Raw genomic sequence first — 57,671 nt, forward strand, 5'->3', positions numbered from 1 at the left:
CGGAAGAAAGAGAAGCGCTGGTACAGAAAACAAAGGATCTGGAGGCTTATCAGGAAGCGCCTGAGGAGCCGGGTGCGGAAAAATGTATTCCCATGCTGAAAAGGGAAGATATCCGTAAAGAGGCAGCAGGTTTTTCCAATGAACCGCTGGATGTGGACGGCAGCCTGTTCCTTTACCATGAGGTGCCCACCAACGGAATCGCATACCTTGACCTGATGTTTGATCTTAAAAACCTTGCACCGGAAAAAGTCCCATATCTGGGTCTTCTGAAGTCTGTTCTTGGATATGTAGACACTGCTCATTATACCTACGGAGAGCTGTCCAATGAGATCAATGCCGAGACCGGCGGTATCAACATTGGAATAGAGGTGTTTGATCATGTGGACTCTACAGAGGACTATGACGCCATGTTCTCTGTAAGAGGAAAGGTAATGTATCCGAAAATTGACGTTCTGTTCCGTATGATCAGGGAGATCCTGAATACTTCCAGCCTGGAGGATACCAAACGTCTCTACGAGATCATTGCAAGAGTAAAATCCAGAGCTCAGGCAAATCTGGTAAGTGCAGGACACTGCACAGCGGTTCTTCGGGGCGCTTCCTACAGCTCGCCTATGGCGGCTTTCCAGGAGGGAATGTCCGGTATTGCCTATTATCAGTTTATCGAGGAGCTGGAAAAGAATTTTGACACCAGAAAAGAGGAGCTTGTAAAAGAGCTGAATTCTCTTATGACGGAAATTCTCCGGCCGGAATATCTGAAGATCAGTTATACAGGAGAAAGGGAGTCTCTGGATGAGATCATGAAGCAGGTGAAGGCTCTGAAGCATACGCTTCATACAGAACCTGTTGGCATCGCAGAAAAATCCATAAGCTGTGAAAAGAAAAACGAGGGATTTACCACCTCCGGACAGGTTCAGTATGTAGCCCGTACCGGAAACTTCCGCAAAAAAGGCTATGAATACACAGGCGCTCTGGATATTCTGAAAGTGATTTTGAGCTATGATTATCTCTGGATGAACCTTCGTGTAAAAGGCGGAGCTTATGGATGTATGAGTGGCTTTAAGAGAAGCGGGGAAAGCTATTTTGTTTCCTACAGAGATCCCCATCTGAAACGTACCCTGGATGCTTATGAGGGAATTCCGGCTTATGTCCGTGATTTCCAGGCAGATGAGCGGGAAATGACAAAATATATTATCGGTACCATAAGCGGAAAGGATGTTCCCAGAACACCTCAGATGCAGGGAAGTATTTCCAAAACTGCCTGGTTCTGCGGCGTTACAGAGGAAATGATGCAGAAAGAGAGAAATCAGATCCTTGGCGCAGACGTAGAGGATATCCGCGGACTTGCTCCACTGATCGAAGCGATCCTTTCCGATGATGCGGTATGTGTTGTCGGAAGTGAAACAGCCATTGAAAAAGAACGGGAAATCTTTAAAGAGGTAAAATCTCTGATTTCCTGCTGACAAGTACAGAAGAAAGCAGGGACAATTTTTATATGAAAGAAAACTTTAAATCAGGCTTTGCAGCCATTATCGGCCGTCCCAATGTGGGGAAATCCACTCTGATGAATCATCTGATCGGCCAGAAGATCGCCATAACATCCAAAAAACCTCAGACCACCAGAAACAGGATCCAGACTGTTTATACCTGTGAGGACGGACAGATTGTATTTCTGGATACTCCGGGAATCCACAAGGCAAAAAACAAGCTGGGAGAGTACATGGTCCAGGTGGCAGAGCGTACTCTGAAGGATGTGGATGTGATCCTCTGGCTGGTAGAGCCAACCACCTTTATCGGAGCAGGAGAGCGTCATATTGCAGAGCAGCTGGGAAGCCTTCATCTTCCGGTGCTTCTGATCATCAATAAAGTGGATACCGTTGACCGGGAGGAGATCGCAAAGGCCATTGACACCTACCGGAAGCTTTACCATTTTGATGAGATCATTCCTGTTTCTGCGCTGCGTGGTGTAAATACAGAGGATATCATCCCCAGTATTCTCAAATACCTTCCCTACGGTCCTATGTTTTATGATGAGGATACGGTAACAGACCAGCCGCAGAGACAGATCGCGGCAGAGATCATCCGCGAAAAGGCGCTTCATGCTCTGGATGCGGAGATCCCTCACGGAATCGCGGTGGCTATTGACCGCATGAAGGAGCGTCCGGGCAAAAGCCGTCTGGTGGATATTGACGCAACCATCATCTGCGAGAGGGATTCTCACAAGGGAATTATTATCGGAAAGCAGGGAAGCATGCTGAAAAAGATCGGAAGCAACGCAAGGTTTGAGCTGGAGCGGATGCTGGATGCAAAGGTGAACCTGAAGCTTTGGGTCAAGGTAAAAAAAGACTGGCGGGACAGTGATTTTCTGATCAAAAACTTTGGATATGATAAAAAGGAAATCTGATCATGAGTGACCTGATTACTGTGCAGGGTGTTGTGATATCTGCCATGCCCATCGGGGAGTACGACAAAAGGATCGTGCTCCTTACAAGAGAAAGAGGAAAGATTTCTGCCTTTGTCAGAGGAGCCAGAAGGCTGAACAGCCCTTTTATGGCAGCAGCAGAGCCTTTTGTGTTCGGAAGCTTTACTCTTTATGAGGGAAGAAGCAGCTATAACCTGAATCAGGTAAATGTAACTCATCATTTTATGGAACTGGCGGCCATGCAGCCGGGGATTTATTATGGGTATTATTTTCTGGAGTTGGCAGATTATTTCGGGCAGGAAGGAACAGACGAAAGAGAAATGATGAATCTTCTCTATGTGACAGTAAAAGCCCTTCTGAATCCTCATGTAAAGGATTCCCTGATCCGCTGTGTGTTTGAACTGCGGGCCATGGCTGAGGAAGGGTACTGTCCTGAGCTTGCTTCCTGCGCCTGCTGTGCCAGAGATGAGGTTCCGGAAAACGACTGTTTTTTTTCTCAGGAGCATCACGGTATTCTGTGCGGTTCCTGCGCAAAAGGTCAGAGGGATGCAGTGAGGATCTCCGGGGCGGCTCTTTATGCCATGCGCTACATTGTCAGTGCGCCAATGGGAAAGCTTTACACCTTTACAGTCAGTGAAGAGGTTCTGGCAGAGCTGGAGCGGATCGTTCACAGATATGTTGACAGAAACACAGACCGGAAATTTAAGAGTCTGGAAATTCTGGAAATCATGAAATAAAAGCAAAACTATAAAGAAAAATCAGCGGGAGGGATTTTTATGAAGCAGATCAAGGTAAAAACACTTACAGCAGAAAGTTTTAAAGAATTTGGAAGTTTTACAGATTTTATGAACCCTGAAGGCTACAGCCTGGGAGATTTTTATCAGGACAGACTGAGAATGCACAGTTCAGGAAGCATGCAGATGACTTTTTCGCCGCTTCTGATACATAAACCGGAAAAAATGATCGTCTCAGCAGCAGAATATCACAACTATACACAGGAAGGCGTACTCTGTCTGGATGATGATGTGATCGTCCATGTGGCGCCTGCCGGAAAGGAGCCTGTACCGGAACTGACAGAGGCTTTTCTTGTGCCAAAGGGAACTATGGTGCTTCTTCATACAGGAGTATGGCATTTAAGCGCGATTCCTGTAAATAAAGAGCTGGCTCATGTGATGATCGTTCTTCCGGAACGGACTTATCACAATGACTGCGTTGTAGTGGATTATCCGGAAGAAAAATGGGTGGAAATCTGTTGAAAAAGCAGAAGGATGCTAGTATAATGAGAGCATTGATAACTGCAGGGGAGACCAGGCAGTTAAGAACATTGAAAAATTTAGGAGAATAATTATGGAAAAAACAATGGAAAAAATTGTTGCTCTGGCAAAAGCCAGAGGATTCGTCTATCCGGGCTCTGAGATTTACGGTGGTCTGGCAAATACCTGGGACTATGGAAACCTGGGTGTGGAGCTGAAAAACAACGTAAAAAGAGCGTGGTGGCAGAAATTTATTCAGGAGTCTCCCTACAATGTAGGCGTAGACTGTGCGATTCTTATGAATCCTCAGACATGGGTAGCTTCCGGTCACCTGGGCGGATTTTCTGATCCTCTGATGGACTGTAAGGAGTGCCATGAGCGTTTCCGTGCAGATAAGCTGATCGAGGACTACTGTGCAGAGCATGGGATCGAGATTGAAGGAAGCGTAGATTCCTGGTCTCAGGAACAGATGATGGAATTTATCAAAGAGCATCAGGTTCCCTGCCCAAGCTGCGGCAAACATAACTTTACAGACATCCGTCAGTTTAACCTGATGTTCAAGACCTTCCAGGGTGTAACTGAGGATGCAAAAAATACCGTATACCTTCGTCCGGAAACCGCGCAGGGTATTTTCGTAAACTTTAAGAATGTACAGAGAACCTCCAGAAAGAAAATTCCATTTGGAATCGGACAGATCGGTAAATCTTTCCGTAATGAGATCACTCCTGGAAACTTTACCTTCCGTACCCGTGAGTTTGAGCAGATGGAGCTGGAATTTTTCTGTGAGCCGGATACAGACCTTGAATGGTTTGCATACTGGAAGCAGTTCTGCCTTGACTGGCTCAGTTCTCTGGGTCTTAAAGAGGATGAGGTACGTTATCGCGACCACGATCAGGAAGAGCTGAGCTTCTACAGCAAGGCTACCACAGACGTGGAGTTCCTGTTCCCGTTTGGCTGGGGAGAACTGTGGGGTATTGCTGACAGAACAGACTATGACCTGACACAGCATCAGAATGTTTCCGGTCAGGATCTGACTTACTTTGACGATGAGAAGAAGCAGAAATATATTCCATATGTGATTGAGCCGTCACTGGGAGCTGACCGTATGGTGCTTGCATTCCTGTGCAGCGCATATGATGAAGAGGTTCTTGACGCTGAGAAAAATGATGTGCGTACCGTGCTTCGTTTCCATCCGGTGCTTGCTCCGGTGAAGATCGGTGTGCTTCCTCTTTCCAAGAAGCTGAATGAAGGCGCTGAGAAGATCTATCAGCAGCTTTCTAAAAAATACAACTGCGAGTATGACGACCGTGGAAATATCGGAAAGCGTTACAGAAGACAGGATGAGATCGGAACTCCGTTCTGCGTAACCTATGACTTTGATTCCGAGACAGACGGCGCAGTAACTGTCCGCGACCGTGATACCATGGAGCAGGTTCGCGTGAAGATCGATGAGCTGGATGCTTACTTTGCAGACAAGTTTACATTTTAATAAAAAATAACAGGACATGATGTCAACAGCCGGGGCGGTATTCTTTGGGATACTGCCCTGTTTTTTGTATTTTGGAGCTTTTTTAGACTATGTGTCAGGTTTTGGGGTGGGATTCTTTAGGAAACTGCCCTGTTTTTTTGTATTTTGGAGCTTTTTTAGGTTCTGTGTCAGGTTTTTGGGTGGGATTCTTTAGGAAACCTGCCCTGTTACTGCATTTTGGGAGCCTTTTTTAAATAGATTTTGCATGTCGTTTCCTCCGGAATTCCAACAGCAATAAGGGAAATACTCTTTCTCTGAATGAAATTGTTGAAATAGCAGAGAAACAAGAATCAGTGTCGGAATAATATATGCAATATTGTCTTTTGGATTGCTTTTTGTTTCCTGCGAAGATGTGTATTTTGACTATGTATAATTTGAAATCAAACAATATTATATGCAAAATATATAATATAAGCTTGACGAAATGAATATATATTGTTAAAATTAACAATTATAGGTTGTTGTACAGGAGGAACAGAATATGGCAAAAAAAAGAAACATCATCGTAGGACAGTCAGGAGGGCCCACCTCTGTAATTAATTCCAGTCTGGCAGGCGTTTATAAAAATGCCATTGAACGAGGCTTTGACAAGGTGTACGGAATGCTTCACGGAGTACAGGGACTTCTGGATGAGCAGTATGTGGATCTGTCTACACAGATTCATTCGGAACTGGATATTGAGCTTCTGAAAAGAACTCCGTCTGCATTTCTTGGTTCCTGCCGTTACAAGCTTCCGGAAATACACGAAGACAGAGACATTTATGAGAAACTGTTTGGAATTCTGAATAAGCTGAGTATTGATACGTTTATTTATATTGGCGGTAATGATTCCATGGATACCATTAAAAAGCTGTCGGATTATGCCATTCTTACCGGACAGAAGCAGAAATTTATCGGTGTGCCAAAAACAATTGACAATGATCTGGCTCTCACAGACCATACTCCGGGATTTGGCAGCGCGGCAAAATACATAGGAGCCTCCACAAAAGAGGTGATCCGCGATGCGGAAGGTCTGACCTACAAGAAAAAGATGATCACTATTATGGAGATCATGGGACGAAATGCAGGCTGGCTTACCGGAGCGGCTGCTCTTGCAAAAACAGAGGACTGCGAAGGCCCGGATCTTATTTATCTTCCGGAAATTCCTTTTGATGTGGAGAAGTTCCTGGCAAAGGTCAAAGATCTGCTGACGAAAAAGGATTCTGTTGTCATTGCGGTGTCTGAAGGAATCAAGCTAGCTGACGGGCGTTATGTCTGCGAGCTGGGAAGCTCCAGCGATTACGTGGACAACTTCGGACATAAACAGCTTCAGGGAACCGCTGCGTATCTGGCAAACTTCCTGGCAGGAGAGTGCGGCTGCAAAACCAGGGCCGTAGAGTTCTCCACACTTCAGAGAAGCGCATCCCATATGGCTTCCCGGACAGATATTGACGAGGCGTTTATGGTGGGAGGCGCTGCAGTAAAGGCCGCAGACGAAGGAGATACCGGCAAAATGGTGGTCATCGACCGTGTTTCCGATGATCCGTATATGGCAAAAACAGGTATTTATGATGTGCACCGCATTGCCAATGAGGAAAAACTGGTTCCAAGAAACTGGATGACAAGAGACGGCTCTTACGTGACAGAGGACTTTATTGATTATATCAAACCGCTGATCCAGGGAGATTATCAGCCAATCATGGTGAACGGTCTTCCAAGACATCTTGTACTGAATATGAAGAAAAAACGCTGACATGATACGAGCGCAAGGGGGGAAATGATAGTTTTTCCCCCTTTTTTTGAGTTTGTCCTTGACTATTTGGAAAGAAATCTATACAATAACTATGTGCGTATAAAAACATATTTTTATGTTTAAAGAACAAAAATTTAGGAGGAAAATGTAAAATGGCAAAATGGGTTTACATGTTTACAGAAGGTAACGCTACTATGAGAAACCTTCTGGGTGGTAAAGGTGCCAACCTTGCTGAAATGACAAGCCTGGGTCTTCCTGTACCGCAGGGCTTCACAATCACAACAGAAGCCTGCACACAGTACTATGAAGACGGAAGACAGATCAACGATGAGATCATGGCTCAGATCATGGAAGCAATCACCAAAATGGAAGGAGTTACCGGAAAGAAATTCGGTGACAAAGAAAATCCTCTGCTTGTTTCCGTTCGTTCTGGTGCAAGAGCATCTATGCCAGGTATGATGGATACTATCCTGAACCTTGGTTTAAATGAAGAAGTTGTTCATACTTTAGCTGAAAAATCCAACAACCCACGTTGGGCTTGGGACTGCTACAGAAGATTCATCCAGATGTACTCTGACGTAGTTATGGAAGTTGGCAAGAAATATTTTGAAGAGCTGATCGACAAAATGAAAGAAGAGAAGGGCGTAACTCAGGACGTTGAGCTTACTGCTGAAGATCTTGAAACTCTTGCTAATCAGTTTAAGGCTGAATATAAAGAAAAAATCGGCGCTGATTTTCCGTCTGATCCGAAGGAGCAGTTAATGGGAGCTATCAAAGCTGTATTCCGTTCCTGGGACAACCCGAGAGCAAACGTATATCGTCGTGACAACGATATCCCATATTCCTGGGGTACTGCTGTAAACGTACAGATGATGGCATTCGGTAACATGGGTGATGACTGTGGTACAGGTGTTGCCTTCACACGTGACCCGGCTACAGGTGAGAATGGTCTGTTCGGTGAGTTCCTTACAAACGCTCAGGGTGAGGACGTTGTTGCCGGTGTTCGTACACCAATGCACATCTCCGAGATGGAAGAGAAATTCCCGGAAGCATTCGTAGAGTTCAAGAATGTATGCAATACTCTTGAAAAACACTACAGAGACATGCAGGATATGGAGTTTACTGTAGAGCATGGTAAACTGTATATGCTTCAGACACGTAACGGTAAGAGAACTGCTCAGGCTGCTCTGAAGATTGCTTGTGACCTTGTTGACGAGGGAATGAGAACAGAAGAGGAAGCTGTAGCAATGATCGATCCTCGTAACCTTGACACACTGCTTCATCCGCAGTTCGACGCTCAGGCTCTGAAAGCTGCTACACCGATGGCAAAAGCACTTGGCGCTTCTCCGGGAGCTGCATGCGGTAAAATTGTATTCACAGCTGATGATGCTGTAGAGTGGGCTGCAAGAGGCGAGAAAGTTGTTCTTGTTCGTCTTGAGACTTCTCCGGAAGACATCACTGGTATGAAATCTGCTCAGGGTATCCTGACAGTTCGTGGCGGTATGACATCTCACGCAGCAGTTGTTGCTCGTGGTATGGGTACCTGCTGTGTATCCGGATGCGGCGAGATCGCTATGGATGAAGAGAATAAGAAATTTACACTTGCCGGCAAAGAGTTCCACGAAGGAGACAGCATCTCCCTTGACGGTTCCACAGGTAACATCTACGACGGAATTATTCCGACTGTAGACGCTACAATCGCTGGTGAGTTCGGAAGAATCATGGGATGGGCTGACAAATACAGAACACTCAAGGTTCGTACAAACGCTGATACTCCGGCTGACGCTAAAAAAGCTCGTGAGCTTGGCGCAGAAGGTATTGGTCTTTGCCGTACAGAGCATATGTTCTTCGAAGGCGACAGAATCGACGCTTTCCGTGAGATGATCTGCTCTGAGACAGTAGAAGAAAGAGAAGCAGCTCTTGAGAAGATCCTTCCGGAGCAGCAGGGAGACTTTGAGAAACTGTATGAAGCTCTTGAAGGAAACCCGGTTACTATCCGTTTCCTGGATCCGCCGCTTCATGAGTTCGTTCCTACTACAGAGGAAGATATCAAGAAACTTGCTGACGCTCAGGGCAAAACTGTTGAGCAGATCAAGACTATCATTGATTCTCTCCATGAGTTCAACCCGATGATGGGTCATCGTGGATGCCGTCTTGCGGTTACTTATCCGGAAATCGCCAAGATGCAGACAAAAGCAGTTATCCGTGCAGCTATCAATGTTAAGAAAGCACACGCTGACTGGAATGTTTGCCCAGAGATCATGATTCCGCTTGTAGGCGACATCAAAGAGCTTAAATATGTTAAGAAATTTGTTGTTGAGACAGCAGACGCTGAGATCGCAGCAGCAGGCGTTGATCTGAAATACGAAGTTGGTACAATGATCGAGATCCCGAGAGCAGCTCTTACTGCAGACGAGATCGCTAAAGAAGCTGACTTCTTCTGCTTCGGTACAAACGACCTTACACAGATGACATACGGATTCTCCCGTGATGACGCTGGTAAGTTCCTGGATGCATACTATGACGCTAAGATCTTTGAGAACGATCCATTCGCAAAACTCGACCAGGTTGGCGTTGGCAAGCTTATGGAAATGTCCATTAAACTTGGAAAACCGGTTAACCCGAACCTTCATGTAGGTATCTGTGGCGAGCACGGTGGAGATCCGTCTTCCGTAGAGTTCTGCCATAAGATTGGCCTGAACTATGTATCCTGCTCACCGTTCCGTGTACCGATCGCTCGTCTGGCAGCAGCACAGGCAGCTATCGCTGAGAAGAACGCGTAAGATAAATTTTGTCACAGGGCAAAGCCATATATCCTGTTTTGGGGCAAAACCCGTATCCTGGGAAATGGCTTTATCCTGTGTATACATGGGATGATTTTCTGAAGAATTCTGTCGGCTTCCGGCAGACGCTTCACGGGGAAGAATCCTGTGGCAATGCATGAGCTGATCGTGCATTGTGTGTCCAAGCAGAGTAATAAAAGGTTGTCAAATCAGACAGTATAAGATAAAGACCTTGATCTTGCAGAGGTTTGCCTTTTGGGGCGTGATTTCTGCAGGTCAGGGTCTTTTTGTTTCCTGTAAAAATCAAGGTTTTTCAGAGATGATGATTCCGCTTGCAGGCAACATTGAAAAGAAAGAATTTGTTGTTAAGACAGCAGGCTCTGAAGCTGGAGCAGGTATTGATATTAAATGTGTGCTTCTGGCTTTTATCAGGATTACAAAAACAGAGATTGGACATTGTGACAGGTTAAAAGATATCCGGGGCATAAAATATCCCCGTCTGCAAAAGCAAACGGGGATGAATGAGCTATGTTTTACTGTTCGTCCGGGACAGCCCAGATATGAATGTTGTTAGGGGTTTCGATTTTATGAGGTCTGTCGTTCATGACAATAATGTTTTTTTCATAATCAACTGCAAATACAGTGATGGTATTGCTTGCGTGATTGGCAATGGCAATATGACGGTTGTCCGGGAAGATCACCAGATCTTTGGGATAATCGCCGCTGATCGGAAGCGTGAACTTCTTTTCCAGAAGACCTGTTTCCGGATCGATCTCGTACATAGAAACTGTATTTTCCCCTGCTGTTGTACAGAAAAGATGTTTTCCGTCAGGTGCCAGTGCAAGTCCTGAAGCTGCATTGTGGAAAGAATCCTGATCGTGTTCTTTGCTTAAAGTGGAAACACTCTGGAGAAGCTCGAATTCCGGAGTCATACCGCTGCCGTCATAACTGTAGACTTTTATTTCATTGCTCAGCTCAAAAAGAATATAAGCGAATCGCCCGTCCTCGCTGAAGCGGATGATTCTGGGGCCGCTTTCTCTGGGACAACGAAGGATATCCACAAGTTCCAGTTTGTGGCGTCTTTTATTGATGCGGTAAACCTTTACCTGATCAATTCCGTTATCTACTGCGCAGAGATATTTGTTGTCCGGCGTGGGGCGGACACAGTTTACGTGAGGACGGAAATTACGTTCAGCTACGCTGCCCAGACCTTTATGAAAGACTCCGTCCATAAGACTGCCCAGTCGGCCGTCCTGGTGAGTATGTACTACGGTTACCTTTCCATCGTGGTATCCTGCTACGTAGAGATATTTACCGTCTACGTCAGTGGAAAGAAAACAGCCTCTCATTCCGTCAATGTCCACACTGTTGATTCTTTCAAGGTCACCGTTTGCATCACGTCTGAATACAGCGACTCCTTCGTCTTCAATGGAATAAAGAAAAAGCCCGTTTTTGGAGAGAGCTGTATGGGAAGAGTTCCGTACTTCTACCTCGCTGCGTTCTGTGAGAGTTCCGTTTTCCACATCTACATCATAAACCTGAATTCCCTTGCTGGAGCCATGAGTGTAGGTTCCCACATATGCCACATATTTTTTGTTTTCCATTCTGTTGCCTCCTGTTTTTATGTATGGCAGCCCTTCCGGAGGGTGTCATACGGAGATTTTATATCATACCAGTAAAAACATACGATTTTACGGCGCCTGACTGTTTTTACCTGAATGATGATGGCAGCTGCGCTGCCGGATTTCTGGAATTAATTATATCATAAAGATAATGTAAGAACAAGTTTGCGATAAGCACAAAAATGTACTTTCTTATGTACGAAATTCAGATTTTTTCAAATTGTAAATTTCCTGTTAATGAAAAGTCTTATGAATTGACAAAGAACCGTTCACAACTTATAATGTATACTGTATTTTTATATATGAGGGACTTTCAGACCAGATGGTCTGGATGGAAAAAAGAGAGTGGAAAGGGGAAAAGAATCGTGATTAGAATGTTTCGGACATCTGAAGGTGCTATTCATGAAATACAGGAACCGCAGGATGGCTGCTGGATCGCTCTTACGAATCCTACAGCAACGGAGATTTTTGAGATTTCGGAGCAGTTTCAGATTGAGGTAGACGATCTCAGAGCCCCTCTGGATGAGGAAGAGCGTTCCCGTATTGAAGTGGAAGATGATTACACGCTGATTCTGGTTGACGTGCCTATGATCGAGGAGAGAAATGATAAGGACTGGTACGGCACCATCCCTCTCGGTATTATAGTAACAGATAAAATGATTTTTACCATTTGTCTGGAGGATACACAGGTTCTTACAAGATTTATGGAAGGCCGTGTAAGAAACTTTTTTACCTATATGAAAACACGTTTTATCCTGCAGATACTGTACCGCAATGCCAGTATGTACCTGCGTTATCTTCGTATTATAGATAAAAAAAGTGAACAGGTGGAGGAAAAGCTTCATCTTTCTCCCAGAAATCAGGAACTGATCGAGCTTCTGGAACTGGAAAAATCACTGGTATACTTTACCACTTCTCTGCGTTCTAATGAAGCAGTGCTGGAGAAGCTGATCAAGGTGGAGAGTATTAAAAAATATCCGGAGGATACGGAGCTTCTGGAGGATGTTATCATCGAAAATACTCAGGCGATTGAAATGGCCAATATTTACAGAGGCATTCTGAGAAGCATGATGGATGCATTTGCCTCTGTTATTTCAAACAACCTGAACGATGTGATGAAGATATTATCTGTGATCACAATCGTAATGAGTATTCCTACGATTATTTTCAGTGCTTACGGCATGAATCTTAACGCTGCCGGAATGCCGTTCTCCGGCACTCAGTGGGGATTCCTGATCGTTATTCTGATATCCATAGCACTCAGTGTGATCGCCGCAATTGTGCTGTCAAAAAAGAAATATTTTTAAAGCGCGGTCAATGAATAAAAAAGGAGATTGAGTGAGTTTATGAATTGGATTGACAAGCTGGAACGAAAGTATGGAAGATACGGAATTCCGAACCTTACTATGTATATGGTGATTTGCTATGTGCTGGGATATCTTTTGATGTATATTAATCCCGGTATGCTGAGTATGCTCAGCCTGGAACCGGCCATGATCCTGAAAGGACAGATATGGAGACTTGTAACCTGGGTGATCTACCCGCCGCAGACAGGAAACTTCCTGTTGTTTGCAATTTCCATTTTCTTTTTCTATTATCCCATAGGAAGTTCTCTGGAGCGTACCTGGGGAACGTTCCGCTATAACCTGTATATTTTTTCAGGACTTTTATTTGTACTTGCAGCTTCATTTCTGACCTACTTTATTACAGGGAGAATGTATCTGGTAGGCGGTGTATTTACCACTTATTATGTCAGCATGTCTGTATTTCTTGCCTATGCTGCCTGCTATCCGAACATGCAGATCCTTCTGTGGTTCGTGATCCCCATTAAGATGAAGTGGATGGGATGGGTGTACGGAGCGATTATCCTGTATAACATTATCACTTATGTCAGAGTGGGAGCCTGGGTTATGACTGTGCCGATCATTGCTTCTTTCCTGAACTTTATCCTGTTTTTCTTTACTGCTCTTAGCGGCAGCCGGTATAATCCGAAGGAAGTGAAGAGACGGAGAGAATTTCAGAAGGCTATGGCCCAGAGTCGTGTGAATCCTTCTACAGGAAGCGCGGCAAAACATAAATGTGCGATCTGCGGACGTACAGAATTAGATGATCCGAATCTTGAATTCCGGTTTTGTTCCAAATGCAATGGAAACTATGAATACTGTCAGGATCATCTGTTTACTCATCAGCATGTGAAGTAAACAAACGAGGAGATATTTAAGAGACAAACGAGGAGTTAATTATTATGAAAAAAAGACCATTTGTTACGCTGGAAAAATTAAAAGAAATTGAAGAGCAGTTTCCTACACCTTTTCATCTTTATGATGAAAAAGGAATCCGCGAAAATGCAAAGGCGCTGAAGGAAGCCTTTGCCTGGAACAAAGGATTTAAGGAGTTTTTTGCGGTAAAAGCAACTCCCAATCCATATCTGATCCAGATCCTTCAGGAGTATGGCTGTGGCTGCGACTGTTCTTCCATGACAGAGCTTATGATGGCAAAGGCTCTTGGCTGCAGGGAAGGAGATATCATGTTTTCTTCCAATGACACACCGGAAGAGGAGTTCCGTTATGCGGATGAGATTGGCGGAATTATCAACTTGGACGATATCACTCACATTGAGGCTGTGGAGCGTGCTGCAGGAAGAATTCCAAAAACCATCAGTTGTCGTTACAATCCGGGCGGTGTGTTCAAGATCAGCAATGATATTATGGATAATCCCGGGGATTCCAAGTATGGAATGACAACAGATCAGATTTTTGAGGCATTCCGTATTCTGAAAGAAAAAGGCGCGGAGAATTTTGGTATTCATGCGTTTCTTGCCAGCAATACTGTAACAAATGAGTATTACCCAATGCTTGCAAAGGTTATGTTTGAGCTTGCAGTGAAGCTTCAGAAGGAAACCGGCGCGCACATCAGTTTTATTAATCTTTCCGGCGGTATCGGTATTCCATACAGCCCGGATCAGAAGCCGAATGATATCCGCGTGATCGGAGAGGGTGTGCGTAAAGTCTATGAAGAGGTTCTTGTTCCGGCAGGAATGGGAGATGTTGCTATTTATACGGAGCTGGGCCGTTTTATGATGGGACCTTACGGCTGCCTTGTTACAAAAGCAATCCACGAAAAACACACTCATAAGGAGTATATCGGAGTGGATGCCTGTGCGGTAAACCTGATGCGTCCTGCCATGTACGGAGCCTATCATCACATTACGGTTATGGGCAAGGAGGATCAGCCCTGTGACCATCTTTATGATGTGACAGGATCACTCTGCGAGAATAATGACAAATTTGCCATTGACCGATATCTGCCGCAGGTGGACAAGGGAGACCTTCTTGTGATCCACGATACCGGTGCTCACGGTTTTGCAATGGGCTATAATTATAACGGAAAACTGAAATCAGCAGAAATTCTTCTTCATGAGGACGGAAGCTTTGAGATGATCCGAAGAGCAGAAACTGCAAAGGATTATTTTGCCACCTTTGACTGCTTTCCGATTTATGAAAAGCTTCTCGAAGATGCAGACAGACTGAAATAAAAATAAAGGGAGACCGGGCAGATGCCAGGTCTTCTTTTGCTTTCTGGCAGCTTTTATGTTTTGAAAAAACAAAGTTTTGGACAGAATAAAAAGAGCAAACTGCCGGATATAAGTAAGGAGGGATTTTATGGTATATTCAACAGATGGAAAAGCCTACCATATCCAGGTGGCTGCAGGAGAAATCGGAAGGTATGTGATCCTGCCGGGAGATCCGGGACGCTGCGCTTCCATAGCGAAGTATTTTGATGATCCGGTTCTGATCGCAAATAACAGAGAGTTTGTCACTTATACGGGATATCTGGACGGAGAAAAAGTCAGCGTTACTTCCACCGGAATCGGAGGGCCTTCTGCTGCCATTGCAATGGAGGAACTGGTGGAGTGCGGAGCAGATACTTTTATCAGAGTAGGTACCTGCGGCGGAATGGAGCTGACAGTAAAAGGCGGCGATATTGTAGTCGCTACCGGAGCTGTACGTATGGAAGGAACCAGCAAAGAATATGCGCCCATTGAATTTCCGGCAGTACCGGATTTTCATGTGACAAATGCGCTGGCCTCTGCTGCAGAAGAGCTTGGCTGTACGTTTCACACAGGGGTGGTACAGAGTAAGGATTCTTTTTACGGACAACATTCTCCGGAGATAAAGCCTGTCAGTTATGAGCTGCAGAACAAATGGGAGGCATGGCTGCGGCTGGGATGCCTTGCCTCAGAAATGGAATCAGCTGCGCTTTTTATAGTTGCAAATTATCTTAGGGTTCGCTGCGGAGCAGCTTTTCTGGCTCTGGGAAATCAGGAGAGGGCAAAGAGGGGAATGGATAATCCTCTGATTTATGACACGGATATGGCTGTGAGAGTCGGAATCCGGGCGATCCGGCAGCTGATCCGGGAAGACCACCGAAAATAAGCATATGATTTATATAAAAAAGGAGGGACAGCTATGAGTATACCAACACCGCATAATGCCGCGCAAAAAGGAGATATTGCCAGGAGAGTTCTGATGCCGGGAGATCCTTTGCGGGCAAAATATATTGCAGAAACTTATCTGGAAGCTCCGGTCTGCTTTAATACAGTGAGAAACATGCTGGGCTATACAGGAACTTATCATGGACAGGAGATTTCTGTTATGGGAGCCGGAATGGGAATGCCTTCCATGGGTATTTACAGCTATGAGCTGTTTCATTTTTATGATGTAGATGAGATCATTCGCATTGGGTCCGCAGGAGCCCTTCAGGATCATGTGAATGTAAGAGATGTGGTTCTGGCTATTGGCGCCTGTACAGATTCCTCCTATGCTCATCAGTACTGCCTTCCGGGAACTTTTGCGCCTACGGCAGACTACGGGCTTCTGGATAAAGCAGTAAAAAAAGCCCATGAATTAAAGATCCCTGTCCATGTGGGAAACGTGCTGTCCTCAGATCTGTTTTATAATGAAGATCCGGCTGCTGCTCCGGCATGGAGAAGCATGGGGGTATTATGTACGGAAATGGAATGCGCGGCTCTTTATATGAATGCTGCAAGAGCAGGAAAGAAAGCTCTGGGTATTCTGACGATTTCCGATCATATTTTTAAAAAGGAGGCGCTTTCTGCTCAGGAGAGACAGACTTCCTTTTCTCAGATGATGGAGATTGCCCTGGGAATCTGAAGGGAAACAGATGGGGACAGGAAGAAAAACCGGTTTTTTATTTGTAAGAAAAACAGTCATGAAAAAATAAGCTTTACAAAACAGAGGAATCCATTGCTGTAATAACAAGATTGCTGCTGTGGTGAGGATTGAAACTGTTTCAGTACAGAATCAACGAAAAAGAGAACGTACATTTCGAAAATGAAATATACGTTCTCTTTTTATCAAATGCCGCTGGCCGGACTCGAACCGGCACGGTGTTACCCGCTTGATTTTGAGTCAAGTGCGTCTGCCAATTCCGCCACAGCGGCACATGAACCGATAATTATATTAACACAAAAGACAGAATTCTGCAAGAAAAATTTTAAAGATGCCGTCCTTTAAATGAGGTCCTTTAAATGACACACCGGTTACCCGGGGTGGTATAAACGGAGTGAACAGCAACATAAACGGCAGATTGGCAGTTAAATACCGGAAAAGCAGTTTGCAGAGGCTATCCGGCACATCCCAAACTCTTTTTTATGAAAAATTAATAATATTTCACAGGAAGTACATTGAAATCAGACGGAAAAGGTGGTATGTTACATCAGGTAAATAACTTTGCACATATTGGGAGATACTGATAAGTGATTCCGATATGATGTAACGGGGATGGAGGATAGACAATATATGAATTTAGGCGACAAAAAACCTGGTAAAACGCCTACCAAGAGACCTCTTTATGTATATTATATTATTGTAGGTGTCATTATCGTTCTTCTGAATATTCTGGTTGTGCCTGCTATTCAGGAGAGAAGTATTGAAAAAACAGATTATTCCACTTTTATTAAAAGTGTGGAAAAGGGCAATGTAACCCGGGCGACTATTGAAGAGGGCTACATTTATTATGAGGTAAAATCTCCGAAAACAGGAAATACACTGACCTGCAAGACTGTTCAGATGGATGATCCTGATCTTGTAAATCGTCTGTTGGAGGCAGATGTTGTAATGGATGAGGTACTTCCGGAAAGTCCGTCCATTTTCTTTACTCTGATCTTAAGCTATGTGATCCCGATTGGAATTTTTATTTTCCTGGGACGCTGGCTCAGCAGGAAAATGATGTCTTCTATGGGAAACGGCGGCCCCGGAGGCGCCATGTCCTTTGGAAAAAGCAACGCAAAAGTATATGTAAAATCTTCTACAGGGATCAAATTTTCCGATGTTGCAGGAGAGGATGAGGCAAAAGAGCTTCTGACAGAAATCGTGGATTATCTGCACAATCCTCAGAAATATACGGAAATCGGCGCTTCTATGCCAAAGGGCGCTCTTCTTGTAGGCCCTCCCGGAACAGGAAAGACTCTTCTTGCCAAGGCAGTTGCCGGCGAAGCGGAGGTTCCGTTTTTCTCTATTTCCGGTTCTGAGTTTGTGGAAATGTTTGTAGGTATGGGCGCTGCCAAGGTTCGTGATCTGTTTAAGCAGGCCAATGAAAAGGCTCCCTGTATCGTGTTTATCGATGAGATCGATACCATTGGTAAAAAACGTGACGGCGCGGGATTTTCCGGCGGAAATGATGAGCGTGAGCAGACTCTTAACCAGCTTCTGACAGAGATGGATGGTTTTGACGGCTCTAAGGGTGTGGTAATTCTGGCAGCTACCAACAGACCGGATTCCCTTGACCCGGCCCTTCTTCGTCCGGGACGTTTTGACAGAAGGATTCCGGTAGAGCTTCCTGATCTTCAGGGAAGAGAAGAGATCCTTAAGGTTCACGCAAAAAAAATTAAAATTGCAGATACTGTCCGCTTTGATGAGATTGCAAAGGCTGCTGCCGGCGCTTCCGGCGCGGAGCTTGCAAATATTGTCAATGAGGCAGCTCTCCGTGCGGTCCGCGATGGACGTAAGTTTGCCACTCAGGCAGACTTTGAGGAGAGTATTGAGGTTGTTATTGCCGGATATCAGAAGAAAAACCGTGTGCTTTCCAACAAGGAAAAGCTGATCGTTTCCTATCATGAGATCGGTCATGCTCTTGTGGCGGCAAAACAGACAGAGTCTGCGCCTGTCCATAAGATCACGATTATTCCGCGTACTTCAGGAGCTCTTGGATATACCATGCAGGTAGATGAAAAGGAACATTTCCTGATGTCAAAAGAGGAACTGGAAAACAAGATCGCCACCTTTACCGGAGGACGTGCCGCGGAAGAGCTGATTTTCCACTCTATTACCACAGGCGCTTCCAATGATATTGAACAGGCCACAAAAATTGCCAGAGGTATGATCTCACAGTTTGGTATGAGCGAGGACTTTGACATGGTTGCCATGCAGAATGTAAGCAATCAGTATCTTGGAGGAGACGCAACTCTTGCCTGCTCCTTTGAGACACAGACACTGATCGATAAAAAAGTGGTAGAACTGGTAAGAGCTCAGCATGACAAGGCGCTGAAAATCCTTCAGGACAACATTGGAAAGCTTCATGAGCTGGCTCAGTATCTTTTTGAGCATGAAACCATTACCGGAGAGGAGTTTATGCAGATTCTGAATGCTCCTGTTCCTGCTGTGGAAACAAATGATGCTCCGGAAAAAACACAGACGGCAGCGCCGGAAATAACAGAAGAATAACGGCTTTGTATTTAAGAATAAACACATAAATAAGAGGGTGATTCCGGCGAAATTCGTTGAGAATCACCTTCTTTTATGGTATGATATCAGAAGCGGACAGGAGGGAATTTAGATGATCAGAAGAGGACAGATATCTGAGCTGGACTGCCGTACTGCAGAAAGTATGGTGGCAAGATACATGAACCATACCCTGAAAACAGACGAGCTGGAAGAATTTCTGGATCACATTGAGCATTGTCCTTCCTGCTATGACGAGCTGGAGACTTATTTTATAGTTAATAAAGTAACCCAGCAGCTGGATGAACAGGAGGACGGTTCTGTACTTGATTTTCAGAAGCTTCTGGAGCAGGATATTCGCAGATCCAGAAGAAATATCCACAAGAGAAGGGGAATACAGTTTGCCGGAGGAATCCTTACAATGATTCTGACAGCAGCGCTGGTGATATTTTTTATTTTCATATTTTTTGAAATAAAACATTTTTGGTAAAAAGACAATCTCAGGAGGACAGCAGTTTGAGTGAAAAAATTTTACTGATCGACGGGCACAGTATTTTAAACCGTGCCTTTTACGGACTTCCCGATCTGACGAATTCAGAGGGGAAGCATACGGGAGCAGTGTACGGATTTCTGAATATTATGTTTCGTATACTGGAGGAGGAAAAACCGGATTATCTGACAGTGGCATTTGATCTGCATGAGCCTACATTCAGACATAAGCTTTATGATGCATATAAGGGGACAAGGAAGGGAATGCCCTCTGAACTGGTAGAGCAGGTTCCTCTGATGAGGGAAATGCTCGCTGCTATGGGGGTAAAAACTGTTTCCATGCCGGGCTATGAAGCAGATGATCTTCTGGGAACACTTGCCAGAAAAAGTGAACAGAAGGGCATGGACGTAACGATTTTATCCGGAGACAGGGATCTGCTTCAGCTTGCAACGGACAAGGTAATGATCCGCCTTCCAAAAACCTCAAAGGGCAAGACGACTATAGAGAATTTCCACACGGCAGAGGTTCTGGAAAAATATCAGGTAACGCCGTCTCAGATCATTGAACTGAAGGCGCTGATGGGGGATTCTTCAGACAATATCCCGGGGATTCCGGGTGTGGGCGAAAAAACTGCCACAAAGATCATTGCCCAGTTTGGCTCAATAGAAAACGCCCATGAGCATCTGGAAGAAATAAAACCCAATAAGGCCAAAGAATCGATGAGAGAACACTACGATCTGGCTGTTTTAAGCAAAACTCTGGCAACCATCAATACAGAAAGCCCTCTTGAATACTCTTATGAAGAGGCGCGCCTTGGAAATCTTTATACACAGCAGGCCTATGAGCTGTGCAGAAAACTGGAGTTTAAAAATCTTCTGGGCAGATTTGACGCAGAAGCAGTCCCGGAAAATACCATAGAGCAGAATTTCTTTGTGTGCAGTGAGCTTTCGGGCGTGGAAGCTCTGTTTGAAAAAGCTGCGCGTAATTCTATGGCAGGAATTGCGCTGATTGCAGACAAAAACAATGTATATGGCCTTGGACTTGCGCTGGAAAAAGAAGAAGTATATTATATTCCTGCAGAAGGGCTTCTGTCAGGAGAATATCTTTGTGAAAAGCTGAGAAAACTGGGAGAAACCACAGTGATCAGCGCCATGGATATTAAAATGCTTTTAAAGCACGTGGAATCGCTGGAACCGGAACGGGTATTTGATCTTGGAATCGGGGCTTATCTTCTGAATCCTCTGAAATCCTCTTATACTTACGAGGACATTGCCAGAGAGTATATCGGAGGAATCAGTATTCCATCCAGGGAAGAGCTTCTTGGAAAAGATACGTATGAAAAAGCCTGGGAAAAATCTTCCGAAAATCTGGGAATCTGTGCCTGCTATCAGGCGTTTACTGCCTATGCTGCCAGGGAGAAAACAGAGGCAGAGCTTAAGGAAACAGGAATGTGGCAGGTTTATACGGACATTGAACTTCCTCTTGTATTTACTCTGGATTCCATGGAAAAATGCGGAATCTGCGTAAAAGGAGAGGAACTGAAAGCATATGGCGAAAGACTCAGCGTCCGGATCCGTGAGCTGGAAAAGCTGATCTACGAAAAGGCGGGAGAGGAATTTAATATTAACTCTCCGAAGCAGCTTGGAGTAATACTTTTTGAAAAAATGGGGATTCCGGGAGGAAGAAAGACAAAAACCGGATATTCCACAGCGGCAGATATTCTGGAAAAACTGGCTCCGGAGCAGCCTGTTGTAAATGATATTCTTGAATACCGGCAGCTTACAAAGCTGAAATCCACCTATGCAGACGGCCTTGGCGCAGTAATTGAAGAAGACGGAAGGATCCATTCTACTTTTAATCAGACGATCACTGCCACAGGACGCATCAGCAGCACAGAACCGAATCTTCAGAATATCCCGGTCCGTATGGAGCTGGGAAGACTGATCCGAAAGGTATTTGTGCCTGAGGACGGGTCTGTGTTCCTTGACGCAGACTATTCTCAGATCGAGCTTCGTGTGCTGGCTCATATGTCCGGGGATGAAAAGCTGATCCAGGCTTATCGGGAAGCTGAGGATATCCACAGACTGACCGCTTCTCAGGTATTCCATGTTCCCTATGATGAGGTGACAGATTTACAGAGAAGAAACGCAAAGGCAGTAAACTTCGGAATCGTATATGGAATCAGCTCCTTTGGCCTCAGCCAGGATTTAAGTATTACAAGAAAAGAAGCGGCAGAATATATAGAGAAATATTTTGAGACCTATCCCAGCATTAAAGTTTTTCTCGACCGGATGGTTGATGAAGGAAAAGAAAAGGGATATGTTTCTACCATGTTTGGCAGGAGACGGCCCATTCCGGAGCTGAAATCAGGAAACTTTATGCAGAGATCCTTCGGGGAGCGGGTGGCTATGAATTCTCCGATTCAGGGAACAGCAGCGGACATCATTAAAATAGCCATGAACCGTGTGTATGCAAGAATGATCCGGGAAGGTCTTAAGTCCAGACTGGTTCTCCAGGTTCATGATGAGCTGCTGATCGAGACAAAAAAAGACGAGGTGGATGCAGTGTCCAGGATACTGGAAGAGGAAATGAAGGGAGCTGCGCAGCTTGCTGTGGAGCTTGAAATCGACATGCATCAAGGAGAAAGCTGGTACGAGGCAAAATGACAGATCAGACTATGAAGATCATTGGAATCACCGGAGGCGTGGGAGCCGGCAAAAGCACAGTGCTGAACTACCTGGAAAAGCATTTGTCTGCCTGTGTCATACAGGCGGATCAGGTAGGGCACCAGGTTATGGAACCTGGCGGACGCTGCTATGATCAGGTGATCAGTTTATTTGGAAAAAAAGTCATAAAAAGTGATAAAACCATTGACCGTAAGGCTGTATCAGATGTAGTATTCTGTAATGAGCAAATGCGCTGCAGACTGAATGAGATCATTCATCCGGCGGTTAAGGCTTTCATTTTGGAGAGAATAGAGGAAGAGCGGAAAAATGGCCGCGGTCTTTTTGTTGTGGAGGCCGCGCTTCTTCTTGAAGATCATTATGACGCGATCTGCGACAGGATCTGGTATATTCATACAGATCAGGAAGTTCGGATACAGCGTCTTATGGAAAGCAGAGGCTACAGCCGCCAGAAAGCAGAGAATATTATTGCCAGTCAGGCGTCAGAGGCTTATTTTCGTTCACATGCAGATTATGTGGTGACAAATAACGGTCTTTTGGATGAGACATACATACAGATCGATGAAGGGATAAAGAAACTATGAGATTTTGCAGTATAGCCAGCGGAAGCAGCGGAAACTGTATTTATGTGGGCTCGGAATGTGCTCATGTTCTGGTAGATATAGGGATCAGTGGCAAAAAAATGGAGCAGGGTCTGAACAGTCTGGATCTGACCGGCCGTGACATTGACGGCATCCTGATCACTCACGAGCATTCCGATCATATTAAAGGGCTGGGGGTGATCGCCAGGAAGTATGGCATTCCCATTTATGCTACAGGCGGAACCGTAGATGCCATGCTGCGGTGCGGGTCCCTTGGAAAAATACCGGAAGGGATATTCCGGGAAATCCGGGAGGATCAGACATTTGAGATCAAGGATTTAAAAATCAATCCGTTTACCATTCCTCATGATGCGGCTCAGCCGGTAGGCTATCGCCTGGAATGTGGGGAAAGCTCTGTAGGTATTGCTACGGACCTTGGGAAATATAATGACTATATTATTGAAAATCTTCAGAATCTGGATGCGCTTCTTCTGGAGGCCAACCATGATATCCGGATGCTTCAGGTAGGAAAATATCCCTACTATCTGAAACAGAGAATTCTGGGAGACAGAGGACATCTGTCCAATGAAAATGCAGGAAGGCTTCTCTGCAGGCTCCTTCATGATAATATGAAAGCTGTTTTTCTGGGACATTTAAGCAGGGAAAACAATTATGAAGAGCTTGCCTATGAAACCGTATGCTCAGAGGTAACACTGGGAGACAACCCTTATAAATCAAAGGATTTTAAAATTCAGGTAGCGAAACGGGATTTTGTTTCCGAAGCAGTTACCATATAGAAAGGACAAAGCCATGAAAAAAACAATTATCACAGTAGTAGGAAATGACGGAGTAGGCATCATTGCCAGAGTATGTACATATCTGGCAGAACATAATGTAAATATCCTTGATATCACACAGACCATTGTTCAGGGCTATTTTAATATGATGATGGTAACAGATGCCAGTGCATGCCAGAAAGATACCGCGGCTCTTGCAGAAGAACTGACAGTTCTGGGAGATGAGATTGGCGTAGTGATCCACTGCCAGCACGAGGATATTTTCAATAAAATGCACAGAATTTAAGGAGACACCTACTTATGATTAACATGTTTGAAGTAAATGAAACCAATAAGATGATCGAACAGGAGAACCTTGACGTTCGTACCATCACAATGGGAATCAGCCTTCTGGATTGCATTGACAGCGATTTGGATAAGGTAAATGAAAATATTTATAAGAAAATCACAGAATATGCGAAGGATCTTGTAGAAACAGGAGATAAAATCGCTACAGAATATGGGATCCCCATTGTCAACAAGCGTATTTCCGTTACTCCGATCGCGCTGGTAGGCGGCGCTGCCTGCCATACCAGCCAGGACTTTGTCACCATTGCAAAAACACTGGACAGAGCAGCAAAAACAGTGGGCGTTAATTTTATCGGAGGCTATTCCGCTCTTGTAAGCAAGGGAATGACTCCGGCAGAAGAACTTCTTATCCGTTCCATTCCTCAGGCTCTGGCAGAGACAGAGCGTGTGTGCAGTTCTGTAAACGTAGGTTCCACAAAAACAGGAATTAACATGAACGCAGTAAAGCTTATGGGCGAGATCGTGCTGGAAACAGCGCAGGCAAGCAAGGAGCAGGATTCCCTTGGCTGCGCGAAACTGGTGGTATTCTGCAATGCTCCGGATGACAATCCTTTCATGGCAGGTGCTTTCCACGGAGTAACAGAAGCAGACTGTATCATCAATGTTGGCGTCAGCGGCCCGGGTGTTGTAAAAACAGCCCTTCAGAAGGTTCGCGGAGAGGATTTTGAAACTCTCTGTGAGATGATCAAGAGAACTGCATTTAAGGTTACCCGTGTGGGACAGCTGGTAGCCCAGGAGGCATCCAGACGTCTGGGAGTACCTTTTGGAATCGTGGATCTTTCTCTTGCGCCCACACCGGCTATCGGCGACAGCGTTGCAGAGATTCTGGAAGAGATCGGACTTGAGCGTGTAGGCGCTCCGGGAACCACAGCGGCTCTTGCTCTTTTAAATGACCAGGTAAAAAAAGGCGGAGTTATGGCATCCACAGCAGTGGGCGGTTTAAGCGGCGCTTTTATTCCGGTCAGTGAAGACCAGGGAATGATCGATGCGGTCAACCTTGGCGCTCTTTCTCTGGAAAAACTTGAGGCAATGACCTGCGTCTGCTCTGTAGGACTTGATATGATCGCAATCCCCGGAGATACAAAGGCATCTACTATTTCCGGAATCATTGCAGACGAAGCGGCTATTGGTATGGTAAACCAGAAAACAACAGCAGTACGTGTGATTCCGGTAATCGGAAAAGGTGTCGGAGAGACTGTTGAATTTGGCGGCCTTCTGGGATACGCTCCGATCATGCCGGTAAACCAGTTCTCCTGTCAGGCATTTGTTGACCGCGGCGGAAGAATTCCGGCGCCGATCCACAGCTTTAAAAATTAAAAACAGGGTTGACAACAGCAGTTTGATGTGGTAAAGTAACAACATAAAACCGATGAGGAAGAGAAGTAAACATTTATGCATCATTCCAGAGAGCAGACGTTGGTGGAAGTCTGTATGAGGCTGATTGTTGAATGGCCTTCCGAGGGCAGTCCGAAATCTCTGTGCAGAGAGTAGGCACTGACGGGAACCGAACCCGTTACCAATCAGGAGTGTATGTTTGTACATGAGAAAGTGGACATTTTGTCAATTTGAGTGGTACCGCGATAATAAGAAATTATTACCGTCTCAAGCATTAGCTTGGGGCGGTTTTTTGTTTCAAAGGACAGGTATCACAGCTTTCTTTCTCGCAGACAGGATGCCGGAGGCTGGCATATACTTCCGGTAAAGCAAAAAGAATCGTAGAGAGAGGAGAAAACAACATGAAAACAAAAACAACAGCAAAGGTATTAGGAGCAGCATTACTGACAATGACACTGGCAGGAACAGTAACGGTTTATGCGGAAGAAGAGTATACTATTGGGATCGAGCAGTTTGCAGAGCATGGATCTCTGGACAACTGCAGAGAGGGCTTTCTGGAAGGACTGAAAGAGGAAGGCATTGAAGAGGGCAAAAATCTTACCGTAGAATATAAGAATGCAGCAGCAGATATGGGAACCTGCGGACAGATTTCTGACGGGTTTGCAGCGGATAAAGTGGATCTTATGGTGGGAATTGCCACTCCAAGCGCCCAGAGTCTTTATAATGCAGCAATGGACGCAGGTATTCCGGTTATTTATACAGCAGTTACAGATCCTCTGGCAGCAGAGCTTGCCGATGATGAGGGAAACCCTGTAGGTGAGATCACAGGAACAAGCGATAAGCTTCCGGTAAAGCAGCAGCTTGAAATGATCCGCCAGATGCTTCCAGAAGCAGAGACCATTGGAATCATGTATACCACAAGCGAGGCGAATTCTGAAGCGGCAGTAAAGGAATATGAGGAGCTTGCCGGAGAATATGATTTTAAGATCGAGACAGCGGGAATTGCAACAACCGCGGATATTCCACTGGCTGCGCAGTCGCTTCTGGAAAAGGTTGACTGTATGACAAACCTTACAGATAATACTGTTGTTTCATCCCTTCCCACAATCCTTGAAATGGCAAATGAGAAAAAAATTCCGGTATTCGGAAGCGAGATCGAACAGGTAAAACTGGGCTGCCTTGCAGCAGAGGGACTTGATTATATTGAGCTTGGAAAACAGACCGGAAAAATGGCTGCGCAGGTATTAAAGGGTGAGAAAAAAGCCTCTGAGCTTCCTTTTGAAACGATTGAAGAGGCATCTCTGTATGTGAATACTGCGGCGGCAGAAAAGCTGGAGATCGAGATTCCGGAGGAAATGACTGAGGCGGCTGCAGAGGTTTTTGAAGAGATTACAGAAGCGTAACAAAGATTTTTATGGAGGTTGAAAGGCCATGGATTTTATTATCACGATCATTGAGCAGGGACTGATCTACGGTATTCTTGCTCTGGGCGTTTATATCACATATAAAATACTGGATTTTCCGGATCTGACTACAGACGGAAGCTTTCCCCTGGGGGCTGCAGTAACCGCAGCTTTGATCGCAAAGGGCGTAAATCCCTATCTGACCCTTCCGGTAGCTTTTGCAGCAGGAGCGCTGGCCGGAGCATGTACAGGACTGATTCATGTAAAGGGAAAGGTCCGGGATCTTTTATCCGGTATTATCATGATGACCGCGCTGTGGACCATTAACCTCCGCATAGCAGGAAGCTCCAATGTCCCTCTGTTTTCCAAAGAAACTATTTTTAAAAACAGCTTTCTGGAAAATCTTTTTCCGGAGGCTGTGAAGCCCTATGCCACACTGATCGTGATCGTGATTCTTGCGCTGATCACAAAGCTGGTACTTGACTTTTATATGAAAAGCAAATCCGGCTTTCTTTTAAGAGCAGTGGGCGACAATGAGAAGCTGGTGACTTCCCTTGCAAAGGATCAGGGAAATGTAAAAATCCTGGGTCTTGCTATTGCAAACGGACTGATCGCTCTGGCCGGATGTATTTTCTGTCAGGAGGAAAGAGTGTTTGAGATTTCCATGGGAACCGGCGCGGTGGTTATAGGCCTTGCCAGTGTTATTATTGGAACCAGCCTGTTCCGGAAGCTGACCTTTATCAGGGCAACTGCGGCGGTGATTCTTGGTTCTGTTCTTTACAAGGCATGTACTGCTGTTGCAATGAGAAATTTTGAACCCCAGGATATGAAGCTTATTACAGCAGCGCTGTTTCTGATCGTGCTTCTGATCAGCATGGAAAGAAAGAAAAAGGTGAAGATCGATGCTTGAGTTAAAAAACATTTATAAATATTACAATCCGGGAACGGTCAATGAAATGTGCCTGTTCAAAGGCTTTAACCTTACAGTTAAGGATGGAGAGTTTCTTTCTGTGGTGGGCAGCAACGGTTCGGGAAAAACTTCCATGCTGAATATTATCTGCGGCAGTATTCCGGTAGAGTCAGGGAATATCCTTCTGGACGGCAGGGATATTACAAATGCAAAAGAGTTTAAAAGAAACGAAAAAATCGGCCGTGTGTACCAGAATCCGTCTCTTGGAACCTGCCCGTCCATGACCATTCTGGAAAACATGTCCCTGGCAGACAATAAAGGAAAACGCTTTGGACTTGGAAGAGGCGTGAATAAACACAGAGTTGAATATTACCGGGAGCTTCTGAGACCTCTGAATCTGGGACTGGAAGATAAAATGCATGTAAAGGTGGGCTCTCTTTCCGGGGGACAGCGTCAGGCAATGGCTCTTCTCATGTCAACGATGACTCCTATTGAATTTCTGATCCTTGATGAACATACAGCAGCTCTGGATCCAAAAACAGCAGAGATTATTATGGAGCTTACGGACAAAATTGTAAAAGAAAAACATCTGACAACGATCATGGTTACTCATAATCTCCGGTATGCGGTAGATTATGGAAGCCGGCTTCTGATGATGCATCAGGGAGAAAGTGTGATCGATTGTGCAGATGAGGAAAAGGCTGCCATGAGTATTGATGACATTCTTGAGAAGTTTAATGAGATCAGTATTGAGTGCGGAAACTGAGATAAGTCAGAAAACGTGAAAAAAGATCAAAGCATCAGAAATTATGAGATGCTTACAGATTTTAAGGGGGAAAACGACATGTTTCGTTTTCACCCCTTTTGTACTTTACGGAATCAGAATCATCTGCTTCTGGTATTCGTGAACAAAGGCCCGCCCTGTTTTATGGCAGATCAGGCTTTCGTATATGTTGGAGGCTGCAGTATTGGTATCCAGCAGCTTTTTTTCATCCGCAGTAAATGTTTTCGCTGATGAAGAGGGCTTGGTCACCAGAGGAATGGTTCCTCTTTTTTTTATTTCTTTTAAAAGAGGGGAGGCGCTTTTTCTGAATCCCAGAACCCTGCCGAAAGAAAGCTCTTTAGGGGTTTCTCTGATCTGAAGAAGAATGTGCAGAAGAGCTCTCTGGATTCTTGTATGTGTCAGTTCCTTTGTTTTCAGAAGTTCTGTAAACTGACAAAAGCCTCTGTAATCATTCAGGCAGTTGATGATCCGCGCTGCAAGGTCAGGAGAAACGTCTGCATATTTACTGAGCTCTTCTGATGTTTGTCCTGTAAGACAGTAGTGCAGAATCAGGTCAAGGTCGTTTTCTGTAAGAAATTCCTGTCTGGAAAATGCATTTTTCAGAAGCTGCAGGGAGGCAGCGGGAAGCATGTTTTCCAGAACAGAAAAATCTTTAACACTGTCGGATGAAGGAGTCCGGCCGCTCTTTTCTGAAAGAAAAGCCCGGACTGCAGATGCAGAAGGAGCCTGATTGTTTTTTAAAGTGAGGTCATGATACCCGGAGCCTTCCCGTTTCAGTGTCACTGGCTTGATGGTGCTGTTAAGTCTGAGAAGGGCGCGGCAGTATTCGATTCCCAGAATATTATTGGGAGAGGAGAGAAGGGTGTCCGAAAAGGCGGACAGATTTTTTTCGCTCAAAGAATGTAACGTGCAAAGATACTTGCCAAGAGCCTGGCTTCTGGCTGCGGGAAAGGACATTCCCTGCTTCAGGCTGTTTTTCAGAAGATCACGGAAGCCTTGCGGCTCCTCGTTTAAAATACGGGCGGCCAGCTGCATTCCCTCCACAGACCCCTCTTCGCTTCCGAAACATAACTGATCCACGACCCCTGATCCGTTAAGAAGAGAAACAGCTCCTCCTGCAAAAAATTCCGCACTGGCAGAAGAAACCTGTACAGGCAGCTCCAGTACAAGATCTGCGCCGCACAGAAGGGCGGCCTCGGCCCGTATGTATTTAGGGAGAAGGGCAGGGGTTCCCCGCTGAACAAAATCTCCGCTCATGGCAACAATGATATAATCAGAGTTCAGTTTTTCCCTTACATAAGCGATCTGGTGCAGATGACCCAGATGAAAGGGATTATATTCTGCAATGATTCCCGTAACGTTCATATGATTTCTCCGGCTTTCTGAAAATATTGTAGGTTCTATTCTATCACAGATTTTCCGGTGAAACAAACGAAACAGCTTTTGACTGGACAAATCCTTTAAAAACAAAAAATTGCACCTTAAAAAATACCTTCTGATTATGAATTATCAGTGGGAAATGCTTGAAATAAGGGAGTGCAGGGGGTATAATAAACTTATCTGTGAGATGCTTACAGAAGCGTCTCATCGGGCCGTCAGGCCAAATAATGAAAGGAGCCATTTTAATCATGGGATTTGTTGAAGTGCTCAAAAAAAGAGCAAAAGAAAACATTAAAACAATTGTACTGCCAGAGACAGAGGATATGAGAACTCTTGAGGCAACTGACAAGATTCTGAAAGAGGGCGTTGCCAAGATCGTCCTGATCGGTAATGAGGAGACTATTAAGGCAAAAGCAGCAGAAGGCGGATTCGATATCTCCGGAGCTACTATTGTTGATCCGGAAACTTCTGACAGAACTCAGGCTTACATTGACAAATTTGTTGAGCTGAGAGCAAAAAAAGGCATGACACCGGAGAAGGCAAAAGAGATCCTTCACACACAGTATCCATATTACGGTGTTATGATGGTTAAGATGGGCGACGCAGACGGAATGGTATCCGGTGCATGCCATTCTACAGCAGATACACTTCGTCCGTGTCTGCAGATCCTGAAAACAAAACCGGGAACCAAGCTGGTATCTGCTTTCTTCCTGATGGTAGTTCCGAACTGTGAGTACGGTGCAAACGGCGCATTTGTATTTGCTGATTCCGGTCTGAACCAGAATCCTACACCGGAAGAGCTTTCTGCAATCGCAGCTTCTTCTGCAGAATCTTTCCAGCTTCTGGTACAGGAAGAGCCGATCGTTGCCATGCTTTCACACTCCACAAAGGGCAGCGCAAAGCATGCAGATGTAGACAAAATGGTAGAGGCTACCAGAATCGCAAAAGAAGAGCATCCGGAACTGAAACTGGACGGAGAATTCCAGCTTGATGCTGCTATCGTTCCAAGCGTAGGCGCTTCCAAAGCTCCTGGCAGCGAGGTTGCAGGAAAAGCAAACGTTCTTATCTTCCCGGATCTGGATGCAGGAAACATCGGATACAAACTGGCTCAGCGTCTTGCTAAAGCAGAAGCATACGGACCTGTTACTCAGGGTATTGCAAAACCGGTAAACGATCTTTCCAGAGGATGCTCAGCAGATGATATTGTTGGTGTTGTAGCAATCACTGCTGTACAGTGCCAGGCAGAGGACAAATAAAACTTCTTCCGGTGGTGCGTGCAGTCTTGTCAAGGCTGTTTTTGATTATGGATCGTAGTACATACAAAGAATAGGAGAGTAAAAATCATGAATGTATTGGTAATTAACTGTGGAAGTTCTTCCTTAAAATATCAGCTTATCAACTCTGATACAGAGGCAGTTCTTGCAAAAGGTCTCTGCGAGAGAATCGGAATTGACGGAAGACTGGTTTACAAAAAAGCCGGCGGAGAAAAAGAGATCACAGAAGCTCCGATGCCTACACATAAAGAGGCAATCCAGATGGTTCTGGACGCTCTTACAAATGAAAAGACAGGCGCAATTAAGAGCCTGAAAGAAGTAGACGCAATCGGTCATCGCGTTGTACACGGTGGAGAAAAATTTGCTTCTTCTGCAGTGATCACAGATGAGATGATCAAAGCAGTAGAAGAGTGCAACGACCTTGCTCCTCTTCACAATCCGGCAAACCTGATCGGTATCCGTGTATGCTCAGAGCTTATGCCTGGCGTACCGCAGGTTGGCGTATTTGATACTGCTTTCCATCAGACAATGCCGCCGAAAGCATATCTCTATGGTCTGCCGCTTAACTATTACAAAAACTACAAGATCAGAAGATATGGTTTCCATGGAACCTCCCACAGCTTTGTTTCCAAACGTGCTGTTGAATTCCTGGGCCTGGACAAAGAAAACTCAAAAGTTATTGTATGCCACCTGGGCAACGGATCATCTGTCAGCGCAGTTGTAAACGGTAAATGTATTGATACCTCCATGGGTATGACTCCTCTTGAGGGTCTGATCATGGGAACACGTTCCGGAAGCATTGATCCGGCTATCATGGAGTTTATTGCAAAGAAAGAAAATCTGGATATCGCAGGCGTTATGGATGTTCTGAATAAAAAATCCGGTCTGTACGGAATGTCCGGACTTTCCAGCGACATGCGTGACCTGGAAGATGCAGCGGCAGAAGGCAATGTAGACGCAAAGAATGCAAGAGAGGCTCTTGGATACGGTATTGCAAAATACGTAGGCGGATATGTTGCAGCTATGAATGGTGTGGATGCGATCGTATTTACAGCAGGTATCGGTGAGAACGATAACCTTGTACGTGAAGACGTATGCTCCTATCTCGGATACCTGGGAATCTCCATTGACAAAGAGATCAACAAAAAACGCGGCGAGGAGATCGTGATCTCCACACCGGATTCCAAGGTTAAGGTTGCGGTAATTCCTACAAATGAGGAGCTTGCAATCTGCAGAGAGACAGTTGCCCTTGTATAAAAAGACAGTTGTGATTATATAAGATTTCCAAGAAGGCTCACCCCGGAAGGGGTGAGTTTTTCTTATGATTCAGGGAAAGCTATTTTATATGGCACTGTTTTGGATTACTGATAATCAATAATATGTATTTTGGAAAATATATCAGAATCAAGATTGGGAGACAGACCTTGTAATCGGTGCGATTACAGAGTCGCAGGAATTCATTAGTCAGGTATTGGAGAGTAAAGGCGGCAGGACGAATATGTGTACAGCGTTGGAGGAATTAGAGAAAGATGGAATAGAAACCGAAAAAATCTTGCCCGATATGAAGACAGGATCTAACCAGAAGAAATGTAAAAAAGGTTTTTGCTTTTGCCCTCCGGACATTTTTGACAAAAAATAACAGAATTGTCGTAACAGAAGGTAAAAATCCTTGACAAAGGAAGCCCTCCTATGTATAATTGATTAAGTGTGAATAGGAGATAATTATGCAGATTCATTTATCAGATGTTACATCCTGTGAAGGAAAGACAATACAGATAAGCACAGAGCTGGAAATGGAAACAGTTTCTTTCCAGATGGGCGAGTTTCCTGTATTAAAAAAAGAACCGGTAGATCTGGTGATCACGAATACCGGAAATAAGGTTCTTGAGCTGACCGGCAATACATGTGTGACAGTGGGTATTCCCTGTGACCGTTGTCTGGAACAGGTTAAGATTGACATTCCATGTCATATTGAGCGCAAGCTGGATATGAAGCTTACGGATGAGGAACGGGTCAATGATCTGGATGAAAGTAACTATCTCACAGGAATGGACCTGGATGTGGACCGGTTGGTCTATCTTGAGGTACTGATGAGCTGGCCTTTGAAGGTCCTCTGCAGAGACGACTGCAAAGGCATCTGCAGCCAGTGTGGGAAAAACCTCAACGACGGTCCCTGCGGATGCGCAGAGGAGCCGAAGGATCCCCGCATGGCAGCTATCAGTGATATATTTAGTAAATTTAAGGAGGTGTAACCTATGTCCATATGTCCAAAGAACAAAACATCTAAAGCAAGACGCGATAAAAGACGTGCAAACTGGAAGATGAGTGCTCCGAACCTGGTAAAATGCAGCAAATGCGGCGCCCTGATGATGCCTCACAGAGTTTGTAAAGCATGCGGAAGCTACAATAAGAAAGAAATCATTAAAGTTGAAGATTAATGAAAACGTAAAAAACAGGATCCTGAAAGGGGTTCTGTTTTTTTGTTAAGGAAAAGCTTTTCTCCTGGAAAGTAATAAATAAAAAGTCCCACTTCTGCCGGTATAATGAAATAGAATTCAATTATAAAAAATCCATCAGTCATCAATCCGAGACTGGTGGATTTCCTATTTAAAAATATGGGAACTAAGGTGTTTAAAAAATTTTGTTTTTTAAATAATCTGCCCCTATCAGTTGCCACAGATTGAAAAAAGGTAATGAAAAAAATAAAATTAATAAGACAAAAAGGAAAGAAAGAGAATAAATGATATCCCAAAATAAGGTTTACAAACAGGTTGAAGGTTGAGAGGGGAACAGTATGGAAATTTTAATTGTAGTCTGTCTGGCAGTACTGGTATCGGTTTTTATTGTAAAATTTTGTATAAAAGGTGAGTCCGGAGGATCGGAAAAAGACTCCGGCGCATTGTATTACAGTGAAAAAACAGAGGATATAGTCGAGAAAACAGAAAAGAGTCTTGAGGCATTTTGCTGTGAGGTAATAAAAGACGAAAAAGAGAAGATTAAAAAAACAGAAGTTCCGATAAAGACCGGAATTGTATATGGTACGAAATCGGCATTGGTTCCTGCGTCAGCCGGTTCTCTGTCACAAAAGACAATGGAGGTAAAAGTGATATATCAATATATTCCGACTGACTGTGGATGGAAATGCAGCTATTGTGACGGCAGGAATGATGAAAGTGAAAAAAGATGTCAGGTATGTGGCATGGAAAGATGAGGAAGGATGATATGTATTGTGGAACATGTGGTGAAAGAATAAAAAACGGCGAAAAAATATGTCCTTTTTGCGGAAGTGAGCAGACGACTTTGCCCCAATGGAAAGGGATTTCTCTTGATTTTATTTCAGATAAAGAAGAAAAGGAAGAGCCTTTGGAGAAAACATTAAAAACAGACAGGAATTTGTCCGATACAAAGTCAAAAGAGGAGGACGAAATATTTTACCGGCCGGAAAATCCGGAGAGTTCGCCCTTTGATTTTCAGGATACAAAGAGAAAATTAAAGCAAAACGGAAGAAAACAGAAAAAAGTATCCGGTATATCCGGAATAGTGAAAGTATCAATTATAATCTGTGTTGCAGTATTGATTTTGTCCGGCAGTATTTATATCAGAGCATTGCAGAGGAGAAACGATAATCTGGGACAGAAACTGGAACAAATGGAAAAGCTGGAAGCCCATATTCAGGAACAACAAAGAAAATATAAGGGCATTGCAGAAAAACAGAAAGCTCAGAAAAAACAGATTGAAGCGCAGGAAAAGCAGATGAATGAACTGGAAGGTCAGATAGCTGAAATAAGAGAAGATCTGGATATGAATACAGCTGAAGAAGATTTTTTTGATGCCGGAGAGGCAGAAAGTGAAGAAATAACAGAAAGAATGACAGATGAAGATAAAATACCGGAAAGCGAACAGGAAGTCATATCTTCAGACGGATATAGTCAGGAGGATTACAGTTCAGATGAACAATAAAACAAAAAAGCAGGATTGTAATGACGGAAACAGAAAATCGGATTTCAGAACCGTGACAGATTACTGCTTTTGCCTGACCAGAGAAAAAGTGTCGGGAAAAGGGGAGGACAGCTTCTTTTTTGACATAGACAGGGAAAAAGGAATCATCGGTGTTTTTGATGGAAGCGGAGGCAGCGGTGCTAAGGTATATCCATTTTTTGAAGGACACAGTGGAGCCTATGTGGCTTCCAGAGTGCTTGCCGAAGTGTCCCGCAGATGGTTTTCTGCCCTTCCGGACGATCTGAGAGCGTGTTTCGGATCTAAAGAGGTAAAAAAGCTGAAACGTTGGATAGATCGATATTTAAAGGCATGTTCTGAGCTTGGAAGTGGAAAAAGTATGCTGAAAGGTAATCTGATGAAGGAATTTCCATCTACGCTGTCACTGGTTTTGATTGCTCCCTGGAAATCAAATGCTTTAGTGACTGAATTTATCTGGGCAGGAGATTCCAGAGGATATATTCTGGACAGCAGCGGTCTGCATCAGGTGACTGTGGATGATATTGCCAATACGGATGCACTGGAAAATCTTTCCGAGGATGCACCCATGAAAAATGTGATCTCTGCTTCCCATCCTTATGTTTTAAATCGAAGAACAGGTATAGAACAGCTGCCTGCACTGATTATTTCGGCAACCGACGGATGTTTTGGTTATCTTCGTTCTCCGATGGAATTTGAACGTTTTCTTTTGAAAACCATGAAAAGATCAGAAAGCATGGAACAATGGAAAAAAGAGATGGATCAGCTGTTAAAAAGAATATCCGGAGATGACTATACCATGTGTATATATGCGGCAGGATTCGGCAGTTTTGGCCATATGAAACATTACTTTTCTGCAAGATTACAGGAATTAGAGCAGAAATATTCCTGTGAAGACAGTGGAAAAGAGAGACTGTTAAGTGAATGGAAGGAATATAAGCTGGAATATGAAGCTTATCAGGAAAATTAAAAATGAAAGTAATTAACGGATATGTCATTGACGGCGATTTAAAGACCGACAACAGTGGTTTTTCAAAATGGGCATTTGCCAAAAAGAACGGATGCGATTATTTTATCAAGGAGTTTCTGGCGCCGGTCTATCCGGTAGATGAAAGTATTTTTGGACCTGAAATGACAGCGCGCAAAAGAAAAATCTGTGAGAAGTACGAAAACAGATCTGTCTCCTTATACAGCACGCTGAATGAAGCTTCCGATGGAAATCTGGTAAACATCTGTGAGTTTTTCAGGTGTGGAACCAAGTATTACATGACCATGGAAAAAATTCGTGGAATTGGATGGGAAACTATCGGAAATTTGTGCGAGCAGGAAAAACTGAAATTATGCAGAATACTGGCACACAGTGTTTACAGACTTCATGAAAATGGAATCGTGCATGGCGATCTGAAACCTGAGAATATTCTCCTGAAGCGCCTGGAATCAGGAGCAGTGACGGCAAAGCTGATTGATTTTGATAATTGTTTCTGGGAAAGCGAGGTTCTTCCCGCTAATAAAGAAATTCATGGGGATCCTGTATATTTTGCGCCGGAAACGGCCCGGGCTATTATAGGTGATGAAGATAAACGGTTGTCTGTCAAAATTGATGTTTTTGCTCTGGGTTTGATTTTTCATCAGATTCTGACAGGAGAACTGCCGGATTTCGATCACGATAAATATCATTATGTGTTTGAGGCCCTTCTTGACAAAGGGGAAGTCAGACTGCGCCATATTACAGATTCCGGGAACAGGATGATCCTGGAAAAAATGCTGGTGCCTGATCCGGAAAAACGCATCAGCCTTGCAGAATTTCTTGAAAAATGGGAGGATTTGGATCCTGATCGGGAAAATTCATCAAAGCTGATACTGCATTTAATATCAAACGTAAGTGAAAAAAGTGAGGAAAACATTGGTAATGGAGAGGAGTTTTTTTATACGGCAGGAGACTTGCAGTAAAAATAGATTTATAAAATAAATAAAATTATAAGATAAAAAGGAGAGGACGATATGTTTTGCGGATATTGCGGAGCAAGGCTGAAAGAGGATTCAAATTTTTGCGGAAAATGTGGGACAAAGGTAATAAAGATGCCGGAAGAACTGAAATGGGAAGAAGAGGATACAGTGACTTTTGATAAAAAAACAGAAGTAATTATTCACAAGGAAAAAGAGTCGGAGGATTTCTGCAAGTATTTTTATAAACCGGAAGATTTATAAGAATGATGTCAGCCAGTAATGATACGGATTCTAAAAGCATAAAAAGATACGTTGGGAGAAAAGAGAATGGGAGAAAATTATTTATTTAAGTATAATGTAGACATGGTATTTTGTATTGACGCAACAGCCAGTATGCGTCCGGTGATCAATACGGTAAAAAATAATGCGTTGAATTTTTACCATGATGTGACAGCGGCTATGGAGAGAAAAGGAAAGCATATTAACGAAATGCGGATTCGGGTTATTGCTTTTCGGGATTATCTGGCAGATGGTGATTCTGCAATGATGACAACTGATTTTTTCCGGCTGCCTGAACAGTCGAAGGATTTTGAAAGGTGTGTAAAAAGTATTCATGCAAAAGGAGGCGGGGATACACCGGAGGACGGTCTGGAGGCTTTGGGATATGCAATTAAGTCAAAATGGACTCCGGGAGGCGATAAAAGAAGAAATATAATTGTAGTATGGACAGATGCTCCTACACATAAGCTGGGATATGGAAAAAAATCTCCCTGCTATCCTTCTGGGATGGCAGAATCTTTTGGAGAGCTGACTTCCTGGTGGGGAGATGAGCAATGTCCGGGGCAGATTTCTGACTCATCTAAGCGGCTGGTTTTGTTTGCGCCTTATGAAGAGGAATGGAGTGTTGTTACGGAAAACTGGAATAATGTAATCCATTATCCCTCTACTGCAGGAAATGGTTTGGAGGACCTGGACTACAAAGAGATTATTGATGCCATTGGAAACAGTATCTGATTCAGGATAATGATGTGAAATGAACTTATCAGGAATGGAAAAATAAAAATCACCTGTTCACATCAGCAGATAAAATCAGATTAATATTTATTTAACAATAAAAAGATTGACAATTACGGAGCAAAGAGTTAGTATATAGACAACAATAAAGATGCTTCTTTAAAGGAGGTCGGTGATCATGACGTTTGCAGAACAGATTTCAATTATTTCTTTTGCTGTGATTCTTGTATTTTGTATGGCCGCTTATCTGAGAATCCATTCCCGGTATGAAAACGGAATTTTCCACAAAGCCGGTTGTTGTCTTTTATATGGATATCTGAAAATAAGTCTTGCTGTAGGATATGCAAAGAGAGCTGTAATGATGAAGCTTGGAAGCATCTGCAGCAGCTGCCGTTTTCAGGATGCTCCTGAGGCATTCCGGCATAAGGAGAACCGTCTGAGAGAACTTCAGATGGAAATTTCCCGCAGCGGATATGCGAAACACTCACATAATCTCAAAATATTAAACTAACAAAAAATTGATTTTCACTAATTCCTCTGCTATACTGCATAGCAGAGGAATTTTTTATCTCGGGGGAGAGTGAATATGAACAAAAGAAATCAGATTACAGAGGGTGTGATCTGGAAGCAGCTTTTATTATTTTTCTTTCCGATTGTATTCGGAACTTTTTTTCAGCAGATTTATAATACGGCCGACACAATTGTTGTCGGTCGTTTTGTGGGTAAGGAAGCGCTGGCCGCAGTAGGAGGATCGGTCAATCAGATTGTAAACCTGATTGTTGAGGTGTTTGTAGGTCTTACTTCCGGAGCTGCGGTTGTTGTATCTCAGTTTTTCGGCGCCCAGGACAGGAAAAATCTGGACAAAACCGTACATACCTCTTATGCTTTTTCTCTGGCGGCAGGAGTGATCATCGGAGCGGCAGGATTCTTTCTGTCAGATGCAGTTCTGAAAGCAATGAATACACCGGCTGAGCTGATGGCAGATTCCAGAACCTATCTTCATATTTATTTTATGGGGATTGTTTTTAATCTTGTCTATAATATGGGCGCCTCTGTGCTTCGGGCAATGGGTGATTCCAGACGGCCGCTATATGTTCTGATAGTTGCCTGTATTTTAAATATTATTCTGGATATTGTTCTGGTGGTGGCTATTGGAATGGGAGTTCGGGGAGTTGCCATTGCCACAGTATCCTGTCAGGGGGTCAGCGCAGTTCTCGTTACGGGAATGCTGATGAAGGATCATGGATTTTTCCGGCTGGAAATAAAAAAGATCCGTTTTTACGGGGTTTCACTAAAATCTATACTTCGGATCGGGATTCCGGCAGGCATTGAAGCTGCCATGTACTGTGTGGCAAATATTGTGATCCAGGTATTTGTAAACAGGCTGGGAACCGATTACGTAGCTGCCTGGGGAACCTTTGGAAAGATTGATGCAGTATTCTGGATGGTGGTCAATGCCTTTTCCATTGCAATTACTACCTTTGTGGGACAAAATTACGGCGCAGGAAAAACAAGACGAATGCGGAAAAGTGTGCGGGTATGTTTGGGAATGTCCTACAGCTCGGCATTTCTGCTCAGCGGGCTTCTGATTGTTTTTGCAGAGCCATTGTACAGACTGTTTACTACTGATCATCAGGTGGTGGAGATCGGCGTTTATATGATGCGTTATCTGATGCCGTCCTATTTCCTCTATGTTGCCATCGGAATTCTTTCCGGCGCGCTCCGGGGAGCTGGAAAAGTGCTTGTACCTGTGATCCTGACCTGCGGCGGTGTGTGCATTATGAGGATCACCTGGATGCTGGCAGTTCTTCCTGTTTTTCCGGGAATTGAGACAATTATGCTCAGCTATCCGGTATCCTGGGGGATCACTGCAGTGCTGTTTGTGATCTACTATTTGAAAAAGTTTCCCAAGGCGGAAAATGAGAAAAAAAAATCATAAAAATACAGGAGAGCATGATACATCTTTTCAATTTGGGTATTTACAGTAAAATAAATAAGAAAGTACAGAGAGATTAATATATGAATATTTTAAATATGGAACATATCAGTAAAATCTACGGTGACAAAGTGATTTTTGATGACATTTCAGTGGGAATTCATCAGGGTGATAAGATCGGCCTGATCGGAATCAACGGAACGGGAAAAACAACGTTTTTAAGGATTCTGGCAGGAACAGAGGAACCAGACCAGGGACAGGTGATCATGCAGAACGGACTGCGTATTTCCTGTCTGTCCCAGCATCCGGAATTTCCTGAAGGAGCTACGATTCTTTCTTATGTTACTGCAGGAAAACAAGAGCAGGACTGGAATCCGGAAACAGATGCTCATATGATCCTGAATAAACTGGGCATTGTGGATCATGAGGAAGAGATTGCCCATCTTTCCGGAGGGCAGAAAAAAAGAGTTGCTCTGGCAAGAGTTCTTATCAATCCGGCAGACGTTCTCATTCTGGATGAGCCTACCAACCATCTGGACAATGAAATGGCAGGATGGCTGGAAGATTATCTGAACCGTTTTAAGGGAGCAGTGATCATGGTAACCCATGACCGGTATTTTCTGGATCGTGTTACAAATAAGATCCTGGAGCTCAGCCATGGAAAAATTTATACCTATGAGGCAAAATACTCTCAGTTTCTGGAAATGAAAGCCGAGAGAGAAGAAATGGAGCTGGCATCAGAGAGAAAACGTCAGAGCATTCTCAGAATGGAGCTGGAATGGGCAAAACGGGGCTGCCGTGCAAGAACCACCAAGCAGAGAGCAAGGCTTGACCGTCTGGAGACGCTGAAAAACGGCACTGCGCCTGTCCGCGATAAAAATGTGGAGATCGACTCTGTAGAGACAAGAATGGGCAAAAAGACCATAGAGCTTCATCATATTTCCAAATGCTTTGGAGATAAGGTTTGCATCCGGGATTTTGACTATATTGTGCTGAAAAATCAGCGGCTGGGAATTATCGGGCCCAACGGCTGCGGGAAATCCACGCTTCTTAAAATAATTGCAGGGATCATACAGCCGGACAGCGGAGAAGTGGAAATTGGAGAAACAGTAAAGATCGGTTATTTTTCTCAGGAAATTGAGGAAATGAACACCAGCCAGCGGGTGATCGATTATATCAAAGATGTTGCAGAGTACATTCCTACAAAGGACGGGCTGATCAGCGCCGCAAAACTTCTGGAACAGTTTCTGTTTGATTCTTCCATGCAGTATGCGCCGATAGAAAAGCTTTCCGGAGGAGAGAAGAAGCGCCTGTATCTTCTGAAAGTGCTTGCAGCAGCTCCAAACGTACTGCTTCTTGATGAGATTACAAATGATATTGACATTCCCACACTGACTATTCTGGAGGATTATCTGGATTCTTTTGCGGGAATTGTGATCGCTGTTTCTCATGACCGGTATTTTCTGGATAATATTGCAGACCGGATTTTTGAGTTTGACAGAAGCGGAAATCTTACACAGTATGAGGGCGGATATACGGATTATCTGGAAGCGAAAAAGAGACGGTTCGGAGACAGCAGTGATTCCGGTTCCGGGAAAAAGGGCGGCGGAAGCAGTAAAAATTTTAAGGAAACCGGAGATGCAGCTGATTCCGGAGAAAAGGATTCTGCAAAGACCTGGAAACAAAATCGGCCCGCAAAGCTTAAATTTTCTTATAAGGAACAAAGAGAATACGATACCATTGATGAGGACATTGCGAAGCTGGAAGCAAAGATCGAAAAGCTGGATCAGGATATTATGGCAAACGCCACAAATTCCGGAAAGCTCAATGAGCTGACAAAGGAGAAGGAGGAGACAGAGGCTCTTCTGGAAGAAAAAATGGACCGCTGGGTTTACCTGAATGATCTTGCGGAAAAAATAGAAGCACAGAACAGGAAATAAACTTTTACAGGAGGTGCAGGGCAGTGAAAAAAAGTCCCATGACAACACTTTGTTATGTAGAAAAAGAAGAAGCATATCTGATGCTCCACAGAGTATCAAAGAAAAATGATGTAAACAAAGATAAATGGATTGGTATCGGGGGACATTTTGAAGAGGGAGAAAGTCCGGAGGAGTGTCTTTTAAGGGAGGCATATGAGGAGACCGGACTGATTCTGACCTCCTGGAAATTCCGGGGAATCGTCACCTTTACACAGAAAAATTATGGAACAGAATATATGTGCCTTTATACAGCGGACGGTTTTACCGGAAAGATGAAGGATTGCGATGAAGGCGTCCTGGAATGGGTGAAAAAGGAGGACATTTTGAATCTGAATCTCTGGGAGGGTGATAAGATCTTTCTGAGACTGCTGAAGGAAAACGCTCCGTTCTTTTCGCTGAAGCTGACTTATGAGGGGGACAGACTTACAGAGGCTGTGCTGGATGGAGAGAATCTGCAAAACAGCCTATAATTTTCTGACATCTCTTGACTTTACCCCTTTAGATTTAGTATGATAAAGTTTGAAATTTTAACAGGAGGCGTATTATGGCAGAGTTAGTAAAAGTAGTTGTGGATGCCATGGGAGGCGACAATGCACCTGAGGAACCTGTAAAGGCAGCCGTAGAAGCCGTAAAGGAACGTGAGGATATTTTTGTGATCCTTACCGGACTTGAAGACGTAATTAAAAAGGAACTGAATAAATATCAGGGGTATCCTGAAGAAAGAATACAGATCGTACACACCTCGGAGGTGATCGAAACAGCAGAGCCTCCGGTGTTTGCAATCCGCAAAAAAAAGGATTCTTCCATTGTTGTGGGGCTGAATCTTGTAAAAAAACATGAGGCAGACGCCTTTGTTTCTTCCGGAAGCACCGGAGCCGTACTTGTAGGCGGACAGGTGCTTGTGGGCAGAGCCAAAGGAGTAGAGCGTCCTCCTCTGGCTCCCTTGATCCCTACCATGGAAGGCGTAAGCCTTCTGATCGACTGCGGGGCAAATGTGGACGCAAGACCTTCTCATCTGGTTCAGTTTGCAAAAATGGGTTCCATTTATATGGAACAGGTTGTGGGAATCAAAAATCCCAGAGTTGCCATTGTCAATAACGGGGCAGAGGAAGAAAAAGGAAATGCTCTTGTAAAAGAGACCTTCCCGCTTCTGAAAGAAACGGAAGGCATTAATTTTATCGGAAGTATTGAGGCAAGAGACATTCCTTCCGGCTATGCAGACGTAATCGTGTGTGAAGCCTTTGTGGGAAATGTGATCCTGAAGCTTTATGAAGGCGTCAGCGGCTCTTTGATCAAAAAGATCAAGGGGGGCATGATGAAGAATCTCAGAAGTAAAATAGGAGCGCTTTTGATCAAGCCTGCTCTGAAAGAAACTCTGAAGGATTTTGATACAACGAAATACGGCGGCGCGCCTCTTCTGGGTCTGAAAGGACTTGTGGTAAAGACTCACGGAAGCGCAAAAGCGGTGGAGATTAAAAATGCGGTTTTCCAGTGCGTTCAGTTTAAACAGCAGAAAATCAATGAAAAAATCGCAGAGCGGATTCAGCCTCCTGCAAAGCCGGAAGGCCATCAGGAGAATTAACAGAAAGAGGGAAAGATTATGGATCAGTTGGAACAGAAGATCGGCTACAGGTTCCGCAATAAAAAATTACTGCGTCAGGCGCTGACACACAGCTCCTACGCCAATGAAAAAAAGCTCGGAAAGCTGGGCTGCAACGAGAGACTTGAGTTTCTGGGAGACGCTGTTCTGGAGCTGATCAGCAGTGATGTGCTTTATGCCCGTTTTCCGCAGATTCCGGAAGGTGAGCTGACAAAAAAAAGAGCAAGCCTTGTATGTGAACCCAGTCTTGCCTACTGTGCAAGACAGTTTGGACTGCCGGAATATCTTCTTCTGGGAAGGGGAGAGGATATGACAGGAGGAAGAATGCGTGATTCCATTGTCTCGGATGCCACAGAGGCGCTTCTGGGCGCAATTTATCTGGACGGCGGTTTTGAGAGAGCCAGGGAATTTGTGCTGAAATTCATTCTGAATGATATAGAGAGAAAACAGCTTTTTTACGACAGCAAGACAATCCTCCAGGAGCTTGTGCAGGAGGACGGAAAGCAGCCGGTGGAATATGTGCTTACCGGAGAAAGCGGACCGGATCACAACAAGCAGTTTGAAGTTGAGGTAAGGATCAACGGTATTCTCGCAGGAAACGGCGCCGGACATACGAAAAAAGCCGCAGAACAGGCTGCAGCCTACCAGGCGCTCCGGAAAATCAAACAGTAAAGGTGAAATATGTATTTAAAAAACATAGAGGTACACGGATTCAAATCCTTTGCCCAGAAGATCAATTTTGAATTTCATAATGGAATCACAGGTATTGTAGGACCAAATGGCAGTGGAAAAAGTAATGTAGGCGATGCGGTCCGCTGGGTGCTGGGCGAACAGAGTGCCAAACAGCTCCGCGGCGGAAATATGCAGGATGTTATTTTTTCCGGAACAGAGCTCCGCAAACCTTTAAGCTTTGCTTCAGTTGCCATTACCCTGGATAACAGCGACCATAAGCTTCCGGTGGATTTTAATGAAGTTACGGTTACCAGACGGCTGTACCGTTCCGGAGAAAGTGAATATCTGATCAATGGAAGCCACTGTCGTCTGAAAGATATTCAGGAAATGTTCTATGATACCGGTATCGGTAAGGAGGGTTACTCTATTATCGGTCAGGGGCAGATTGATAAAATCCTGAGTGGAAAGCCGGAGGAACGACGGGAGCTTTTTGACGAGGCTGCGGGAATTGTAAAGTTTAAACGGAGAAAAAATACTACGATCAAGAAGCTGGAGGAAGAACGCCAGAATCTTGTACGTGTGACAGATATTCTGACCGAGCTGACCAGGCAGCTGGAACCTCTGGAAAAGCAGTCGGAAACAGCAAAGATCTATCTTACAAAAAGAGAAGAGCTTCGTGATCTGGATGTAAATCTTTTTCTTCTGGATTATGAGGAAACAGGGCATATTCTGAAAGAGCTGGCAGAAAAGTCAGAAAGAGCACAGGAAGAGCTTTCTGAGACAAAAGAGGCGTATGAACAGACCAAGGTAGAATATGAGCGTCTGGAACAGGAACTGGAGACTCTGAATACAAGACTTGAAGAGCTGAAGGAAAAGCAGCAGCAGAATGTTCTTTCCAGACAGCAGTATGAAAGCCAGATCCAGATTCTGGAAGAGCAGATCCATGCAGGACGGCAGAACAGTGATCATTACCGGAACCGTCTGGGCGTTTTGAAGGAAGAACTGGAAAAACGTGAAAGGGAAAAAGAAACCCTTACACAGGAAAAGGAAGCTCTTCATGAAAACCTGAGAGAGCAGCGGAACCGCCTGAAAGAAGAAAACAATCGGCTGGAAACCATTCAGGCTGAAGTGTCAGCATGTACCTCAGCTGTAGAAGAAGGAAAAAATGAGATTATTGAAATCCTGAACAGCCGTGCCACCACCAAAGGAAAGGCCCAGCGTTTCGATGCAATGATGGAGCAGCTGGATATCCGTAAGGCTGCTGTCAGCCAGCGCATCCTTCGTTTAAAAACAGAAGAGGAGTCTCTTGCATCTGAAAAGAGCAAAGCGCAGTCCAGATATGACAGCGTAACCCATACCATCGCTTCTATGAATGAAGAGTGTGTGCGTCTGGATGGTGAGGTTCAGAAGCTTCAGGAAAAACTGAAGGATCAGAGCAGACAGATGGAGAACGGCCAGGCAGCCTATCACAGAGAGTCCTCCCGCCTGGAATCTTTAAAAAATCTTACAGAGCGGTATGACGGATACGGAAACAGTATTCGCCGCGTAATGGAACAAAAAAGCAGAGAACCGGGAATCCACGGAGTAGTGGCAGACATCATCCATGTACAAAAAGATTACGAGATCGCCATTGAGACTGCTCTTGGAGGAAGCATTCAGAACATTGTCACAGATAATGAACAGACAGCTAAAAGGATGATCGGATTTCTGAAGAAAAACCGCTTTGGCCGGGCTACCTTTCTTCCTTTGTCTAATATGAGCGGAAGAGGCGGTATTTCTCAAAGAGAAGTGCTGAGAGAAGAAGGCGTGATCGGAACAGCAGATACGCTGGTTCAGGCAGAAGCTCAGTACAGCGGGCTGGTACAGTACCTTCTGGGACGGGTTCTGGTAGTGGATCATATTGATCATGCCATTGCTATTGGAAAAAAATACAGGCACAGCCTCCGTATGGTTACTATTGAAGGAGAATCCTTAAATCCCGGCGGTTCCATGACAGGTGGAGCCTTTAAAAATAACAGTAATCTCCTTGGACGAAGACGAGAGATCGAGGAGCTGGAGCGCAGTGTGGAGCTTTTGAAAAAAGAGCTTCAGGAGCTTCAGAAGGAAATCGGAGATAATCGCAGCAGGAGAAATGTTCTGAGAGATGCGATTGCGGATTTCCAGGAAAAACTAAGACAGCAGTATGTGGAACAGAATACAGCCGGAATGAATCTGAAGCAGCTGGAAGAAAAGGAAGCTGATATTCAGAAAAGCTACGGCCAGATTGACAGAGAAAAGGAAGAGCTGCGCCGTCAGGCAGTGGAGATCAGGGCAGATCATTCCAGCATTGCAAAGGAACTGGAGGCTTCTCAGAGGGATGAGAAGGAACTGGAAACCTTTATTGAAACCAAACAGAAAGAACTGGAGGAATGGAAGGCTGAGGAAGCATCCAAAACAAAGGAGCTGGAGGAGCTTCGTCTGGAAGAATCCTCTCTGTCTCAGAAAGAACACTTTCTTCAGGAAAACATGATCCGTCTTTTAGGAGAGATGGAAAGCTTTCAGAGAGAAAGCCGTGAGCTTGAAGAAAATCTCAAGAAAAGTGAAGAAGAGACAAAGCACAGGCAGGAGGGAATCCAGAATCTGAAAAACGCGGTGGAGGCCTGTGAAAAGCTGGATCAGGAACTTCAGGAGCAGAAGGAAGAGAAACAGCAGCAGAAGGAAGAGAGAAATACAAGCCACAAGGCATTTTTTGAAAAACGGGATCAGCTATCAGAAAGAACCTCACTTCTTGACAAGGAGTGTTTCCGCCTGAAAAGCCAGGAGGAAAAAGTGGAAGAGCAGAGGGAAAGTCAGATTTCCTATATGTGGGAGGAATATGAGATCACTCCAAACAGTGCTCTTTCTCACAGAAAAGAGGAGCTTAATGACAGACAGGAAATGAAAAAAAATATTTCCAGGATCAAGGATGAGATCCGCAGACTTGGTTCTGTAAATGTCAATGCCATTGAAGAATATAAAAACCTTCTGGAAAGACATACCTTCCTTTCCGGACAGTATGAGGATCTGGTACAGGCAGAAAAAACTCTGGAAAGTATTATCCAGGAGCTGGATGAAGGAATGCGCAGACAGTTTGCAGAAAAATTTCATGATATCCAGAGAGAGTTTGACAAGGCCTTTAAGGAGCTTTTCGGCGGAGGCAAAGGAACGCTGGAGCTTGCAGAGGATGAGGATATTCTGGAAGCAGGGATTAAGATCATTTCCCAGCCACCGGGCAAAAAACTGCAGAATATGATGCAGCTTTCCGGCGGAGAGAAGGCTCTGACTGCCATAGCCCTTCTTTTTGCTATCCAGAATCTGAAACCGTCTCCGTTCTGTCTGCTGGATGAGATTGAGGCGGCCCTGGATGATTCCAATGTAGGACGTTTTGCTTCGTATCTTCAGAAGTTGACGAAAAATACACAGTTTATTATAATTACACACAGGCGTGGAACCATGAACGCAGCAGACAGGCTTTATGGTATCACCATGCAGGAAAAGGGTGTATCAACGCTGGTTTCTGTGGATCTTGTAGAAAATCAGCTGAGCAAATAAAAGGAGGCATGAGTATGGCTGAAGAAAAAAAGGGCTTTTTTAAACGGCTTGTCAGCGGACTGGCAAAAACAAGAGATAATATTGTAGCGGGGTTTGACTCCATTTTCAGCGGATATTCCAGTATAGACGAGGACTTTTATGAAGAGCTGGAAGAGATTCTTGTAATGGGGGATATCGGCATCAACGCCACCTCTGCAATTCTGGAAAATCTGAAGAAACAGGTTGCGGAAAAGCATATCAAAAACCCGATGGAATGCAAGCAGCTTCTGATCGACAGCATCAAAGATCAGATGAGGGTAGACAGCACAGAATATGAGTTTGAAAACCGTAAATCTGTAATTTTAATGATTGGCGTCAACGGAGTAGGAAAAACCACTTCTGTAGGCAAGCTGGCAGGAAAATTAAAGGATGAAGGGAAAAAGGTGATTCTGGCGGCAGCAGATACCTTCCGTGCAGCTGCCGGAGAGCAGCTTTCCCAGTGGGCAGACCGCGCCGGCGTGGAGATTATCGGCGGACAGTCAGGAGCGGATCCGGCCTCTGTTGTCTATGACGCAGTAGCTGCAGCAAAGGCACGAAACGCAGACGTGCTTCTCTGCGATACAGCAGGCCGCCTTCATAACAAGAAAAATCTGATGGAAGAGCTGAGAAAGATCTACCGTATTCTGGAGCGGGAGTATCCGGAAGCTTATCTTGAAACTCTGGTTGTACTTGACGGAACCACCGGACAGAATGCTCTTGCTCAGGCAAAGCAGTTTGCAGAGGTTGCCAATGTAACAGGAATCATTCTGACTAAGCTTGACGGTACAGCCAAAGGCGGAATTGCAGTTGCGATCCAGTCAGAACTTGATATCCCGGTAAAATATATTGGAGTGGGAGAAACTATTGACGATCTTCAGAAGTTTGATGCAGATACTTTTGTAAATGCATTGTTTGATGTAAACGAAAAAGAAGATTAAGAATACGGGAAGGAGAAAATGAATATGCTTACACTGGAGAATTTTGAGGAAGCCTCAGAGATTGTAAAAAAAGTAACCCAGGAGACAAAGCTGATCAAAAGCAGTTATTTTTCCGAGCTCACCGGAAACAGAGTTTTTCTGAAGCCGGAGAACATGCAGAGGACAGGTGCATATAAGGTGCGCGGAGCCTACTATAAGATCAGCACTTTATCAGATGAGGAAAGAGAAAAAGGACTGATCACTGCTTCAGCCGGAAACCATGCCCAGGGTGTTGCCTATGCGGCTCACAAATTCGGGGTAAAGGCGGTCATCGTAATGCCTACCACAACGCCTCTTATTAAGGTGGAACGGACAAAAAGCTATGGTGCAGAGGTGATCCTGAAGGGCGATGTCTATGATGAGGCCTGCGCTTATGCTCTGGAGCTGGCAGAAAAGGAAGGCTATACGTTTATCCATCCCTTTGATGATCCGGCAGTTGCCACCGGACAGGGTACCATTGCCATGGAGATCGTCCAGGAGCTTCCTCTTGTAGATTATATTCTTGTACCTATTGGCGGCGGCGGTCTGGCTACCGGTGTTTCCACTCTTGCGAAGCTTCTGAATCCTCATATCAGGGTGATCGGAGTAGAGCCGGCAGGAGCAGCCTGTATGAAAGCGTCTCTGGAAAAAGGAGAAGTAGTAACCCTTCCTCATGTAAATACCATAGCGGACGGTACTGCAGTGCAGACTCCGGGCGAGCATATCTTCCCGTATCTTCAGGAAAATCTGGACAGCATCATTACCATTGAAGATGATGAGCTGATCATGGCTTTTCTGGATATGGTTGAAAATCATAAAATGATCGTAGAAAACTCCGGGCTTCTGACTGTGGCGGCTCTTCGCCACCTGGATTTTACCGGAAAAAAAGTAGTGTCTATTTTAAGCGGAGGAAATATGGATGTAATTACCATGTCCTCTGTAGTTCAGCACGGACTGATCCAGAGAGACCGTATTTTTACAGTTTCTGTGCTGATTCCGGATAAAGCAGGAGAGCTGGTACGTGTGGCAAGCATCATAGCTCAGAATCAGGGAAATGTCATTAAGCTTGACCATAATCAGTTTGTTACCACCAACCGTAATGCGGCCGTAGAGCTGAAAGTAACCATGGAGGCCTTTGGAACCGATCATAAAAATCAGATTGTAAAGGCTCTGGAAGACGCAGGCTGCAAGCCTAAGGTGATCAGAGCAAGTCTCTGATCCGTTATAGATTATGTAAGAAACCGCAGAAGGAGATTGGCTGATTGTCTCCCTGCGGTTTGTTTTTTCAATTCCGGTTACATTTCGTGGTTTTCCATCCAGGTTTTGATATAGTCCATCTGCTCCTGATCTGAGATCAGTTGAGATGCCGGGTCGTTTCCGGCAGCTACACAACAGAACAGGACAAAGGACTGCAGACAGAAAAATATGATCAGAAATAAAATAAACGCCATGAAAATCCTCCTTTTTATGCAGCGGGTTTCATCAGGGCGGTCAGTATCCTGTCGGCTGCAATCTGTGATCCATACTTAAGTTATTCCGATGGTTTACAGTATTGGCAAATCTATGAAAAATATTCATATTCTATAAAATTCGCAAATAATTCTCAGACTGAATACATTAAAATAAAGCTTCTTTTTTGGAGTATATTCATGAAAATGATGAATTATACCGGAAAGGGCATCGGTGTGGCAATTCTGGATACAGGCATTTCTCCGCATCCGGATTTTGGAAACAGAATCTGTGCTTTTTCTGATTTTATTTCACATAAACAGACTCCTTATGATGATAATGGGCATGGAACTCATGTAACCGGAATTCTCTGTGGAGACGGAACAGCCTCCGGGGGAAAATACAGGGGAGTGGCTCCTGGATGCGGGATCATCGGGCTGAAGGTTCTGGACCGGTTTGGGAACGGAAACAAAGAGGATGTATTGTGCGCCTTTGACTGGATCATCCGTCATATGCAAAAATACCATATCCGTGTTGTGAATATTTCTGTGGGAACCACCTGTAAAAACGGAAAAGAACATAACAGCCTGATACAGGGAGTGGAGAAATTATGGGATCGGGGGCTGGTGGTCGTGGCAGCGGCAGGAAATCAGGGACCGCTGCCAGGGAGCATTACAGCGCCGGGAAGCAGCAGAAAGATCATTACCGTAGGTTCCAGTGACATGCTTGTGGGAACGGAAGGAGTTTCCGGAAGAGGCCCTACGTTTGAATGTATATGTAAGCCGGATCTTGTAGCTCCCGGAAACCGGATCATTTCCTGCTCATCAAAGGGCGGATACCGGATGAAAAGCGGAACCTCCATGTCTACGCCCTTTGTTTCAGGGGCCGTTGCTCTGGCGCTTGAAAAAGATCCCCTTCTTACCAATGTGGAGATTAAAATGATGCTGAAGGACAGTGCAGATGATATGGGATTTCCCAGAAACCAGCAGGGATGGGGCAGATTTAACCTGGAACGGTTTCTGGAACTGTAGACGAAAGAGGGGCAGAATCATAAATATTTTATGAAGTGAAAGCATCAGCGTTGACGGAAGAGGAGTTTTTTTGTACAATACTAAACAGAACATGCTTCAACCGGAGAGGAGATAAAATACATGGATAAGATTAAAATGACAACACCCCTGGTAGAAATGGACGGAGATGAGATGACCCGTATTCTCTGGAAAATGATCAAAGAGGAACTTCTGCTTCCCTATGTGGATCTGAATACGGAATATTATGATCTCGGGCTTGCCTGCCGGAACGAAACAGACGATCAGGTAACCGTAGATGCTGCCAATGCCACAAAAAAATACGGTGTTGCAGTAAAATGCGCTACGATTACTCCAAATCATGCCCGAATGAAGGAATATGATCTGAAAAAAATGTACAAAAGCCCTAATGGAACCATCCGCGCTATTCTTGACGGAACGGTATTCCGGGCTCCCATTGTTGTAAAAGGAATCGAACCCTGTGTACGTAACTGGAAAAAACCAATTACCATTGCCCGTCATGCCTATGGCGATGTGTATAAAAACACAGAATTTTATGTAGAGAAACCGGGTAAGGTAGAACTGGTATATACTTCTGAGGACGGAGAAGAGAAACGCTCTCTTGTACAGGAATTTAAGGCTCCGGGTGTTGCCATGGGAATGCACAATATGGAAGCATCCATTGAGAGCTTCGCAAGAAGCTGCTTTAATTACGCTCTTGATACAAAGCAGGATGTGTGGTTTGGAGCAAAGGATACTATCTCCAAAACCTATGACGGCAAATTCAAGGAAATTTTCCAGAAGATCTTTACAGAGGAATTTAAGGCGAAATTTGATGCGGCAGGACTGACATATTTCTACAGCCTGATTGATGATGTGGTTGCCCGTGTAATGAAAGCCGAGGGCGGATTCATCTGGGCCTGCAAAAACTATGACGGAGACGTTATGAGCGACATGGTTTCTTCTGCTTTTGGCTCTCTTGCCATGATGACCTCTGTTCTTGTTTCTCCGGACGGATACTATGAGTACGAGGCGGCCCACGGAACAGTACAGAGACATTATTACAGACATCTGGAAGGAAAAGAAACCTCTACCAACTCAGTGGCAACAATTTTTGCATGGACAGGCGCGCTTCGTAAAAGAGGAGAACTGGATGGAAATAAAGCTCTGACTGAGTTTGCGGATAAACTGGAAAAAGCAACTCTTTCTACGATTGAGGCAGGAAAGATGACAAAGGATCTTGCCATGATCACAACCATCAAGCATCCAAAGGTGCTTTCCAGCAGAGACTTTATTCTGGCCGTGCGGGAGTCACTGGACCGTATAATGAAGTAACCGTACAAAAATCAAAATAACAGGAACTGCTTTGGATCATATGAACAGCGGTTTCGGACAGCAAAAATGGGAAAACCTCAGGCGAGGGATTCCCATTTTTCATATAATTCTTCCAGTTCCTTCAGAACCGCCTCTTTTTCGCGGCTTAATTCAGTACAGCGCGCCACATTGGTGCACACATCCGGAAGCACCAGAGTTTCATCGATTTCTTTATCTCTTTTTTCCAGCTCTTCGATCCTGGCTTCTGTTTTTTTCAGTTCGTTTTCCAGTTTTCGCCTGCGGGCCTGTTCTTCCTTTTGCTGCTGCCAGGAAAGCTTGCTGTCAGAGTTATCTGTTTCCGGTGCTCTGGTTTCAGCAGGATCAGACGGGGCAGGCGCATATTTTTCCGTCAGCTCCTCTTTTTTCTCAAGATAATAATCGTAGTCACCAATATAATTCACAATCGCCTGATGGGTCAGGTCAAGAATCCTTGTAGCGGTCTGATTGATAAAATAACGGTCATGAGAAACATAAAGGACGGTTCCGCTGTAGCTGTTTAAAGCTTCCTCCAGAATTTCCTTGGAAGCAATATCCAGATGGTTGGTGGGCTCGTCCAGGATCAGGAAATTGGCTTCTGAGAGCATCAGCTTGGCAAGAGAGACCCTTCCTCTTTCTCCACCTGAAAGAGAAGAGATTTCCTTAAAAACATCATCTCCGGTAAAAAGAAAGGCGGCAAGCATGTTTCGGATCTCTGTTTCCGTCAGTGTGGGGTAGGAATCCGAAATTTCCTGAAAAATAGTTTTTTCTGAATGAAGCACATGATGCTCCTGATCATAGTAGCCGATCTGAACCTTGGAGCCCAGGGAAAAGCTTCCGGAGTCTGCAGGAAGGATGCTGTTAAGAATCTTCAGCATGGTAGTCTTTCCTGTCCCGTTATTTCCGATCAGCGCAATCCGCTCACCTCTTTTTATCTGAAAGGAGATATTTGTAAAAAGTGTCTGGCCGGGGAAGCTTTTGGACAGATCCTCTACAGTAAGAACGTCATTTCCGCTTACGGTTCTTGGTTCCAGAGAAAGACGCATATGAGTCTGGATTTCCACCGGCTTGTCAAGTCTCTGGATTTTATCCAGCATTTTCTCACGGCTTTCAGCTCTGCGGATTGATTTTTCACGGTTAAAGGACTTTAATTTAACGATCACAGCTTCCTGATGCTTGATTTCCCGCTGCTGATTCAGGTATGCCTTATACTGGGCGTCTCTCAGCTGCGCCTTTTTTTCTGCATAAGAAGAGTAGTTGCCCTGGAAAGAAATCACCTGACCGGCTTCGATTTCTACTACCTTAGTCACTACCTTGTCAAGAAAATAACGGTCATGGGAAACAATAAAAACAGCTCCCGGATAATTCAGAAGATAGGTTTCCAGCCAGGCAATACTTTCCATGTCCAGATGGTTGGTAGGCTCGTCAAGAAGAAGGATATCCGGCCTGGAGATCAGAAGCTTGCCAAGAGCTACCCTTGTTTTCTGGCCTCCGGAAAGAGTTTCAATCGGTTTTTCAAAGTCTTCTTCCCCAAAGCCCAGACCCTTCAGTATGCCGGTAAGCTCGCTTTTGTATGCGTAGCCGTTTTCCAGCTCAAATTCATGGGTAAGTCTGGTATAGGTGTTCATAAGCTGCTCCAGCTCTTCGCCCTGTACATGCTTCATTTCCAGTTCAATGGAGCGCATGCGTTCTTCCATATCAAGGATGTGCTGTTTGGTTGTAAGAAGCTCTTCGTAAATGGTGCGCTGTCCGTAAATATCCTGATACTGAGCCAGATATCCCATACGTTTATCTTTTGCCAGTATCACGTTTCCGGAATCAGCAGAAAGCTCTTCCATAATAATGCGCAGCAAAGTGGTTTTTCCTGCGCCGTTATTACCGATCAGAGCGACTTTTTCCCGCTCTTCTATGTGAAAAGAGGCATCTTTTAAAATCTCTTTTTCGCCAAAGGATTTACAGATGCCCTGACATGCTAAAATCATTGTTGTTCCTCCGCAAATGCCTTAATTTATCTTAATACGTACTGTAAGATTATAAGGCTTTTACAATGATTTTGTAAAGACCAAAAAGTTTTTGCGAAGTGAAAAAACTTTATTTGACATTAAAATAACATTTCGTTATAATTAATAGGAAATCAGAAGGAGGATCATCCCGTGGAGGCAAAACAAATTTCAAAAGCAGTGATAAAAAGGCTGCCGCGTTATTACAGATATCTTGGAGAACTGCTGGAAGAAAATGTGGAGCGTATTTCTTCCAATGACCTCAGCAAAAAAATGCATGTGACAGCGTCTCAGATCCGTCAGGACCTGAATAATTTCGGCGGATTCGGACAGCAGGGATACGGATATAACGTGAAATACCTGTACACAGAGATCGGAAAGATTCTGGGACTGGATACGGTTCATCCCATGATCATCGTGGGCGCCGGTAATCTTGGACAGGCGCTGGCAAACTATGTGGATTTTGAAAAACGCGGATTTAAGCTGATGGGCATTTTTGACATCAATCCTGTACTGGAAGGGATCGCAGTGCGGGGAATTGAGATTCAGATGATCAGTGATCTTCCGTTTTTCCTGAAGGAAAATCAGATTGAGATCGCAATCCTTACGCTTCCGAAAAATAAGGCCGGAGATATGGCAAATATTCTGATTGAGAACGGAATCAAGGCAATCTGGAATTTTGCGCATATTGATCTGGATACTCCTGATGATGTGATCGTAGAGAATGTACATCTTTCCGAGAGCCTTATGCGGCTTTCTTACAATCTTAGCCAGTACCGTCAGGAACACGAAAATTAGCCCATCTCAGCAGGCTGTCACCCTATTCCGGGCTGACAGCCTTTTGATGTAAAAAGACATAAAGCAGACAGATACAAAAAAGGAGGGGATCAGATGAAAGAAGTGGTAAGCTGTGAGAGAATGAAGCAGCTGGATGCGTATACGATTGAAAAGAGAGGCATTCCTTCCTGTGTTCTTATGGAACGGGCGGCTCTGAAAACTGTGGAAGAAATGGAAAAGGTGTTTCATAAAAAAAACACAGAAGAGAAGATTCTCTGTGTCTGCGGAAGCGGAAATAACGGAGGAGACGGAATTGCCATTGCCCGGATCCTTTTTCTTCATGGATATCAGGCTGAGATTTATGTGGCAGGAAATCATTCCTCTTTTACCCATGAAACCGCGCGCCAGCTTTCCATTGCATCAAATTATCATGTTCCGGTTGTGAATAACCCGCAGTGGCGTGAATATACTACTATAGTAGACGCTGTTTTCGGTGTGGGACTGGCCCGTCCTGTTATGGGAAAATATAAAGAACTGATAGAAACCATGAACCGGATGACTGCCTGGAAAGTAGCTGTTGATATTCCATCCGGGGTGAACGGAGATACCGGCGCAGTGATGGGTGCTGCTTTTGAGGCGGATCTTACCGTGACCTTTGGATTTCTGAAGGCGGGGCTGTGCCTTTATCCGGGCAGAAAAAATGCCGGAAGAACGGTTCTGGCCGATATTGGCGTTTACGGAGAGTCTGGTGTTTTTGAGAAAAAGAGAATTCTGGAAGTGGAAGATACCAAAAAGATTCCCGGAAGAACACCAGAAGGAAACAAGTCCACCTTCGGAAAGGTTCTTGCAGTGGCAGGAAGCCCGGGAATGTGCGGCGCCGCCTATTTCTGCGCAGCGGCAGCATTTGCCGGCGGTGCGGGAATGGTACGTATTCTTACCGATGAAAGCAACCGTATTCCTTTGCAGAGCCTGCTTCCGGAAGCCATTATTGATTGTGGAAAAGGAGAAGCGGCCTATCAGAATGCCTTTGACTGGTGTGATGTGATCCTGATGGGGCCGGGACTTGGAATTTCGGAAAAAACACGGTTTAAGGTGCACTGGTTTCTGGAAAAAGCTTTATCCGGAAAAAAAGTGGTGCTTGATGCAGACGGTCTGAACCTTCTGGCAGAAAATCTGTCCTGGAAAAACCTTCTGGGCAGTCATGTGATTCTGACTCCCCATATGGGAGAGATGAGCCGGCTTACCGGAAAAAGTATTGGAGAGCTGCAGGACAGCCGGGAAGCCTCGGCACTGGAATATGCCAGAGCTTCGGGCTCTGTCTGTGTACTGAAGGATGCCTGTACTGTAACGGCCGGTTCCGATGGCACAGTATGGTATAATCTTTCCGGAAATGCCGGAATGGCAACAGCCGGAAGCGGAGATGTACTTGCAGGGGTTCTTGCCGGAATGCTCTGTATGTACAGAGGAGAGGCGCTTTCAGTTGGTGAAATGACAGAGATCGCAGCGCTGGGAGTTTTTATCCACGGAAGAGCAGGCGATCTGGCAGCTGAGAACAAGGGAATGTATGGAATGAAGGCGGGAGATCTGCTCCTGACAATTCCGGAGGTATTGAAGTACGGAGGAAGACATGAGGAGATATGACAGAATCAAAGCAGTAGTATCCCTGGATGCTATTGCGCATAATTTTGGAGAAATGAAAAAAAATATCGCAAAGGGCACAAAAATCATTGCTGTGATCAAGGCGGACGGATATGGCCACGGAGCAGAAGCCATTGCCCGTCTGATTCATGGATACAGCTATATCTGGGGATTTGCAGTGGCTACCGCAGAGGAGGCGCTTCAGCTTCGTGCCTTTGGGGTAACAAAGCCAATATTGATTCTGGGAATCGTATTTGAGGAATATTTTCCTGATATGGTGGAGCAGGAGATCCGGCTGACTGTCAGCGAATACTCCATGGCAGAAAAGCTGTCAGAGGAGGCTGTCCGTCAGGGAAAAACAGTACATATCCATATTGGACTTGACACAGGAATGAGCAGGATTGGATTTTCTGATACCACAGAAAGCGTTCGGGAAATTAAGAAGATCACAGAACTTTCAAATGTAGAAGTGGAGGGACTGTTCACCCACTTTGCCAGAGCAGACGAAACAGATCTCTCTCCTGCTGAAAAACAGCTGGAACGTTACGTGACCTTTGAGAGACTGCTTCATGAAAGTGGAATCAGAATTCCTGTACAGCACTGTTCCAACAGCGCAGGCATTATCCGTATGCCAAAAGCAAACATGGATGCCGTCCGTGCCGGAATCACCATTTATGGAATTTATCCTTCTGATGAG

The 57,671-nt window shown here is 44.6% G+C and carries 49 protein-coding genes, 1 tRNA gene, 1 pseudogene and 1 other annotated feature (1 of these 52 running past the window's edge); of the genes and pseudogenes, 46 read left to right on the plus strand and 5 right to left on the minus strand.

Annotated elements, in window-relative coordinates:
• The 7 genes and pseudogenes from QVP40_RS06265 to ppdK form a co-directional block, all read left to right on the plus strand.
• Nucleotides 1-1,460 (plus strand): annotated as a pseudogene (locus QVP40_RS06265) (insulinase family protein); the annotation flags it as partial.
• A gap of 32 nt (nucleotides 1,461-1,492) precedes the next feature.
• The gene (gene era, locus QVP40_RS06270; protein WP_022067621.1) at nucleotides 1,493-2,401 is read left to right on the plus strand and encodes a GTPase Era; all 909 of its coding nucleotides are present in this window, start codon (nucleotides 1,493-1,495) and stop codon (nucleotides 2,399-2,401) included.
• Between the two features lie 2 nt (nucleotides 2,402-2,403).
• Nucleotides 2,404-3,156 carry a DNA repair protein RecO gene (recO, locus tag QVP40_RS06275; RefSeq protein ID WP_022067622.1) on the plus strand — a complete coding sequence of 251 codons (753 nt, stop codon included), beginning with the start codon at nucleotides 2,404-2,406 and terminating at the stop codon, nucleotides 3,154-3,156.
• A gap of 39 nt (nucleotides 3,157-3,195) precedes the next feature.
• Complete coding sequence (locus QVP40_RS06280) at nucleotides 3,196-3,675, plus strand: ureidoglycolate lyase (protein ID WP_022067623.1); 480 nt, start codon at nucleotides 3,196-3,198, stop codon at nucleotides 3,673-3,675.
• A gap of 91 nt (nucleotides 3,676-3,766) precedes the next feature.
• A complete protein-coding gene (locus tag QVP40_RS06285; protein ID WP_022067624.1) occupies nucleotides 3,767-5,161 on the plus strand; it encodes a glycine--tRNA ligase in 1,395 nt (464 codons plus the stop codon).
• Nucleotides 5,162-5,681: 520 nt separating this feature from the next.
• Nucleotides 5,682-6,932, plus strand: a complete 1,251-nt coding sequence (locus QVP40_RS06290; RefSeq protein ID WP_022067625.1) for a 6-phosphofructokinase — start codon at nucleotides 5,682-5,684, stop codon at nucleotides 6,930-6,932.
• 152 nt (nucleotides 6,933-7,084) lie between these two features.
• Entirely contained in the window at nucleotides 7,085-9,715 is a 2,631-nt protein-coding gene (ppdK, locus tag QVP40_RS06295; protein WP_022067626.1) for a pyruvate, phosphate dikinase, read from the plus strand.
• A 533-nt stretch (nucleotides 9,716-10,248) separates the two neighbouring features.
• Here ppdK and QVP40_RS06300 read toward each other — a convergent pair.
• Entirely contained in the window at nucleotides 10,249-11,319 is a 1,071-nt protein-coding gene (locus QVP40_RS06300; RefSeq protein WP_022067628.1) for a lactonase family protein, read from the minus strand.
• Nucleotides 11,320-11,702: 383 nt separating this feature from the next.
• Between QVP40_RS06300 and QVP40_RS06305 the strand changes: the two genes are divergently transcribed.
• From QVP40_RS06305 to deoD, 5 genes are all read left to right on the plus strand, one after another.
• Entirely contained in the window at nucleotides 11,703-12,644 is a 942-nt protein-coding gene (locus QVP40_RS06305) for a magnesium transporter CorA family protein (RefSeq protein WP_288200356.1), read from the plus strand.
• A gap of 39 nt (nucleotides 12,645-12,683) precedes the next feature.
• A complete protein-coding gene (locus QVP40_RS06310) occupies nucleotides 12,684-13,538 on the plus strand; it encodes a hypothetical protein (protein WP_022067630.1) in 855 nt (284 codons plus the stop codon).
• 44 nt (nucleotides 13,539-13,582) lie between these two features.
• Nucleotides 13,583-14,872 (plus strand): diaminopimelate decarboxylase, encoded by a 1,290-nt coding sequence (locus QVP40_RS06315; RefSeq protein WP_022067631.1) that lies wholly within the window; start codon nucleotides 13,583-13,585, stop codon nucleotides 14,870-14,872.
• A gap of 127 nt (nucleotides 14,873-14,999) precedes the next feature.
• A complete protein-coding gene (gene udp / locus QVP40_RS06320; protein ID WP_022067632.1) occupies nucleotides 15,000-15,773 on the plus strand; it encodes a uridine phosphorylase in 774 nt (257 codons plus the stop codon).
• A 33-nt stretch (nucleotides 15,774-15,806) separates the two neighbouring features.
• On the plus strand, nucleotides 15,807-16,511 hold the full coding sequence (deoD, locus tag QVP40_RS06325) for a purine-nucleoside phosphorylase (protein ID WP_022067633.1): 705 nt from the start codon (nucleotides 15,807-15,809) through the stop codon (nucleotides 16,509-16,511).
• A 208-nt stretch (nucleotides 16,512-16,719) separates the two neighbouring features.
• Here deoD and QVP40_RS06330 read toward each other — a convergent pair.
• Nucleotides 16,720-16,801: transfer RNA gene (locus tag QVP40_RS06330), tRNA-Leu, on the minus strand.
• A gap of 358 nt (nucleotides 16,802-17,159) precedes the next feature.
• On the opposite strand from QVP40_RS06330, the gene ftsH reads away from it, so the two are divergent.
• From ftsH to QVP40_RS06380, 10 genes are all read left to right on the plus strand, one after another.
• The gene (gene ftsH / locus QVP40_RS06335) at nucleotides 17,160-19,082 is read left to right on the plus strand and encodes an ATP-dependent zinc metalloprotease FtsH (protein WP_022067634.1); all 1,923 of its coding nucleotides are present in this window, start codon (nucleotides 17,160-17,162) and stop codon (nucleotides 19,080-19,082) included.
• A gap of 112 nt (nucleotides 19,083-19,194) precedes the next feature.
• The gene (locus QVP40_RS06340; RefSeq protein ID WP_022067635.1) at nucleotides 19,195-19,569 is read left to right on the plus strand and encodes a zf-HC2 domain-containing protein; all 375 of its coding nucleotides are present in this window, start codon (nucleotides 19,195-19,197) and stop codon (nucleotides 19,567-19,569) included.
• Nucleotides 19,570-19,595: 26 nt separating this feature from the next.
• On the plus strand, nucleotides 19,596-22,235 hold the full coding sequence (gene polA, locus QVP40_RS06345; protein ID WP_022067636.1) for a DNA polymerase I: 2,640 nt from the start codon (nucleotides 19,596-19,598) through the stop codon (nucleotides 22,233-22,235).
• Nucleotides 22,232-22,837, plus strand: a complete 606-nt coding sequence (gene coaE / locus QVP40_RS06350; RefSeq protein WP_022067637.1) for a dephospho-CoA kinase — start codon at nucleotides 22,232-22,234, stop codon at nucleotides 22,835-22,837. The genes polA and coaE overlap by 4 nt, the downstream gene beginning before the upstream one ends.
• Nucleotides 22,834-23,631: an MBL fold metallo-hydrolase gene (locus QVP40_RS06355; RefSeq protein ID WP_022067638.1), complete on the plus strand. Its 798-nt coding sequence runs from the start codon at nucleotides 22,834-22,836 to the stop codon at nucleotides 23,629-23,631. The genes coaE and QVP40_RS06355 overlap by 4 nt, the downstream gene beginning before the upstream one ends.
• 13 nt (nucleotides 23,632-23,644) lie before the next feature.
• Nucleotides 23,645-23,917, plus strand: a complete 273-nt coding sequence (locus QVP40_RS06360) for an ACT domain-containing protein (protein ID WP_022067639.1) — start codon at nucleotides 23,645-23,647, stop codon at nucleotides 23,915-23,917.
• Between the two features lie 14 nt (nucleotides 23,918-23,931).
• Nucleotides 23,932-25,296 (plus strand): PFL family protein, encoded by a 1,365-nt coding sequence (locus QVP40_RS06365; RefSeq protein WP_022067640.1) that lies wholly within the window; start codon nucleotides 23,932-23,934, stop codon nucleotides 25,294-25,296.
• 43 nt (nucleotides 25,297-25,339) lie between these two features.
• Nucleotides 25,340-25,587 (plus strand) — a binding site (T-box leader).
• A gap of 128 nt (nucleotides 25,588-25,715) precedes the next feature.
• The gene (locus QVP40_RS06370; RefSeq protein WP_022067641.1) at nucleotides 25,716-26,717 is read left to right on the plus strand and encodes an ABC transporter substrate-binding protein; all 1,002 of its coding nucleotides are present in this window, start codon (nucleotides 25,716-25,718) and stop codon (nucleotides 26,715-26,717) included.
• A gap of 28 nt (nucleotides 26,718-26,745) precedes the next feature.
• Nucleotides 26,746-27,627, plus strand: coding sequence for an ABC transporter permease (locus QVP40_RS06375; protein ID WP_022067642.1), 882 nt, complete (start codon nucleotides 26,746-26,748; stop codon nucleotides 27,625-27,627).
• Nucleotides 27,620-28,393, plus strand: a complete 774-nt coding sequence (locus QVP40_RS06380) for an ABC transporter ATP-binding protein (protein WP_022067643.1) — start codon at nucleotides 27,620-27,622, stop codon at nucleotides 28,391-28,393. The genes QVP40_RS06375 and QVP40_RS06380 overlap by 8 nt, the downstream gene beginning before the upstream one ends.
• A gap of 105 nt (nucleotides 28,394-28,498) precedes the next feature.
• Here the strand turns inward: QVP40_RS06380 and QVP40_RS06385 are convergent, their stop codons facing one another.
• Nucleotides 28,499-29,776: a tRNA(Met) cytidine acetate ligase gene (locus QVP40_RS06385; RefSeq protein WP_022067644.1), complete on the minus strand. Its 1,278-nt coding sequence runs from the start codon at nucleotides 29,774-29,776 to the stop codon at nucleotides 28,499-28,501.
• A gap of 263 nt (nucleotides 29,777-30,039) precedes the next feature.
• Here QVP40_RS06385 and pta point away from each other — a divergent pair, with 263 nt between their 5' ends.
• From pta to ilvA, 19 genes are all read left to right on the plus strand, one after another.
• Nucleotides 30,040-31,047, plus strand: a complete 1,008-nt coding sequence (gene pta / locus QVP40_RS06390) for a phosphate acetyltransferase (protein WP_022067645.1) — start codon at nucleotides 30,040-30,042, stop codon at nucleotides 31,045-31,047.
• Nucleotides 31,048-31,134: 87 nt separating this feature from the next.
• The gene (locus tag QVP40_RS06395) at nucleotides 31,135-32,322 is read left to right on the plus strand and encodes an acetate/propionate family kinase (RefSeq protein WP_022067646.1); all 1,188 of its coding nucleotides are present in this window, start codon (nucleotides 31,135-31,137) and stop codon (nucleotides 32,320-32,322) included.
• A gap of 467 nt (nucleotides 32,323-32,789) precedes the next feature.
• Nucleotides 32,790-33,317 carry a YceD family protein gene (locus QVP40_RS06400; RefSeq protein WP_022067648.1) on the plus strand — a complete coding sequence of 176 codons (528 nt, stop codon included), beginning with the start codon at nucleotides 32,790-32,792 and terminating at the stop codon, nucleotides 33,315-33,317.
• A 3-nt stretch (nucleotides 33,318-33,320) separates the two neighbouring features.
• A complete protein-coding gene (gene rpmF / locus QVP40_RS06405) occupies nucleotides 33,321-33,503 on the plus strand; it encodes a 50S ribosomal protein L32 (RefSeq protein ID WP_022067649.1) in 183 nt (60 codons plus the stop codon).
• Nucleotides 33,504-33,859: 356 nt separating this feature from the next.
• Nucleotides 33,860-34,276, plus strand: coding sequence for a hypothetical protein (locus tag QVP40_RS06410; RefSeq protein ID WP_022067650.1), 417 nt, complete (start codon nucleotides 33,860-33,862; stop codon nucleotides 34,274-34,276).
• Between the two features lie 11 nt (nucleotides 34,277-34,287).
• Complete coding sequence (locus QVP40_RS06415; protein WP_022067651.1) at nucleotides 34,288-35,025, plus strand: zinc ribbon domain-containing protein; 738 nt, start codon at nucleotides 34,288-34,290, stop codon at nucleotides 35,023-35,025.
• Nucleotides 35,015-36,010 (plus strand): protein phosphatase 2C domain-containing protein, encoded by a 996-nt coding sequence (locus QVP40_RS06420; protein WP_022067652.1) that lies wholly within the window; start codon nucleotides 35,015-35,017, stop codon nucleotides 36,008-36,010. Before QVP40_RS06415 ends, QVP40_RS06420 begins: the two co-directional genes overlap by 11 nt.
• 2 nt (nucleotides 36,011-36,012) lie before the next feature.
• The gene (locus QVP40_RS06425) at nucleotides 36,013-36,990 is read left to right on the plus strand and encodes a protein kinase domain-containing protein (protein WP_022067653.1); all 978 of its coding nucleotides are present in this window, start codon (nucleotides 36,013-36,015) and stop codon (nucleotides 36,988-36,990) included.
• Between the two features lie 51 nt (nucleotides 36,991-37,041).
• Nucleotides 37,042-37,248, plus strand: coding sequence for a zinc ribbon domain-containing protein (locus QVP40_RS06430; protein ID WP_022067654.1), 207 nt, complete (start codon nucleotides 37,042-37,044; stop codon nucleotides 37,246-37,248).
• 66 nt (nucleotides 37,249-37,314) lie between these two features.
• Entirely contained in the window at nucleotides 37,315-38,001 is a 687-nt protein-coding gene (locus QVP40_RS06435) for a vWA domain-containing protein (RefSeq protein ID WP_022067655.1), read from the plus strand.
• 178 nt (nucleotides 38,002-38,179) lie between these two features.
• A complete protein-coding gene (locus tag QVP40_RS06440) occupies nucleotides 38,180-38,512 on the plus strand; it encodes a hypothetical protein (RefSeq protein WP_022067656.1) in 333 nt (110 codons plus the stop codon).
• 75 nt (nucleotides 38,513-38,587) lie between these two features.
• Nucleotides 38,588-39,940: an MATE family efflux transporter gene (locus QVP40_RS06445; protein WP_022067657.1), complete on the plus strand. Its 1,353-nt coding sequence runs from the start codon at nucleotides 38,588-38,590 to the stop codon at nucleotides 39,938-39,940.
• Nucleotides 39,941-40,020: 80 nt separating this feature from the next.
• Nucleotides 40,021-41,877 (plus strand): ABC-F family ATP-binding cassette domain-containing protein, encoded by a 1,857-nt coding sequence (locus QVP40_RS06450; RefSeq protein WP_022067658.1) that lies wholly within the window; start codon nucleotides 40,021-40,023, stop codon nucleotides 41,875-41,877.
• Nucleotides 41,878-41,900: 23 nt separating this feature from the next.
• Nucleotides 41,901-42,386, plus strand: coding sequence for an NUDIX hydrolase (locus QVP40_RS06455; protein WP_022067659.1), 486 nt, complete (start codon nucleotides 41,901-41,903; stop codon nucleotides 42,384-42,386).
• A 74-nt stretch (nucleotides 42,387-42,460) separates the two neighbouring features.
• Nucleotides 42,461-43,498, plus strand: a complete 1,038-nt coding sequence (gene plsX / locus QVP40_RS06460; RefSeq protein ID WP_022067660.1) for a phosphate acyltransferase PlsX — start codon at nucleotides 42,461-42,463, stop codon at nucleotides 43,496-43,498.
• 18 nt (nucleotides 43,499-43,516) lie between these two features.
• On the plus strand, nucleotides 43,517-44,188 hold the full coding sequence (gene rnc / locus QVP40_RS06465) for a ribonuclease III (RefSeq protein WP_022067661.1): 672 nt from the start codon (nucleotides 43,517-43,519) through the stop codon (nucleotides 44,186-44,188).
• A gap of 9 nt (nucleotides 44,189-44,197) precedes the next feature.
• Nucleotides 44,198-47,758: a chromosome segregation protein SMC gene (gene smc / locus QVP40_RS06470; protein ID WP_022067662.1), complete on the plus strand. Its 3,561-nt coding sequence runs from the start codon at nucleotides 44,198-44,200 to the stop codon at nucleotides 47,756-47,758.
• 14 nt (nucleotides 47,759-47,772) lie between these two features.
• Nucleotides 47,773-48,714 carry a signal recognition particle-docking protein FtsY gene (gene ftsY / locus QVP40_RS06475; protein ID WP_022067663.1) on the plus strand — a complete coding sequence of 314 codons (942 nt, stop codon included), beginning with the start codon at nucleotides 47,773-47,775 and terminating at the stop codon, nucleotides 48,712-48,714.
• Nucleotides 48,715-48,738: 24 nt separating this feature from the next.
• On the plus strand, nucleotides 48,739-49,950 hold the full coding sequence (ilvA, locus tag QVP40_RS06480) for a threonine ammonia-lyase (protein ID WP_022067664.1): 1,212 nt from the start codon (nucleotides 48,739-48,741) through the stop codon (nucleotides 49,948-49,950).
• A 77-nt stretch (nucleotides 49,951-50,027) separates the two neighbouring features.
• On the opposite strand, the gene QVP40_RS06485 is transcribed toward ilvA, so the two are convergent.
• The gene (locus QVP40_RS06485; protein WP_022067665.1) at nucleotides 50,028-50,183 is read right to left on the minus strand and encodes a hypothetical protein; all 156 of its coding nucleotides are present in this window, start codon (nucleotides 50,181-50,183) and stop codon (nucleotides 50,028-50,030) included.
• A gap of 198 nt (nucleotides 50,184-50,381) precedes the next feature.
• Here QVP40_RS06485 and QVP40_RS06490 point away from each other — a divergent pair, with 198 nt between their 5' ends.
• Nucleotides 50,382-51,212 (plus strand): S8 family peptidase, encoded by an 831-nt coding sequence (locus QVP40_RS06490; RefSeq protein ID WP_022067666.1) that lies wholly within the window; start codon nucleotides 50,382-50,384, stop codon nucleotides 51,210-51,212.
• Nucleotides 51,213-51,332: 120 nt separating this feature from the next.
• Complete coding sequence (locus QVP40_RS06495; RefSeq protein WP_022067667.1) at nucleotides 51,333-52,544, plus strand: NADP-dependent isocitrate dehydrogenase; 1,212 nt, start codon at nucleotides 51,333-51,335, stop codon at nucleotides 52,542-52,544.
• A 77-nt stretch (nucleotides 52,545-52,621) separates the two neighbouring features.
• Here QVP40_RS06495 and abc-f read toward each other — a convergent pair whose 3' ends face one another.
• Nucleotides 52,622-54,541 carry a ribosomal protection-like ABC-F family protein gene (gene abc-f / locus QVP40_RS06500; RefSeq protein WP_022067668.1) on the minus strand — a complete coding sequence of 640 codons (1,920 nt, stop codon included), beginning with the start codon at nucleotides 54,539-54,541 and terminating at the stop codon, nucleotides 52,622-52,624.
• A 171-nt stretch (nucleotides 54,542-54,712) separates the two neighbouring features.
• Between abc-f and QVP40_RS06505 the strand changes: the two genes are divergently transcribed.
• The 3 genes from QVP40_RS06505 to alr form a co-directional block, all read left to right on the plus strand.
• Entirely contained in the window at nucleotides 54,713-55,357 is a 645-nt protein-coding gene (locus QVP40_RS06505) for a redox-sensing transcriptional repressor Rex (protein WP_022067669.1), read from the plus strand.
• Between the two features lie 93 nt (nucleotides 55,358-55,450).
• Nucleotides 55,451-56,977 (plus strand): bifunctional ADP-dependent NAD(P)H-hydrate dehydratase/NAD(P)H-hydrate epimerase, encoded by a 1,527-nt coding sequence (locus tag QVP40_RS06510; protein WP_022067670.1) that lies wholly within the window; start codon nucleotides 55,451-55,453, stop codon nucleotides 56,975-56,977.
• A protein-coding gene (gene alr, locus QVP40_RS06515) for an alanine racemase (RefSeq protein ID WP_022067671.1) crosses the window boundary here: on the plus strand, nucleotides 56,964-57,671 show its 5' portion. The gene runs 459 nt beyond the window's last position; 708 of the gene's 1,167 nt are visible here — the first part of the coding sequence; it begins with the start codon at nucleotides 56,964-56,966; the stop codon falls past the right edge of the window. The genes QVP40_RS06510 and alr overlap by 14 nt, the downstream gene beginning before the upstream one ends.

The organism is Blautia sp. CAG:257, from assembly GCF_000433815.1.
Taxonomy (GTDB): domain Bacteria; phylum Bacillota; class Clostridia; order Lachnospirales; family Lachnospiraceae; genus Blautia_A; species Blautia_A caecimuris.

What these genes read in the sequence shown, in the direction of transcription:
- QVP40_RS06355 (WP_022067638.1), top strand. Translation starts at nt 22,834, where the DNA reads ATGAGATTTTGCAGTATAGCCAGCGGAAGCAGCGGAAACTGTATTTAT.
- QVP40_RS06370 (WP_022067641.1), top strand. Translation starts at nt 25,716, where the DNA reads ATGAAAACAAAAACAACAGCAAAGGTATTAGGAGCAGCATTACTGACA.
- QVP40_RS06440 (WP_022067656.1), top strand. Translation starts at nt 38,180, where the DNA reads ATGACGTTTGCAGAACAGATTTCAATTATTTCTTTTGCTGTGATTCTT.
- ftsY (WP_022067663.1), top strand. Translation starts at nt 47,773, where the DNA reads ATGGCTGAAGAAAAAAAGGGCTTTTTTAAACGGCTTGTCAGCGGACTG.
- plsX (WP_022067660.1), top strand. Translation starts at nt 42,461, where the DNA reads ATGGCAGAGTTAGTAAAAGTAGTTGTGGATGCCATGGGAGGCGACAAT.
- QVP40_RS06285 (WP_022067624.1), top strand. Translation starts at nt 3,767, where the DNA reads ATGGAAAAAACAATGGAAAAAATTGTTGCTCTGGCAAAAGCCAGAGGA.
- era (WP_022067621.1), top strand. Translation starts at nt 1,493, where the DNA reads ATGAAAGAAAACTTTAAATCAGGCTTTGCAGCCATTATCGGCCGTCCC.
- QVP40_RS06510 (WP_022067670.1), top strand. Translation starts at nt 55,451, where the DNA reads ATGAAAGAAGTGGTAAGCTGTGAGAGAATGAAGCAGCTGGATGCGTAT.
- QVP40_RS06315 (WP_022067631.1), top strand. Translation starts at nt 13,583, where the DNA reads ATGAAAAAAAGACCATTTGTTACGCTGGAAAAATTAAAAGAAATTGAA.
- QVP40_RS06450 (WP_022067658.1), top strand. Translation starts at nt 40,021, where the DNA reads ATGAATATTTTAAATATGGAACATATCAGTAAAATCTACGGTGACAAA.
- QVP40_RS06360 (WP_022067639.1), top strand. Translation starts at nt 23,645, where the DNA reads ATGAAAAAAACAATTATCACAGTAGTAGGAAATGACGGAGTAGGCATC.
- QVP40_RS06340 (WP_022067635.1), top strand. Translation starts at nt 19,195, where the DNA reads ATGATCAGAAGAGGACAGATATCTGAGCTGGACTGCCGTACTGCAGAA.
- QVP40_RS06410 (WP_022067650.1), top strand. Translation starts at nt 33,860, where the DNA reads ATGGAAATTTTAATTGTAGTCTGTCTGGCAGTACTGGTATCGGTTTTT.
- QVP40_RS06380 (WP_022067643.1), top strand. Translation starts at nt 27,620, where the DNA reads ATGCTTGAGTTAAAAAACATTTATAAATATTACAATCCGGGAACGGTC.
- QVP40_RS06400 (WP_022067648.1), top strand. Translation starts at nt 32,790, where the DNA reads ATGCAGATTCATTTATCAGATGTTACATCCTGTGAAGGAAAGACAATA.
- QVP40_RS06395 (WP_022067646.1), top strand. Translation starts at nt 31,135, where the DNA reads ATGAATGTATTGGTAATTAACTGTGGAAGTTCTTCCTTAAAATATCAG.
- QVP40_RS06490 (WP_022067666.1), top strand. Translation starts at nt 50,382, where the DNA reads ATGAAAATGATGAATTATACCGGAAAGGGCATCGGTGTGGCAATTCTG.
- QVP40_RS06300 (WP_022067628.1), bottom strand. Translation starts at nt 11,319, where the DNA reads ATGGAAAACAAAAAATATGTGGCATATGTGGGAACCTACACTCATGGC.
- QVP40_RS06375 (WP_022067642.1), top strand. Translation starts at nt 26,746, where the DNA reads ATGGATTTTATTATCACGATCATTGAGCAGGGACTGATCTACGGTATT.
- QVP40_RS06430 (WP_022067654.1), top strand. Translation starts at nt 37,042, where the DNA reads ATGTTTTGCGGATATTGCGGAGCAAGGCTGAAAGAGGATTCAAATTTT.
- pta (WP_022067645.1), top strand. Translation starts at nt 30,040, where the DNA reads ATGGGATTTGTTGAAGTGCTCAAAAAAAGAGCAAAAGAAAACATTAAA.
- QVP40_RS06495 (WP_022067667.1), top strand. Translation starts at nt 51,333, where the DNA reads ATGGATAAGATTAAAATGACAACACCCCTGGTAGAAATGGACGGAGAT.
- abc-f (WP_022067668.1), bottom strand. Translation starts at nt 54,541, where the DNA reads ATGATTTTAGCATGTCAGGGCATCTGTAAATCCTTTGGCGAAAAAGAG.
- recO (WP_022067622.1), top strand. Translation starts at nt 2,404, where the DNA reads ATGAGTGACCTGATTACTGTGCAGGGTGTTGTGATATCTGCCATGCCC.
- QVP40_RS06365 (WP_022067640.1), top strand. Translation starts at nt 23,932, where the DNA reads ATGATTAACATGTTTGAAGTAAATGAAACCAATAAGATGATCGAACAG.
- coaE (WP_022067637.1), top strand. Translation starts at nt 22,232, where the DNA reads ATGACAGATCAGACTATGAAGATCATTGGAATCACCGGAGGCGTGGGA.
- QVP40_RS06445 (WP_022067657.1), top strand. Translation starts at nt 38,588, where the DNA reads ATGAACAAAAGAAATCAGATTACAGAGGGTGTGATCTGGAAGCAGCTT.
- QVP40_RS06420 (WP_022067652.1), top strand. Translation starts at nt 35,015, where the DNA reads ATGAACAATAAAACAAAAAAGCAGGATTGTAATGACGGAAACAGAAAA.
- QVP40_RS06485 (WP_022067665.1), bottom strand. Translation starts at nt 50,183, where the DNA reads ATGGCGTTTATTTTATTTCTGATCATATTTTTCTGTCTGCAGTCCTTT.
- ppdK (WP_022067626.1), top strand. Translation starts at nt 7,085, where the DNA reads ATGGCAAAATGGGTTTACATGTTTACAGAAGGTAACGCTACTATGAGA.
- udp (WP_022067632.1), top strand. Translation starts at nt 15,000, where the DNA reads ATGGTATATTCAACAGATGGAAAAGCCTACCATATCCAGGTGGCTGCA.
- QVP40_RS06385 (WP_022067644.1), bottom strand. Translation starts at nt 29,776, where the DNA reads ATGAACGTTACGGGAATCATTGCAGAATATAATCCCTTTCATCTGGGT.
- rnc (WP_022067661.1), top strand. Translation starts at nt 43,517, where the DNA reads ATGGATCAGTTGGAACAGAAGATCGGCTACAGGTTCCGCAATAAAAAA.
- QVP40_RS06290 (WP_022067625.1), top strand. Translation starts at nt 5,682, where the DNA reads ATGGCAAAAAAAAGAAACATCATCGTAGGACAGTCAGGAGGGCCCACC.
- smc (WP_022067662.1), top strand. Translation starts at nt 44,198, where the DNA reads ATGTATTTAAAAAACATAGAGGTACACGGATTCAAATCCTTTGCCCAG.
- QVP40_RS06435 (WP_022067655.1), top strand. Translation starts at nt 37,315, where the DNA reads ATGGGAGAAAATTATTTATTTAAGTATAATGTAGACATGGTATTTTGT.
- ftsH (WP_022067634.1), top strand. Translation starts at nt 17,160, where the DNA reads ATGAATTTAGGCGACAAAAAACCTGGTAAAACGCCTACCAAGAGACCT.
- QVP40_RS06310 (WP_022067630.1), top strand. Translation starts at nt 12,684, where the DNA reads ATGAATTGGATTGACAAGCTGGAACGAAAGTATGGAAGATACGGAATT.
- rpmF (WP_022067649.1), top strand. Translation starts at nt 33,321, where the DNA reads ATGTCCATATGTCCAAAGAACAAAACATCTAAAGCAAGACGCGATAAA.
- deoD (WP_022067633.1), top strand. Translation starts at nt 15,807, where the DNA reads ATGAGTATACCAACACCGCATAATGCCGCGCAAAAAGGAGATATTGCC.
- QVP40_RS06280 (WP_022067623.1), top strand. Translation starts at nt 3,196, where the DNA reads ATGAAGCAGATCAAGGTAAAAACACTTACAGCAGAAAGTTTTAAAGAA.
- QVP40_RS06425 (WP_022067653.1), top strand. Translation starts at nt 36,013, where the DNA reads ATGAAAGTAATTAACGGATATGTCATTGACGGCGATTTAAAGACCGAC.
- ilvA (WP_022067664.1), top strand. Translation starts at nt 48,739, where the DNA reads ATGCTTACACTGGAGAATTTTGAGGAAGCCTCAGAGATTGTAAAAAAA.
- QVP40_RS06415 (WP_022067651.1), top strand. Translation starts at nt 34,288, where the DNA reads ATGTATTGTGGAACATGTGGTGAAAGAATAAAAAACGGCGAAAAAATA.